The organism is Sulfurivermis sp., from assembly GCF_059410345.1.
Genome location: NZ_JBLJDO010000003.1, coordinates 109,623 through 163,481, shown reverse-complemented (window position 1 = coordinate 163,481; position 53,859 = coordinate 109,623). Strand labels below are relative to the sequence as shown.

The following is a 53,859-nucleotide window of genomic DNA, read 5'->3' as shown; positions in this document are numbered from 1 at the left end:
TCCCCGCCCCCAGTATCCTGCGCCACCCCAGCGCCGCGGCACGTTTTGACTTCCATCAATGCGCAGCGCGCGTTGCCGGCGCGATCATGACCGCCCACAGTGTTGAGGTACCCATAATGACCACCATCACCCGATATATGGAGAACGACCACCGCCGCTGCGACGAGCTGTTCGCCGCCGCCGAACGACTGGTGGCTGCCGGCGAGTGGAGCGCGGCGGCGGAAGCCTACGCCAGGTTTCATGGCGCCATCGAGCACCACTTCGGCATGGAAGAGGAAGAGTTGTTCCCGGCCTTCGAGGCCGCCACGGGCAGCACCATGGGGCCGACCCAGGTGATGCGCATGGAGCACGGTCAGATGCGTTCGCTGTTCGAGCGTATGCGCAATGCGCTGACAGCCAAGGATGGGGATACATATCTGGGCGCGTCCGATACCCTGCTGATCCTGATGCAGCAACACAACATGAAGGAAGAGCAGATGCTCTATCCCATGAGCGAGCAAGCACTCAACGGCGGTGCGGCGGTACTGCAGCGCATGCAGGCCAAAGGCTGACATGCCGCACGACGCCGAGCGCAGCATCGATGTCAGCGCGCTGGGGCCGCCGGAGCCGCTGGTGCTCACCCTGGCAGCGGTGGAGCAGTTGCAGCAAGGTGAATACCTGCGCATGCATCACCGCATGAAGCCTTGTCTGCTGTACGACGAATTGAACCAGCGCGGCTATGACCATGACACGCGGCGCGCCGCCGACGGCATGTGCGAGGTGTTCATCTGGCGGCAGGGTGATGGCGCCGCCGCTGCCGCTGCGCGCGGCACCGCGGCGGCATTGCCGCCGTGGCTAGACGCCTGATGCCTGCTGCCGTGAGGCCCAGCACTGCGCTGCTTAGCCTGGAACAGACGCCGCCATTGGCGGTGCCGCTGCGTTTTTTTCTTACCGCCCCCCTGTTCGGTATCGCCGCTGTACTGCTGGCCTTGTGGATCGGCCCGCAGCACATGGGTTCGCGCTGGCAGCCCGGCGTGCTGGCCTTTACCCATCTGCTCACCCTGGGCTACATCGCCATGATGATGTTTGGCGCGATGTTTCAGTTGTTGCCGGTTCTGGTCGGCGTGCGTTTGCGGTGGCCTCTGTTCACGGCGCGCCTTATCCATCTGCTGTTGACGGCCGGAGCCCTGCTGCTTGCCACGGCGTTCATGAGCGATGCTGGCATGTGGTTTGCGGCGGCGGCCGCCGTGTTGGCAGGGGCACTCGGCGTGTTTATTGTCGTCATCGGTCATGCGCTGTGGCATGCCCGCTCTGTGCATGAAACCGTATGCGCCATGAAGCTCGCAGTGACCTCGCTGGCGCTGGCCTTGCTCTTGGGTTTGTTGCTGGTGCTGGCGCATGTGGGCAGCGATTTTGCACCGCGTTATCTGCTCATCGATCTGCATCTGGCCTGGGGTCTGCTGGGCTGGGTTGGCCTGCTGTTGATCGGGGTGGCGTATCAGGTAGTGCCCATGTTCCAGATCACCGCGGAGTATGCGCCGCGCCTGCGTCGCTGGCTGCCCTGGGCCATACTGCTGCTGCTGCTGGTCTGGTCCCTCTCGACCCTGCACCTGCCCCGGCTGGCCTGGTTGCCGGGCCTGGGCCTCGCTGCGGTGTTTGCCCTGTTTGCGGCGGTGACCATGCAGTTGCAACGGCGTCGTCTGCGTCGTCTGCCCGACGTGACGGTGGACTTCTGGTATGTGGGGCTGTTGTGCCTGCTGGCGGCAGTGGCCCTGTGGCTGCTGCATCAGGTGGCGCCGCACTGGGTGCGTCTGCAGCTGTTCCACCTGTGGTGGGGGGGGCTGGTGCTGGTGGGTGCTGCCGGTGCGGTGATCAGCGGCATGTTGTACAAGATCGTGCCGTTTCTCATCTGGCTGCATCTCAACAACCGCATGCAGGAGGCAGGCAAATGGCAGGGTGACATCCCGACCATGCGCCAGGTGATCACCGAGCGCAGTGCGCGTCGTCACCTGCATCTCCATGTGGCGGCTATCCTGTTGCTGCTGCCGGCCATGGCCTGGCCGCTGTTGTTCTATCCCGCGCTGCTGTTGCTGGCGGCGGCCTATGCCCAGCAATGGTGGAATCTGCTGGGTGCAGTGCGCCTCTATCGTGAAGTGCTGCTAAACGCCTGAGATTCCATGCTCCGGCGCGATCGGCGCCAAGCCCTCAAACAGTGGCCGTGCAAAGTGGTAGCCCTGAAACAGGGTGATGCCGAAATCGCGCAGCGGTTTCAATTCCTCCGCCGTTTCTATCCCCTCGGCGATGACACGGATGCCCAGTTCGTCGCACACCTGCACGATGCCGCGCACGATGGCCCGGCGCGGACGATTGCTGTCGATGCCGCGGATCAGTGCCATGTCCAGCTTGATGATGTCCGGTTGAAATTCCGCCAGCAGGTTGAGGCCGGAGTAGCCCGCGCCGAAATCGTCGATGGCGGTGAGAAAGCCGAGCCGCTTGTACTCCTGAAAGATACCGAGCAGATGCGCGTGATCGGTGATCTGTTCGCCCTCGGTTACCTCGAAGATGATGCGCGCGTGAGGAAAGCCATAGGTCGCTGCCGCCTCCAGCGTGGTGCGGATGCACAGCTCGGGGCGGTACACCGCATTGGGCAGAAAGTTGATGCTGAGATGACTGTCGATGCCAAGACGGGCGGCCAGCTGCACCGCCTTCACCCGGCAGGCCTGATCGAAGCGGTAGCGGTTCGCGTCGGTGACACGCGCCAGTACAGTGCCCGCGCCCTCGCCGTTGCTTCCGCGCACCAGTGCCTCCTGCGCAAACACCCTGCCCGCCGCCACATCGACGATGGGCTGGAAGGCCATGGTGAAATCGAAGCCCAGGCCGGCGCCTTCGCGGCACTCGGCGCAGGAGAGCTTGGTGTAGCCGTGCTGTTCCGGATTCATGGCATGCCGCTATGGTCTGTGGCGAGGCTCTACATCGTAGCAGCGCACCGCGTGGTTAAACATGGCCGTTGCCTGTTATTTGTAATAGATTGATAGGCAATCTCTATGAAATGGAAGGGCGGCGATGAACCTGCGTGACCTGGAATATCTGGTGGCCTTGGACGAGGAGCAGCACTTTCACCGTGCCGCCGAGCGCTGCTTTGTCAGCCAGCCGACCCTGAGCGGCCAGATCAAGAAGCTGGAGGAATACCTCGGCGTGATGCTGGTGGAGCGTGGCCGCCAGGTGCGCATGACCGAGGCCGGGCGGCTGGTGGCGGCCCAGGCGCGGCGCGTGCTCACCGAGGCGCGCGGCGTGAAGGAGATCGCCACTACTTTCCGTGATCCCATGGCCGGGCGGCTGCAACTGGGCGTGATCCCCACCATCGCCCCCTATCTGTTGCCGCTGTTCGTACCGCGCCTGCACAAGCGCCATCCGCGCCTGCAACTGTTCCTGCATGAACACCAGACTTCGGTGTTGCTCGACAAGCTGCGCAACGGCGACCTCGACCTGTTGCTGCTGGCCCTGCCGGTGGAAACCGACGAATTCGCCGAAATCGATCTGTATCAAGAACCCTTTCTGCTCAGCGTACCCACTACCCATCCCGGTCTCGCCAAGGTGAAGGCAGCGGGACTGGAGCACCTCCAGGGCCAGGAGGTGCTGCTACTGGAGGAGGGGCACTGTCTGCGCGGTCAGGCGCTGGACGTGTGCCTGCTGGGCGGGGCGAGCGAGTACAGCGGCTTTCGCGGTACCAGCCTGGAGACGGTGCGCCAGATGGTGGCCGAGGGCATCGGCATCACCCTGATGCCGCAGCTGGCCCAGGGCAAGGAAAAGGCCATCCGCTACATCCCCTTCGCCGATCCGGTACCGACGCGCCGTGTCGGCCTGCTCTATCGCAGCGGCAGCTACCGCACCGAGGCCTTCGCCGCCGTGGCGCAGGCGGTGCGCGAGGCCGTCATGCCGGTGCTGGGTGAACGCTGGATCATGGGTCAATCTTAATAGTCATTGCCTATCAATTTCATATAAACAAACGATTAGAGCTATTTATCGTATTTCCGTAACCTTCTCTCCGTGCCGCAGCCCAGCGGATTCAACCCAACCACGGAGAAGCGGAAATGCAGCCCAAAGACATCAAGACCATCGCCAACCTGGAAGCCGCACTGGCCGGCGAATCCATGGCCCACATCAAATACATGTACTTCGCCCGCATCTGCCGCGCGATGGGTGACGAAGAGAGCGCCCAGGCCTTCGAGGCCACCGCCGCGCAGGAGGTGCAGCATGCCTTCGGCCACATGGACCTGCTGTTCCCCAAGGCAACCCTGAACCCGGCGCGCTGCCTGGAACTGGCCATCGAGGGCGAGACCTACGAGTACACCGAGATGTACCCGAGCTTCCGTCACACCGCGCTGGAAGAACAGCGGTTAGATGCGGTGCGCGAGTTCGACGAGCAGATCGCCGAGTCGCAGGAGCACGCGGAGCAGTTCAAGGCGGTACTGGAAAAGGCGGCCAAGCGCTTCGCTGCGCTGGCCAAGGTGGAAGAGCGCCACGCCAATCACTACCGCGAGGCCCTGGCGCGCGTGAACGCCTGAGCCTGACCACGAACCCACATTCAATCTTTCAGGAGAAATGACATGAAGAAGTTCCAGTGCATCGTGTGCGGTTACATCTACGACGAAGCGGCCGGCGACCCGGAGGAAGGCTTTGCCCCCGGCACCCGCTGGGCCGACATTCCCGAAGACTGGGAATGCCCCGAGTGCGGTGTGGCCAAGGCCGACTTCGAGATGGTGGAGATCTGATGTGCCCTGATGTGGGAGTCCGGCCTGGCCGGGCTCCCACCAGATGAGCCGTGTTAACAGGAGAACGACATGCAACCCATCGTCATCATCGGTACCGGCCTGGCCGGTTACACCCTGGCGCGCGAGCTGCGCAAGCTGGATACCACCACGCCGCTGGTCATGATCACGGCGGACGATGGCGGCTTTTATTCCAAGCCCATGCTGTCCAACGCGCTGCTGCGCAACAAGGCTCCGGCACAACTGGTGAGTGCCGACGCGGCAAAGATGGCGGCGGAGATCAATGCCGTGATCAAGACCCGCACCCAGGTCGAGGCCATCGACACCGCGGCGCGCACCGTCACCGCCAGCGGCGAAGCCATCACCTACTCACGCCTGGTACTGGCGGTAGGTGCGCGTCCGATCCGTCTGCCGCTGGAGGGAGACGGCGCGGACGACGTGCTGACGGTGAACAATCTCGATGACTACGCGCAGTTCCATGCGCGGTTGCAGGGTACGCAGCGCGTGGCGGTGATCGGCCCGGGCCTCATCGGTTGCGAGTTCGCCAACGACCTGGCCGGTGCCGGGCATCAGGTCAGCGTCATCGGTCCCGACCCCCATCCGCTCGGGAGGTTGTTGCCCGGCGCGGCCGGCAACGCGGTGCGTGAGGCCTTGAGCGCCATCGGCATCCAGTGGCATCTCGGCACTGTGGTGTCGCGCGTCGAGCGCGACGGCGCTGCCTACCGGCTGAGGCTGGCGAATGGCAACGAGGTGGAGGCCGACGTGGTGCTGTCCGCCATCGGCCTGCAGGCGGATACACGGCTGGCGCAGCAGGCCGGTCTTTCCACCAACCGCGGCATCGTGGTCGATGCACAGCTGCACGCCAGCGCGCCGGATGTGTACGCGCTGGGCGACTGCGCCGAGGTCAACGGCATGGTGCTGCCTTTCGTGCTGCCGCTGATGGAACAGGCGCGCACCCTGGCGGCGGTGCTGGCCGGGCGCGAGGCGGCGGTGAACTATCCGCCCATGCCGGTGGCGGTGAAGACGCCCGCTTGTCCGGTGGTGGTATCACCGCCGGCGCCGGGTAGTAACGGCGACTGGCAGGTGGCGGTGCTGGAGAACGGAGTGCAGGCAGAGTTTCGCGACGGTGATCAACTGCGCGGGTTCGCCCTCACCGGCGCGGCGACGGCGGCCAAACAGGGGTTGGTGAGGCAGTTGTCGATCTGAAATACCGTAGGAGCGGCTCTGCAGCGATTGAGCGCATGAGATCGCATCGCGGCAGCGCCGATCCTACGTGAATGTGTGGAGAACTATTCGCAGTCGCTGGACTTGTTGCTGGCCTCGGCGATCTTCGCCGCCACGGCGAACCACTTCTTCGCCTCCGCCTCGTTGATCTTCACCCCCAGCCCGCTGACGTACATCATGCCCAGGGCATTGGCTGCCTGGTGATGGCCCTGTTCGGCGGCGCGCGCCAGCCACTTCACCGCCTCCTTGCCGTCCTGCGCCACGCCGTTGCCGCCGCTGCTGTACAGGCTGCCGAGCAGATATTGGGCGTCGGCGTTGTTGTCACGGGCCAGCGGGCGCAGCAGCAGCAGGGCGCGGCTGTGCTCGCCGGCATCCAGCGCCGCGGCGGCGTCATCGATGGTGTCGGCTGCCGCCGGCAGGGCCAGGGTCAGGAGTAGCAACAGGGCATAGCGTGTCATGGCGGGTGTCATCGCGGTGTGGGGTGTTCAATTCTACTCCCAATCGGGTTAACGTCATCTCCCATGAAAATCGCCGTCCTGTCCGACATCCACGGTAACGTACCGGCGCTGGAGGCGGTGCTGGAGGACGTGGCGCGCTGGCGGCCCGATGAGCTGATCGTCAACGGCGACCTGATTAATCGCGGCCCCTACAGCTTGGCCTGCCTGCGCCTGTTGCAGCGCAGCTTCCCCACCAGCCGTTTCCTGCGCGGCAACCACGAGGAGTTCGTGCTGTCCTGCGACGACAGGCAGCACGACCCCGAACACCCGACCTTCGACCTGCGCCGCTTTGCCCACTGGACCCATGCCCAGCTCGGCGCAGCCATGGACGAAGTGCGCCGTTGGGACAATCACATCGACCTCACCGAGCTGGATGGCGGCGCGCTGCACATCACTCACGGTTCGCGCCTCGGCAGCCGCGACGGCATCTCGGCGCGCACGGAGGAGACGGACCTGCCCGCCAAGCTGGGCGAGCGGCGCGATCTGTTCATCACCTCGCACACCCACAAACCGCTGTGGCGCCTGTTCGAAGGCACGCTGGTGGTCAACACCGGTTCGGTGGGTGCGCCCTTCGACGACGACCACCGCGCCTGCTACGGCCGCTTCACCTTCGCTGGCCGCCGCTGGCAGGCCGAGGTGGTGCGGGTGGCCTATGATTACCGGCAGACCGAGCGCGATTTCGCCGCCAGTGGATTTCTCGACGAGGGTGGCCCGATGACGCGCCTGATGCTGGAGGAGCTGCGTCACGCACGCATGTTCGTCGGGCCATGGATGCGCCGCTATCACGAGGCGGTGAAGGCTGGTGAGATCAGCGTGGAGCGTGCCGTGCATGAGTTCTTGCAGCACGGTTGAGTTTCACCGGTATCCCGTTGTTTGCAACTTGTCACTGTGTTCAAGGAGATGAGCAATGACCGCAGGCGCCAACTCTCCGGCCAAGCAAAGACTGCTGGTATTTCTGGCCCGTGCCGTGGACCTGTCGGAAAAGATCCAGAATCGCATGGACGAACACGCCCTGCAGGAGCAGATCGAAGACCTGTATGTGCAGCGGCAAAAGCTGTTTGCCGACGTTGATCCGGACGTGGCCGCATGGGTCGCCGCCGCGCGGCTCACACCGGCCGACTCCTGGGGCATCTACAAAGCGTTTCTGCTGGGCCTGGAAAAGGAACACATCGCGCGGCAATACAAGGCGCAGGACAAGGCGCTGGGCTTCGAGGACATCGGCACGATGCACGCCAATCCGTTTCTGTTGCAGGAAGACGGTGTCGACGACAAGGCGGCGATGGATGCGCTGATCGAAAAGCGCAGCCTGGCGCCGGGCGATGTGTTGCAGATGATGGCCAACTTCAGCGCCGCCGACCTGCTGGCCTTGATGAAGCTGGCGAAAGGGTTGGCGGAAGGCAGTATCTGGGAACGCAAATACGATCTGTGACCCGCTAGGCGGCCAGGCCGCAGGCGTTTTCGTCACCCAGGTTCTGGAATTCACTCAATACCACACGCTCCAGCAGGGCGGCATAGGTGGGGGTTTCCGCGAGGTCCACATGGATGCCGTCGAAGGTGTCGGCGATGAGGTCCTGCAAAACCTGGGCTTCGCCACTGCCCATGTGCAGGTCTTCCACCAGGCGAGCCTCCTCCACCACGTCCTCCAGTTCGGCGTGCAGGGCCTCGGCCACCACGGCCTTGAGGGCCATGCCCATCAGGTTCTTTACCGAATCCAGTTCATCCTTGCCCGCCTTGATACACATGCCGACCTCCATGACCGCCGATTAGATAATCAGAATATTAGCGATTATAGATGTTCCGACATTGACCTCGATCAATCAAATCGAAGGTGGGTGACGATCGAAACTGACAAGGATCAATTTCTGTTGCCGACAGGGGGCTTAGCGAGTCAAACCGCCGTTGGAGCGGCTCCAGCCGGCGACGCGGGGCCGAAAAGGACCGGCACCGGTTGTCTGCATGGAAGGGAAAAAGGCCGGGGCTTCAGCCCCGGCAACAGGGGGAGGGTTGAAGCTCGATTACCAGCCGTGACGGGGATGGCCCATGCCGTCGCCGAAGCGCTGCGGCACCTTGTCCTTGAGCTGGGCGCGCTGTTCCGGGGTCAGGATCGCCGCCAGCTTCTGCTGCATTTCGGCGCGGGTGACGATCATGGCGGCCATCTGCGCGCCCTGCTTCTCGGCCAGCTTGCGGATGGTGGCCGCATCGGCGCCCTTGTCCATCGCTGCGCGCAGTTCATCACGGCCGTCGCTCATGGCATCCATCTGCTTGCGCATGGCATCGCGCTGTTCCTTGCGCAGCTGGTCCAACTGGCGGCGCTGTGCATCGGTCAGGTTGTCCAGTTGCAGCACGGCGCCGATCGGCGCCATGCTGCCGCGGTCGCAGCCGCCCTTGCCGGGGTTGCCGAAGGCCAGTGCGGCGCCGGTGCCGCCGAGCAGCAGGGAGCCGGCCAGTACAGCGATAAGTGCTTTGTTGGTACGCTTCATGATGTGTCTCCTTGATGTGGTTGCCTCCTGCCGTTGCAGGTTGAGCACACGATAACCACACGCCGGTTGCAGTTGGTTGCAGAGACGCAAGGGAGTGCAAAGAAGTGCAAAGGCGGCCGTCATGCGGCTATCGCCGGCATGTGGGGAGGAGGACAATCCTTGGCCATGGCCGGCTGAAGCCGCCCCTACCGAAACATGACGAACAGATTTGACTGCCAACGACGATGCCAAAGATTCTCCTGATCGACGACGACGAGGCGCTGTGCGAGCTGCTGGCCGAATATCTGTCCGGCGAGGGCTTCACCGTGCAGGCGGTGCACGACGGCGCGCAGGGTGAGGTGCAGGCGCTGTCCGGCGATTGGGACGCGATCATCCTCGACGTGATGCTGCCGGGCATGAACGGCTTCGATGTGTTGAAGCGCATCAAACCGAAGATAACTGCGCCGGTATTGATGCTCACCGCCCGCGGCGAGGACACCGACACCGTGCTCGGCCTGGAATTGGGCGCCGACGATTACGTGGCCAAGCCGGTGAGTCCGCGCGTTCTGGTGGCGCGCCTGCGCGCCCTGCTGCGGCGTCAGGGCGACGATGCCTCCTCCGGCGTGATGCGCGTCGGCGACGTCACCCTCGATGAGGCCAGCCGCCGCGTCACCGTGGGCAGCGCCGAGGTGATCCTCACCGGCGCCGAATTCAACCTGCTCGCCCTGCTGCTGCGTCATGCCGGTCACGTGGTCTCGCGCGATGTGCTGGCCGAGGATGGCCTGGGCCGCGCCTTGCAGGCCTTCGACCGCCGCATCGAAACCCACATGGCGCAGATCCGCCGCAAGCTCGGCCCGCTGCCCGACGGCAGTGCGCGCATCCAAACCGTGCGCGGCGCCGGCTATCAATACGTGGCGCGCTGATGAATTCCCTGTTCACCAAGATATTCCTCACCTTCTGGCTCGCCGCCGTGCTGCTCGGCGGCGCGATGTTCGGTGTCACCCGCCTGCTCGGCGGCGAAGTGATCGCCGAGGCGCAGCGCGAACTGGTCGCCAAGGCGGCGACGGCCGCCGCGCTGTGGCAGGAAGGCGGTGCCACGGCCACGGTGCGCTGGCTGCGCAGCCAGCCGGAAGGGCGCCTGCTGCTGGTAAACGCGGAGGGCGAGCCGGTGTTGCGGCCGCGCATGCCGCGCCATGCGCACCTGCCGCGCGAACTGTCGCCTGGTTTGCATCCGATAGGGCCGGGGCGGGTCTTGCTGGCAGCGGCCCTGCCCGACGTGCAGCCGACCCTGTACCTGGTGCAGGAAATCAATCCCGGACAGTTGCCGCTGATGCCGTGGTGGCTGCGCATAGTGATCGCCGTGGCGATCACCGGCTTGGTGAGTTACGGCCTCGCCGCCCTGCTCACGCGCCGCCTGCGTCGCCTGCGCCGCGCTGCGCAGGCGCTGGCCGCCGGTGATCTCTCCATGCGTGTCGGCCGTCCCGGCGGCGATGAGGTGGAGGCGCTGGCGCGTGACTTCGATCAGATGACCGACCATTTGCGCGAACTGCTCGACACGCAAAAACGCCTGCTGCGCGACGTGTCGCACGAACTGCGTTCGCCGCTGGCGCGCTTACGCATCGCCCTGGAGCTGGCGGAGCGCGACCGCGAAAAATCGCTGCAACGCATCGCCAAGGAGGCCGACGAACTGGAGGCACTGATCACCGACGTGCTGTCGCTGGCGCGGCTGGAGTCGGGCCAGTCGGCGCTGGAGCGGCGCGAGGTGGCACTGAACGAACTGGTGCAACAGGTTGTCGTTGACGCGGAATTCGAGGCGCAGGCGAAAGAGCGCAGCGTGGAGCTGGCGATGGGCGCGCCCATGACGCTGGCGGGCGATCCGGTGCTGTTGCGTTCCGCCATCGAAAACGTGGTGCGCAATGGTGTGCGCCACACCGCGCCGCACTCGGCGGTGCATGTGGACCTGCGCCGCGAAGACGACAGCGCAGTGATCACCGTGCGCGATCACGGCAATGGCGTGCCACCGGAGGCCATCGGCCGCATGTTCGAGCCCTTCGCCCGCGTCGGCGAGGCGCGCGAACGCGCCAGCGGCGGCTACGGCCTCGGCCTCGCCATCGCCGGCCGCGCCGTACAGGCCCACGGCGGCAGCGTCAGCGCCGAAAACCATCCCGCCGGCGGCCTGCTGGTGACCATCCGCCTGCCCCTATAAGCCCTGCCCTGGCACATATCTCCATCCCCACAACGTAGGGAGGGCCGGGGAAGGGGAATAGCGGTGTTGGGTGCGGCAATAGCGTATGCCCGACCACACCGCTATGTTTCACTGCGCGGCATTTCCTCTCCCCATCCCGATTGGTTATGCTCCGAAGGCACGATAACTACAACCACACCAAAGGAGAGAACCATGACCCAAGGCAGCGTCAGCATTGCCGACATCGCCATCGTCGGCCTGGGCGAGATCGGCGGCCGCTTTCTCGATGAAATCCTGCGCCTCGGTGACCGCGGCATCCGCGTCGTCTGCGTCGCGCAGCACTCCGACACCCCGGGCAAGCAGCGCGCCCAGCAGGCCGGCATCCCCATCAAGACCACCGATGAAATGATCGCCATGGGCGGCGCCATCGACGTGATCTTCGACCTTACCGGCAACCCCGAAGTGCGCAAAGACCTGCGCGCCAAGATGCAGGCCACCGGCAACCGCCACACCATCATCGCCCCGGAAACCATGGCGCGCATGCTGTGGGCCGTGATCAGCGACGAAGACCTGGGTGCTGGGCACGCCAACCGCGGCTATTGAGACGGGTCGGGCAGGGATGCCCGTTCACTGACTGCGTGTAGAAAGTTGACGTCATGTTTCTATATGAGGATATCTAATTGGCATATCTGGAAACGAGATATCTATATATGCAAATTGTTTATACATATAGAAGCGCGAGCTAATCGTCGTTAGCCATTTGTCCTGACCCATCCTATGAACACCGGTGAAGAACTCGTCTCGTCATACCTCCAGTACATCCTAGGGTGCGAATTCATCCAGAAGAATCTGTACACCGTGGACACCCAAGGCGAAATCGACGTTGTCGGGATCAATTTGAAGGAAGAACGCGTTTACCTCTGCGAAGTAGCCATTCACCTCATCACTGGGCTTCAATACACGAAGGGTACTGCGCCAAACAACGTTCAAAAGCTGACGGAAAAGCTGAGCCGAGACATTGAGTACGCGAAGAAATATTTTCCGGAGTACAGCAAACACGTCATGCTCTGGAGTCCAATCGTCAAGCGTGGCAAGGATGGCTCGAAACACAATCAGGTCAAGGATATCGAGCAGATCAGAACCAATATCGCCAGCCAATACGGAATCGAGGTTGAGTTCATCATCAACGAAAAGTTTCTCTCGTGCCTGCACGAGATGCGGGCATATGCGGCCAAGGCAACTGCTGAGCTAAAGTGCCCCGTTATGCGCTTCATGCAAATCGAAGAGAGGATCAGTAAACATGTCTGTCGCAATCATGGCTAACAAACGCTTTCAGCCGACCGGCCACTCGCTGCGCTCGCGGCCGTCGGCTGAAGCTTTACGTTAAGCGTCATGAAGACTGTCTACCTCGCCGCCTGCGACGCAGCTGACAATGTTACGGGCCGCGTGACCGGTTCGTTCGATGACGATCAGCTTCAGAGACTACGCGGCTATCTCGGGCACGTCGCCAGGCTGAACGAGACTGCTCTGCTGGCTCGCGGCAGGGAATTACGGGGTCAGCAGGAATTACGGGGTCAGTTCTTTACTTTATAGTCTCTACCGCCTTGCGATATCAAAACTTCCCCGCATCCAAATCCTTCAGCAGTGCCATCTTCACGTCGTCGAAGCGCAGGATGCGCTTGCCGGTGTGGTCCTTCATGAACTCTTCAGCGTCTGCCTGGGTGGCGAGGGGCACCAGTTCGTGGCCCATGGGGCCGAGGATGTCGGAGCCGATGACGTACCAGGCGCTGCGGGCGTCGATACGGGTGAGGCCGTAGTATTCGGTGACGCCGATGGACTGGATGTCCTCGGCGCGATGGCCCGGTGCCCAGTGCGGCATGTCGAGCAGGTATTTGAACATGTCCTTGGCGCCGTCGAAGTGGTGGGCGTGGCCGTCCTGGTAGAGCACGGTGGCGATCCATTCGGGATACAGCGCGACGAACATGCCGCATACCGGGCAGGTGTCCTTGGGGCCGGGATTGGGGAGATTCAGCTCGCCGCCGTGGGCGAGGCCGGTGGCCAGGGTGAGCAGCAGCAGGGCGGCGAGTTTGTGTTTAGTGGTGTGCATGTTATGGGTGTCCGGTGTGGCTGGGTAGTGGTCAGCAATGGTCTAAAACAGTTTGGGGTGGTTGCCGGGGTTGGGCGCCCCCTCCCGGCCTCCACCACGTTCGTGGGGGAGGAGTTTCACCCTCCCAACCTCCCCCACTGTCGTGGGGGAGGAGTTGGAGAGTGTTACATCTTGTGTTGCTGGTCCATCATCATTTTCTTGCGGCGCTCGGCGCGGCGAGCGCGGATCATGGCGGTGTCTTCGGCCATGTTGAGGTAGGCCTGGCGCAGGGCGGCGTTGAAGTCGCCGAGTTCGCCGCCGTTTTCCTTTTGCGCGGCTTTGGCAGCGGCTTCGGAGGCGAAGGCCATCTTGCTGGTCTTGCTCATGGTGCCGGGCAGCTTGGAGCCGATGAGGTAGGTGGCCTTGTCGACGAGGACCAGCGGTTTGATCTTGTCATTGGAACCGAAGTCGGCGGCGTAGATCGCCTTGGGGCCGCGATCGAGGTTGATGGACAGGCTGAGGGCGGCGCAGTGGATGGAGCAGGTGCCGTCGACCAGGTCGTCTTCGTAGTGCACCAGATGGCGGCTGTGGTGCCACTGGGTACGATCCATGCCGCAGTAGGGGCACTTGGGATATTTGCTGAGTTCATTTTCCAGCGGGTTGGCGTCGGGCGCGGTCTTGGGGATGAACTGCATCGGCGTGCCGTCGGTGTTGGGCATGGCGCTGGCAGTGCGGGTGAAGGTGAGGCTGGCGAGGGTGCCGGCGCCCAGGGCCTTGAGCAGGTTTCTGCGGGTCAGTTTGTCAGTCATGTTGCTCTCCTTATGTGTTGCTCACGTTGGTCCTACGAAAATCAGTTCGCCAGGCCGCTCATCACCTGATAGAAGATCGCGCCCTCATAGACGGTCCAGGCGCCAAGAGTGATGACGGCGATGCCGGCGAGACGTTGGGCGATGCCGTGGGCGCGGCAGCCGATGTATCCGCTCAGTGCGGTCACCGCGCCCATTGCCGGCAAGGTGCCGAGGCCGAAGAACAGCATCAGCAATCCGGCCTGCAACGGGTCGGCGGTAGCGGTGGCGCGGAGCGCCACCGAGAACACCAGGCTGCAAGGCACCAGACCGTTGGCGAGGCCGGCGAGCAGCGGCGCCAGTCTTTGTCGCCACAGCGACATGGGGCGCAGCGCTTGTGTGCCGGCGTTGTCGTTGCAGCGGCGCGGGGCGAGCTTGGGCAGCAGGCCGGCGACGCCGAGACCGAGGGCGATGATGACGAGACCGGCGAGGATGATGAGCTGGCCCTGAAACTTGCCCAGGGCGCCGGTCTGCGCCAGTGTCCTCCCCAGCGCGGCGCCGAGGGCGCCGAGCAGCACGTATACGGCGATGCGGCTGCCGTGATAACCGAGCAGCGGCAGCGGCCGGCGCCAGTGGCTTTGATGCACGGCGAAGCCGCCGGCGAGACCACCGCACATGCCGAGGCAATGGCCGGCACCGAGCAGGCCGGTGATGAAGGCCAGGGCGTAGGTGAATTCGCCGCTCATGGCTTCGCCAGCATCTCGCGCACGATGCGTTCGGTGACCTCGGGCGTGGACTCGCCGAGGATGCGCACATGCAGCTTGCCGCTGCGATCGACAAAGAAGGTCGTCGGCAGGCCCTGCACGCCGTAGCTGCGTGCCACCTCGCCCGATACATCGAGCAGGGTCTCGTAGCTGATGCCGAGCCGGGCGACGAACTTGCCCGCGGTATCGGCATCCTGGCGCACGTTCACCGCCAGGATATGGAAGCCTTCGCTGTGAAACTGTTGATACACCGGCTCCAGCGCGATCATTTCGTCCTTGCAGAACGGGCACCAGTCGGCCCAGAAGCGGATAGCCACCACCTTGCCCTGGTAGTCGCGGGGAAAGGTGGCGGTGCCGCCTTCGAGGCGCGGTACGGTGAAGCCCGGGACCGGCTGATCCTTGGTCAGTTGCGGGGCGTCGCTGCTGCAGGCGGCGAGGAGGAAAAAGAAAACCGGGAGCAGTGCGGTTCTAGTCATGAGGTAACTCGCTTTGTGCCGTGTGTCTCCCTCCCTGCTGCGCGGGGAGGGGCGATCTGAGGTGACGGTGCGCCCCCTCCTGACCTCCCCCACGGTCGTGGGGGAGGAGAAAAAGAAGAGCGCTTTGTGCAGTGTGTCTCTCCCTCCCTGCTGCGCGGGGAGGGTTGGGGAGGGGCGATCTGCGGTGCCGGTGCGCCCCCTCCCGGCCTCCCCCACGGTCGTGGGGGAGGGGAAAAATGAAGTGTGCGTACCTGCATCACCACCACGTCCCCGCCATGGTCAGGTTGGAGCGGGCGATGGCCCAGGTGGCGACGGCGTAGAACAGCACGAAGCCGACGAGCGCGAGTGCGGCGTAGCGTCGTGTGTCGGCGGCTACAGCCGCGCGCAGGCTTTCGATGTGGCGCCACGGCGCCAGCGCGCCGACGCCCAGGGCCAGTGCGGTGGCGCCGAACAGCGGGAGGTAGAGCCAGTAGCCGATGTAGTCATGACCGCTCTTGAGGATGCAGAACGGGCAGTGATGGTGCGGGTGTTCGTACACGTACAGCGCGACGCAGGAGACGATGGCGACGATGGCGACGGGAAAGGCGATGGCGGCACTGGCGGCGAACAATGCGGCAAAGCGGCGGCGCCACAGATAGATTGTTCCGTTAATCATCACCAGCGCACCGCTGCCATAGAGGGCGAGCAGGGCGTCGCGCGGCGCGACGGACGACACCTCGGCTGCCACGCCCTGGGCGTCGGGCGAGAACAGGCTGCCGCAGCAGGAGGTGATCACATGGGGGTTGAGATTGAGAAAGTATTGCAACTGCACCACGGCGGCCGTCGCCACCAGCGGCAGCAGCGCCAGCAGCAGGGCGTACTTGAGGCGGATGAGCGGATAGTCGTAGCCCTGGTTGTCGAGACGGTTGAGCAGCAGCCACACGCTGCCGGCGAAGAACACGGTGATCTTGAGCAGCAGGGCGGGCCAACCCCAGGCATTGACGTTGAGCACACCGGTGGCGCACATGGCGCCGACGAACTGGGTGTGCATGCTCTCGGCGTTGTAGACGAACAACAGCAGCGCAATCACTTCTGCGGCGATGACGAAGCTGACCAGGGTGGAGATGAGGTAGGTGCTGCGCTCCAGGCGCAGTTGCCGTTCGCTGCCGCTGTGGATGTCCCAGTGGCGCAGCACGCGCACGGCGAACACGGCAGCGAGCAGCAGCAGGGCCGTCACCACTGCGGAAACGCCGATGAGGGCGAGGATGGCAGGGCCGAGCAGCATCTCAGTCGGCCTGCACCTGGCCGTCGCGCAGGGTGATGACGCGATCGACACAGGGCGCATCGGACACCACCGGGTCGTGGCTGGTGAGGATGACGGTGCGGCCCGCCGACTTCAGCTCGCCGATGATGCCCATGAACTCCTGCGACAGGCGCGAGTCGAGATTGGCGGTAGGTTCGTCGGCGATGAGGATCTGCGGGTCGTTGAGCAGGGCGCGGCAGATGGCGGTGCGCTGCGCCTCGCCGCCGGATAGCCACTCCACTTTCGCGTCACGCTTGGCCGCCATGCCGAACTGTTCCAGCAGCGTGGTGGCGCGCTGCACCAGTGCACGATGATCCGGCGCCAGCGGATAGGCCGGCAACATGACGTTGTCCAGCACGGTGAGTCCCGCGATCAGGTTGAAGCGCTGGAAGATGAAGCCGAAGGTCTCGCGGCGGATTTGCGTGAGAAAGCGCTCGGGCAGGCCCGAGAGGTTGCGCTCGCCGAGCAGGATGCGCCCGCTGGTGGGGCGCGCCAGGCAACCGATCATCGATAGCAGTGTAGTCTTGCCCGAACCGCTCGGCCCGCGCAGCACGGTGATGCGATTGTCCTCGATGTCGAGGGTGACGTCGCGCACCGCCCAGAACTCGTTGGGCCGGCCCTGATTGAAGGCCTTGCTGATGTCGTTGAGCCGGATCATCGCATCACCGCGTCGGGGTCGGTGGTGGCGGCGCGCCAGATGGGCACCACGGTGGCCACGGTGTAGGGGAACACGGTGAAGAAGAACAGCGTCGCCACTTGCAGGCCGTCGACATAAGGCTGCGGACGGAATTGCGGATAGAGCACGGCCCAGCCCTTCAACACCGGCGCGAACAGCGCGGCGTCGAAGAAGAACACGTGCACATAGGCAGCGAGATAGCCGAGCAGGAAGGCGCCCAGCGACACCAGCGCGCCCTCCCAGAACTTCATGCGGATCACATCGCCGGTCTCCCAGCCGATGGCCTTGAGGATGCCGATCTCGCGCTTCTCCTCCGCCGACAGGCCGGAGGCCTTGTCCCAGGCGAAGATGACGAAGGCGAGCAGGCTGCCGGCGAGCAGCACGAACACGATGCCCTGGCGCCACTGGAACAGCGCGTCGTAGGTGCGCAGGATCTCCTCGCGCAGGATCGGCCGCGTGTCGGGCAGCAGCACGGAGAGTTTCTCCGCCACCTTGCGCACCTCCTGCGGATTGCGCACCTCCAGCGCCAGGTCGGTGTACAGGCCCGCAGCAATACCGAAGAAGGCGCGGAAGTCGGCCTCGTTCACCAGGATCAGATCGGCGCTCACCAGCTCGGCGTCGGCGGTCAGCACGTCGGCAACACGGAAGGAATAGGTGGCGCCGCTGCTGGAGCGGAAGGCGATGAAGTCGCCCGCGCCCAGACCGCGGGTGCGCGCAATGCCGTGGCCGACGATGATCTCGCCGTCGGCGATCGCCCGCTCGCGCGGCACCAGCAGGGTGTAGTTGGCCTGTACCGCCGGATCGTAGAAATAGCCCCACAGCCGGCCGTACTGGGCGGCGACACCGCGGATGCGGCCCATGCGTTCCAGGTAATCGGCGGGGATCAGGTCATGGCGCCCCGCCACCATGCGCTGCACCACGATCTCCGGTGCGTTCACCAGCAACAGCCCCGCCTCCTGGCGCAGCGCCTGGGTGAACAGCATCACCGAGGCGAGCAGGAGCACGATCAGGGTGTAGACGCCGAGCAGGCCGAGGTTCTTGCCCTTGCGCCGGGTCAGGGAGGCGACGGTGAAGTCGATGAGATAGCGCTGACGGCGGATGAAATGGCTCATGGCTGCCGCAACCTCGCCGGCGGCGGCACCAGGGAACCGCTGGGGAAGTGATCCAGGGCCAGGGGGTGATCCTGAAAGGCGGTGTGGCGATCGGCCTGGCTCAGGTGGCGGGTGTAGCGCGCCTCGGTGAACAGAGCCAGGTCGGTCAGCCCCAGCTCACTCACCAGGCTCTGAGAATTGGCCAGGACTGTGACGCTGCCGCGCCAGGCGGCATGCAGCAGGGTGGCGGTGAGCAGCAGCAGGCCCGCCGCCAGCAGGAGTAACGGAATGGTGCCGGGGCGGTGCGGCTGAGAGTGGAGTTTGGCCATGGAACCGTGCATGGTGTTTCTGCGATCAGGATGTAAGGCGGGAGTCTAGGCGTGTACAGCGTGCGGCGGCATTGATGGTTATCAATGTGCCAGATAAAAATATTTAGTCAATACAACGAGTTGCGCCATTTGGCGCAGGTGTGTTGCATGTGTGCAACAGAGGGTGGAGCCGGCGCCCGGGGCGGGCGCCGGACGTCTCAGGCGAGGTCGGCCACCAGTGAGGTGCGTACGTGGTCGGGCAACGGCGCGGTGGCGTGGTTGTAGTTGGGGTGGTCGATGCCGAGGGCGATGGCGGCGCCCGTCTTGGCATCGGCGGCCATGGCGGGGGTGAGTTCGAAGCGCAGGAAGTGCACCGAGGAGGTCTTGTCGGCGTTCTCGCGCTCCAGGTCTTCGTCGGCGATGGCGTAGACCCTGGCGTGGTTGCCCACCTGCATCCACACCTGGTCCTCCACGCCGATGAGTTTGGCCAGTTCGCGCGCGCGTACCTCCGGATCTTCATATTCCATCATGAAGGTGGCCTTCCAGTTGCTGCCGTCGGGGATCAGCGGGTTGTAGGCCTCCAACTCCTCCTGAATGCCGGCCGCCTCGTAGATGCGCTCGGCGCGCAGCATCTCCTGCACCTGGTAGTGCATGGTGAGGCGGTCTTCGAAATAAAACGTGGCATGGGGGCCGACCTGCACGCGGCGGTTCTTCTTGTGCGCCATCACGCGCTGACGGAACTCGGGGCGTACCTCGGCGTACTTCTCCAGGGAATACAGGTCGTCGCGCTTCAGCTTCTGAGTGCTCATGGTTTTCAAATCCCGCTGTCTACAGTCCGTAGGCGATGCGCAGCAGCGTCATCGGATGTTCCGGCTTGCGCTGGTCCTGCAGGCCGCTCTCGATCTGATGCCCCGCCATGGGGCAGTCGCTGGAGTAGTGATCGCACTCGCCTTCCTTCACCCGTTTCACCACCGGGCGGCAGATCTTCATGGAGATGTCGTGGTACTCGCTCTTTACCGCGTAGGTGCCGTCGTGACCGGAGCAGCGCTCGATGACATCCAGCGTGGTGTCCGGCACCAGGCTGAGGATGTCGCGCGTCTTCAGGCCGATGTTCTGCACGCGCAGGTGGCAGGGCACGTGATAGCTCACCTTGCCGAGCGGTTGCTTGAAGCCGATGTTGAGTTTGCCTTCCTTGTGGCGCAGGGCGAGGTATTCGAACGGGTCGAACATGTGTTGTTTCACCCGCTGCACGCCGGCGTCCTCGGGGAACATCAAGGGCAGTTCCTGCTTGAACATCAGCGCGCAGGACGGCACCGGCGCGACGATGTCGTAGCCGGCGTCGATGGCGGCGAGCAGCACCGGGATGTTGGCGTTCTTGGCGCGTTCCACCGCTTCCAGGTCGCCCAGCTCCAGCTTGGGCATGCCGCAGCACTGTTCCTTTTCCACCAGCGTCATCTGTATGCCGTTGTGCTCGAACACCTTGAACAGATCTTCGGCGATGTGCGGTTCGTTGCGGTTGCCGTAGCAGGTGGCGAACAGGGCGACGCGGCCGGTGGTGCGGCCGGCGGCCTCCGGCTGGGTGATGGCACTGCGGTGCTCGGCCAGGCGCTTGCGCGCGGTGTGACTGTGATACTCGGGCAGCAGAGCCTTGGGGTGCACGCCGAGCACGAATTGCAGGCCCTGGCGGAACAGGCCGATCTTGTTCACCGCATTCACGATGGGGGCGAGGCCCGGTGCGCCGGCGAGGGCGCCGACGGCGTCGGTGGAGGTGAGGATCCTGTCGCGGGTCTTGAACGCGCCCTTTTTGAACTTCACCGCCTTGGCTCGCAGCATGGTGTGCGGGAAGTCGAGGTTCCATTCGTGCGGCGGGACGTAGGGGCACTTGGTCATATAGCACAGATCGCACAGGTAGCAGTGGTCCACCACCTGCCAGTAGTCCGCCTTCTTCACGCCGTCCACTTCCATGGATTCGGAGTCGTCCACCAGATCGAACAGGGTGGGAAAGGAGTTGCACAGACTGATGCAGCGACGGCAGCCGTGGCAGATGTCGAAGATGCGCTCCAGTTCGGTGAACAGGGCGCCTTCGTCATAGAATTCGGGATTGCGCCAGTCCAGCGGGTGGCGGGTGGGGGCTTCCAGATTGCCTTCGCGGCGGGACTCGGTCGGTGCTGACATTGTGGCCTCCCTGTTGTGTCGTTATCGTCTGGCTACAGAGCAGACGGAGCACGGTGTACTCCGTGTGCTCTGCGTCCAGCAGTAAAAAGGCCGGCCGTTGTCGGCCGGCCGCTACTTGCATGCGCTTACTGACCGAGGGAGTCCAGGGCCTTCTGGAAGCGGTTGGCGTGGGAGCGCTCCGCCTTGGCCAGGGTCTCGAACCAGTCGGCGATTTCATCGAAGCCTTCGGCACGGGCAGTCTTGGCCATGCCCGGGTACATGTCGGTGTACTCGTGGGTTTCACCGGCGATGGAGGTCTTCAGATTGGCCTCGGTGCCGCCGAAGGGCAGGCCGGTGGCCGGGTCGCCGCACTGTTCCAGGTATTCCAGATGACCATGGGCATGGCCGGTCTCGCCTTCCGCGGTGGAGCGGAACACCGCCGCCACGTCGTTGTAGCCCTCCACGTCGGCCTTGGCCGCGAAGTAGAGGTAACGGCGGTTGGCTTGGGATTCGCCAGCGAAAGCTTCCTTCAGACTCTGTTCGGTCTTGCTGCCTTTGAGGTTTGCCATATAACAGGCCTCCTTGTCGTGGGGGGAACCATAGTAGAGCGCGCTTAGATTAAGTCTAAGTTGCACGTAAGGACCTTAGATTAAGTCTAAGACGGAGTCAACCTGCCCGTGTGAGGGTGGCCTCTCCCCGATGAGGGGAAGAGGCCGCGGAGTTTGTAAGGGTAGTACAGAAAAAACGGATTCGAGCTCCGGATTGTGATCTGCGCCAAAATCAGGGAAGGATTTTGACGAAACTCGGAACGCGCTACATCTGGACGCCTTCCACCGACAGATCCAGATACACCTCGCGCGAGGCGGGACCGAGGTCGTAGTCGATGCCGAAGTCCTTCAGCACCAGTTTGGTGGTGCCGAAGAAGCCGCGGCGCTGGCCGCCCCAGGGGTCGGCGCCGGCGCCGATGTGTTCGACGGCAATGCTCACCGGCTTGGTGACGCCGTGCAGGGTGAGGTTGCCCTTGAGCGTGCCCTTGCCGTTGCCCTGGTCCTCATAGGAGGTGCTGACGAACCTGGCGCTGGGGAATTTGCCCACGTCGAGGAAGTCCTTGCTGCGCAGGTGCTTGTCGCGCTCGGCATGGTTGGAGTCGATGCTGGCCGTGCGGATGTTCACTTCCACCCTGGCGGCGGCGGGGTTCTTTTCGTCGTAGCTGAACTTGCCGTCGAAGTCGTTGAAGCGGCCATACAGCCAGGAGTAGCCCAGATGGCTGATGCGGAACTGGATGAAGGCATGGGCGCCCTTGGTGTCGATGACATAGTCGGCGGCGTGCAGCGGTGCGGCGGCGCCGAGGATCAGCAGCAACAGGGGAAGGACGAACTTTTTCATGGTGTGGTTCCTCGTGGTTGGTAAGAGATGATTCAGCGGCCGAGCATGCGTTTGAGCGTGCGGTCGCGGTCGATGAAGTGGTGTTTCAGTGCGCCGGCCATATGCAGCAGCACCAGAGCCATCAGGAACAGGGCGAGATACCAGTGGATGGCGCCGGCCAGGTCTTCCTGCTGCGGGATGGAAGTGATCGTTGCCGGGATGCTGAACAGTCCGAACACCTCGATGGCGCGGCCGTCGGCGGTGGAGATGAGATAGCCGCTCAACATCAGTGCAAACAGCATCAGATAAAGCCACAGGTGCACGGTGTGGGCGGCGGCCCGCTCCAGCAGGCTGTGACTGGGCAGAGCGGACGGCGGCGGTGAGTAAATCCGCCAGGCCAGCCGTGCCACCATTACCAGGAACAGCAGCACGCCGATGCTCTTGTGCAGCGCCGGCCCCTGGCGGTACCAGGGGTCGTAGTAGGTGAGGCTGGTCATCCACAGGCCGAGGGCGAACATGCCGAACACGGTCAGCGCCACCAGCCAGTGCATGGCGATGGCCACCAGGCCGTAGCGCTCCTTGTCATTGCGCAGTCGCATCAGAATCTCCCCGCACGGTAGTCGCTGTAGGCCTGGCGCACCTCCGCCTCGGTGTTCATCACGAACGGCCCGCCGCGGGCGATGGGTTCTTGCAGCGGCTCGCCGCTGACCAGCAGCAGCCGGCTGTCTGTGGCGGCATCGATCTGCACGCCATCGCCCGCGCCGAGCAAGGCGAGGGAAAAGGTATCGATGCTGCGGCCAGCGATGGTCACACGGCCTTCGAACACGTACACGAAGGCATTGCGTTCTGCGGCCACCGGCTCCTCGAAGCGGCTGCCCGCGGGCAGCGTCACATCGAAGTAGCTCACCGGCGTGATCAGCTCGTGTACCGGGCCGCGGGTGCCGCCGCGGGTGGTCCCCGCCACTACCTTCACGGCGACGCCACCTGCGCGTGTTTCCACGGGGATCTTGGCGGCGCCGAACTCCTGGTAGCGCGGCGCCATCATCTTGTGCGCCGCCGGCAGGTTGACCCACAACTGGAAGCCGGCCAGCAGGCCGTCCTCCTGCTCCGGCATCTCGGAGTGGACGATGCCGCGCCCGGCGGTCATCCACTGCACGCCGCCGTGTTCGATGACGCCGCTGTGGCCGGCGTTATCGCCGTGGCGCATGCGGCCGTGCATCAGGTAGGTGACGGTTTCGAAGCCGCGGTGAGGATGGGGCGGGAAGCCGCCGATGTAGTCATCCGGGTCGTCGGAACGAAAGTCGTCCAGCAACAGGAAGGGGTCGAGCAGCGGCAGGGCCGGCCCGCCGATGAGACGGGTCAGGCGCACGCCGTCGCCGTCGGCGGTTTCCAGACCGCGTACCACCTGCTGCACCGGGCGTAGCTGATTGTTCATGATGGCACCTCGCTGATGAAAAACTTGATGCAGGAATATCCTGCTGTTGCACTCTAGTTTAGGGTTGCTGAATTGGTAATAAAGGCGATAATCAGCAAAAGACTGTTGCGTCAGAAGGAACAATGGACCGCTTCGAGACCCTGCAAACCTTTGTCGCCGTGGTGGAGGCGGGCAGCTTCAGCGCCGCCGCCGCCCGGCTCGATTGCGCCAAGTCGGCGGCGAGCCGGCAGGTGGCGGCGCTGGAGGGGCACCTGGGCGTGCAGTTGCTCAACCGCACCACCCGCCGCCTGTCGCTGACCGATGCAGGGCGCGAGTTCTACGAGCGGGCACAGCGCATCCTGGCCGACCTGGAGGAGGCGGAACTGTCCGTGGCGGCGGAGCAGACCGCCTTGCGCGGCCGCCTGCGTCTGGCGGCGCCGCTGTCCTTCGGCCTGCGGCACCTGGCGCCGGCGCTGGACGAATTTCTCGCCGACCATCCGGAGCTGGTGCTGGACCTGGATCTGGATGACCGCCGCATCAATCTGGTGGAAGAAGGCTTCGATCTCGCGCTGCGCATCGGTGAGCTGGCCGATTCCTCGCTGGTGGCCCGCCCCCTGGCGCCGATACGCATGCAGCTATGCGCCAGCCCCGCGTACCTGCGCCGCCACGGCACGCCGCAGACACCGGCGGACTTGGCGTTTCACGCCGGCCTGGTCTACGGCAATATCCCAGAGGCGCAGCAGTGGCGTTTTCTGGATGCGAACGACAAGGTGCACAGCGTAAAGGTGCCGGCGCGGCTGCGCGCCAATAACGGTGACGTATTGGTGCAGGCCGCGCTCGCCGGGCTGGGCCTGGTGGTCACGCCCACCTTCATCGCCCACCGCGCCCTGGCCGCCGGTGAACTGGTGCCGGTGCTGCCGGAATACCGGGCGCCCGGCACCCGTGCCTATGCCGTCTATCCCTCGCGCCGCCACCTGCCGCAGCGGGTGCGCGTGCTGATCGACTTCCTGGCGCAGCGTTTCGGTGACATGCCGTACTGGGATCAGTCATGACCGCGCCGCGCCGGTTGTGGGTGCTGGCCGGGACGCGCGCGTGGGCGCGCGCGGCGGCCCAGCGTTATGTCTGCGACTCCATGCTGTGGCTGGGCGAGCCGCCAAGCGGTGTGCCCGGTGGTACGGCGCGCGAGGCGCACAAATGGCTCGGGCGCGAACTGGATTTGCTGATCATAGATGCCTGGGCCGGTTTCGATGTGGAGGCCTTCGGCGCGGCGAGCGGCGCGCTGCGCGGCGGCGGTCTCATGTTGTTGCTGACGCCGCCGCTGGACGAGTGGCCGCGCTATGCGGATCCGGAATACGCGCGCATCGCCGTGCATCCGTTTACGCCGCCACAGGTCAGCGGCCGCTTCCTCACCCGCTTCGTGCGTCTGCTGCGCGGGCACAAGGTGACCGTGGTGGCGGAGGGCGCTGCCCTGCCGCCATGGCAGGCGCAGCCTGCCAGGCATCCGGATGAATGGCGCACGGCCGATCAGCAGGCGGCATTGCAGGCGATCATGCAGATGGCGCAGGACGCAGCGTCGATGCCGCTAGTGCTCACCTCCGATCGCGGCCGCGGCAAGTCGGCGGTGCTGGGGATGGCGGCGGCGCAGTTACTGGACGCGGGCGTGCGGCACATCGTGGTGACGGCGCCGCGGCTGGCGGCGGTGGATACCCTGTTTGCACACGCCGCGCGTGCGCTGCCGCAGGCGAAGGTCAGCCGCGGCTGTCTTGTTGCATCCGCTGCCGCGCGCCTGGATTTTTTAGCCCCCGATGAACTGGCGCACACCCTGCCAGCCGCCGAACTGCTGTTGGTGGACGAGGCGGCGGCGATCCCGACGCCGTTGCTGGAGCGTCTGCTGGCACACTACCCGCGCAGTGTATTCGCCACCACCCTGCACGGCTATGAGGGTACCGGGCGTGGTTTTGCCGTGCGCTTCCATCGCGTGCTGAACGAACGCGCGCCGGGCTGGCGCCATGTGCGTCTGGAAGAGCCGATCCGCTGGCCGCCCGCCGATCCGCTCGAGCGCTTCGTGTTCGACGCCCTGCTGCTCGATGCGCAGGCGGCCGATGATGCGGAGGTACGTGACGCTGCCGTGGGCGAATGCACTGTCGAGCGGATAGAGCGCGCTACCCTGCTGGCCGACGACACCCTGTTGCGCCAGCTGTTTGGGCTGCTGGTACAGGCGCACTACCGCACCAGCCCGTTGGATCTGCGCCATTTGCTCGATGGTCCCAATGTCAGCGTGTGGCTGCTGCGCCGACAGGGCCAGGTGGTGGCGACGGCGCTAACAGTGCGCGAAGGCGGCTTCGATGCGGAGCTGGCGCAGGCGATCTATCGCGGCGCACGGCGACCGCGCGGCCATCTCATTCCGCAGTCGCTGGCGCTGCATAGCGGCTTTGCCGAGGCGGCCAGGCTGCGCGGCGAGCGCATCATGCGCATAGCAGTGCATCCGGCGGCGCAACAGCGTGGTCTGGGTACGCACCTGCTGCAAGCACTCATCACGCAGGCGCGTGATGACGGCCTTGATTTCATCGGCGCGAGCTTTGGCGCCACCGCCGAGCTGCTGGCCTTCTGGCAGCGTGCGCAATTGTTGCCGCTGCGCCTGGGGCTGACGCGCGATGCGAGCAGCGGCAGCCATGCGGTGATCGTGTTGCGCCCGTTATCGATCTGGGGTCAGGCCGTGGCCAAGGCGGTGCGTGAACGCTTTCTCGCGCACCTGCCGGCCCTGCTGGCTGACGGCATGGAAGAGGTGGATGCGGATGTGGCGGCAATGCTGTTGCAAGAGGCGCGGCCCGATGACGGCACGGAGCTGAGCGCGCAGGACAGGCGCGATGTGGAGAGCTTCGTGCAGGGCTGGCGCGGCTACGAAGTGTGCCAGGTGGCCGTGCGCAAGCTGGTGCATGCTGCCATCGACGCCGCCGGGCTGGAGACCGCGCAGCGCGAACTGCTGCGGCGCAAGGTGTTGCAGCATGAGCCGTGGGAAAAGGTGATTGCCGCTCTTGGCTACAGCGGTCGCGCCCAGGCATTGGAGGAGCTGCGTGCCGCGGCGGCAGGCTGTCTCGCCGCCAGGCCGTGGCAGGATGATGCGTAGCGCCAACCGTCCACGATTAGCCCCGCCTATTCATCCAGCGCCTGTTCGATGCGTTCGCACACCGATTTCAGGATCGACACCCGCGCCAGACGTTTGTCGTTGGAGGCGATCAGGTTCCACGGTGCATAAGAGGTGGATGTGCGTGTGACCATATCGCTCACCGCCTGCTTGTACGGCTCCCATTTCTCCCGGTTGCGCCAGTCCTCGTCGGTGATTTTGTACTGCTTGTAGGCAATCTTCTCGCGCTCCTCAAAGCGGCGCAGCTGTTCCTCCGGTGAGATGTGCAGCCAGAACTTGCACAGGATGATGCCGTGCTCGCTCAGTTGCTGCTCGAAGGAATTGATCTCCATGTAGGCGCGTTGCCATTCGTGTTCCTTGGCGAACTGCTCAACGCGCTCAACCAGCACGCGGCCATACCAGGAACGGTCGTAGAGGGTGATGTAACCGGCTTGCGGAATGTGGCGCCAGAAGCGCCACAGATAGTGCTGCGCCAGTTCTTCGTCACTGGGCGCCGCCACCGAGATGACGCGGTACAGGCGCGCGTCCATGGCGCCGGTCAATCTTCTGATCGCGCCGCCCTTGCCGGCGGCATCCCAGCCTTCGAACATGAAGATGCTGGAGCGACGCTTTTCGCGCGCAGCCCAGGCGAGGCGGCTGAGGCGTTCCTGATACTTGGCCAGTTGTTTCTTGTAGTCCTTGTCGCTGATGGTCTGCGCCAGGTCGACGCTGTCCAGCACCTGGCGCGGTGATGTGGCGTCGGCCGCTGCTACGGACCGCATCGGCGCGGCCACCGGCTCCTTGCTCTGCTTCGCTGCCCGCAGCGCCGCCAGGCGCTGGCTGATGGCGTCGAGCACGGTGGACGCGGCAGTGTAGTCGCGGTAGTTCTCGTCGGTGGCCTCGATCAGATGCCACGGCGCGATGCCGCTGCTGGTGGCGCGGATGGCCTGTTCGGAGACAGTGACGAAGTCATCGTATTTCTTGAGAAACTTCTTTTGCATCGGCGAGGCCACCATGCCGGTGGCCGGGTGCAGCTTGCCGCTCTTGTCCAACGTGAGGCGCAGCTTCTGCTCCTTCTTGGTGATGTGGAACCACAGCTTGATGATCAGTGCGCCGTCGTCGCTCAGCATCTTCTCGAACTCGTTGATGCGCAACAGCTCGAACTCGAACTGGCCGGATTCGATGCGGCCATAGACGCGGTCGATGATCGGCTGGGTGTACCAGGAGCCGAACATGATGCCGATGGTGCCGCGCGCCGGCAGCTTTCGCCAAAAGCACCAGTAGCGCGGCCGCTCCCGCTCCTCGTCGCTCTCATCCCAAAAGGCATGGGTCTGGATGCCGCGGGTGTCTAGCCACTCATTGAGGCGGTTGACTACCTTGGGTTTGCCCGCCCCTTCCACGCCGGAAACGATGACGATCACCGACATGCGCGTCTCGCGCAGCGCCGCCTGAATCTCCAGCAAGCGGGTGCGCAGTTCTGGCAGCTGTGCGTTGAAGCGCTTTTTGTCCAGCGTATTGCCCAGTTCCACTGCCTCGAACATATCCATTTCCTCCGTGCGGGTATTGCGTGATAGTTAAGTAGACGTGCTTGCCCGTGGCGCGTCAACTATCTGCAGTGATAATGGCGCTATGCAGCCAGAGTATTGGGCAGAGGTTACATTGCCGCTGAAAAGGTCGTATAAAGGGTCATATCCCCTGTGCGGCACCCACCATGGTTTCTTCTCCCCTCCGCAGGTACAGCCAGCGTTTTGTCTTCATCGGCCTTATCGGCGTGGTGTTGCTGGCCCTGTCCCTGTCCCATCTCTTCGTGCTGCAGAATGCGCGCCAGCGCCAGATTGCGCAGGCACTGGATACGGTCCAGGTCAAGGCTCAGCTGGTGGCGCTGGCGCACGACCAGTGGCTGGATGAATCACGCAACTTGTTGGCAACGCTTGTCGTGGCGCTGGAGCAGTTGCCAGACATGGAGCGCGACTGCATGATTTTGCTGGCGAATCTGGCGCAGGCGACACGGGGTGTGGACACGATGCTGGTGGCGCGCCCCGACGGTGATCTGGTGTGTGCGCCGCAGCCGGTGGCAACGCGCGTCAATTTCAGTGATCGGCTGTATTTCAAGCGGGTGTTGGCGGGCAGCGACTATGCGGTGGGTGAGTACATCATCGGCCGGGTCAGCGGTCAGCCGGTGCTGCCTGTGGCCGTGCCGCTCCACGCGGCCGACGGCTCGCTTCAGTATGTGATCATCATGGGCCGCAAGCTGGCCTGGGTAGAGGAGCTCCTGTCGCGGCAAAACTATTCTGCCGAAACCACCCTCCTGCTGGTTGACGGCAAAGGCAACGTACTGGCGCGGGCGCCGGCGATGATCGATGCGCCAGACCGGAATTTGTTGCAACGCATGATGGAGCGCAGACAGGGGGTGCTGCAGGCGAAGGATAGCGCCGGTGACATGCGTTATTTTGGATACACCGCCCTGGGAGAGAATGTGGGGGACGCGTATGTCGTGGTGAGCGTGCCGGCGGAAGAGGTGTTGGCGCCGGTACGTGCGTTTGTCGTCGGCAACCTGATTCAATTTGCAGTGGCCGGGCTGCTGATCTTCGTGGTGCTCTGGTTCGGTCTTGGATATTGGGTATTACAGCCGCTGCGCCGCCTGATCGGTGTGATGGACGGTGTGCGTCAAGGTGATTTGACACTGCGTTTCGGCACGCAGGGTGGGACGGCGGAAATACAGCATATTGGGCAGAGTTTTGACGAGATGTTGGCGGAGTTGCAGCGGGCTGATGCCGCGCTGCGGCGACAATCGGAGGTGGACGGCTTGCTTGGCATAGCCAATCGTCGCGCCTTCGATGAAACGTTGACACAGGAATGGGCGCGAGCGGTGCGTGAGTGTACCGTCACCTCGCTGTTGATGATCGACGTTGATTATTTCAAGAATTACAACGACACCTATGGCCATCAGGCGGGCGACAATTGCCTGAAGCAGATCGCCCGCGCGATTGCTGCAACCCTGAAGCGGCCCGGAGATATGGTGGCGCGCTATGGTGGCGAGGAGTTCAGCGTGTTGCTGCCACAGACCGATGCCGCCGGTGCCGATGAGGTGGCGCGCGAGATACAGAGCACGGTAGCCCGTCTGGCAATCCCCCATTCAGCTTCCCATGTAAGTACGCAAATCACCGTCAGCATCGGCATCAGCACGGTGACTCCCACGCCCGGACTTAAGCAGGAGGCGATCGTGCGTGCGGCGGATCATGCCCTGTATCGAGCGAAACAGGCGGGTCGGAACAGATGCGTGCACGATGATGGTGCGGGAGTGCGGGCAGAGTAAATTACTGGGTTGTATTCGCAGTGATTGCGAGAATACTTGATTGGTATCGGTCGTTCTTGGGCGAGTCTTGCCGACACCAAAGGAAGGAACCATGACTGTCACAACCTGGCGTACTTATCCCTTCATACTGTTCATATGGTTGCTGGCCGGCTTTTCTGCACTGGCGGCGCCGCCGCCCGGCATGGCGCCGCCGGCCGCCGCGGTTGCGGTGGCCATCCCCCCGGTGCTGAAGAACGCGCCCGAGCTGGCCCGCCTGTTGCGCGACTGGGACAACGAATCGGTGCTGGCCCGCGAGGTGGCGCGCCAGGCGCCGCGCCAGGTGCTGGACCGCGCGGCGATGCGCCGCCTGCAGATCGAAACCGACAGCGGCGCCAAGGTGGAACTGGGCAAGCTGTTCGACGATACCTTCAGCGCGCAACGCGCCATGGATCGGCAATTGAACCGCATTCCCGCCACCGCCCTGGTGGGACGGCCGCAGATCCACGAGGCCGTGGTGGAGTTCCCCGACCGCCTGCTGCTGGTGCGTCAGGCGCGGGTGGTGGTGCGCGACCCGCAACAGGCTGCCGCGGCGGCGCCGGAGCTGGCGCGCTTCCTGGCGCCGGTGAATCAGGCGGAGGTGGCGCAGGCGCGGGTGGCGGACATGGCGCCCGACGAGCAGCAGAGTTTTCGCCGCTATCTGAGCGAAGAGCTGCCGCTGCTGGATGCCGACGACCCGTTGCGCCAGGCATTGGCCGAGGGTGGCGAGGATGCCGTGTTGCGCGCGGTGTTGCGTGGCGTGGGCGAGTTCGATGTCACCGATCAGGTGGTGGTGGAGCGGCGCCTGTTCAACGACGGCGTGCAGCGCCTCAGCACTGACTACCGAGCCTTGGTGCAGCCGCGCAGCCGCGGGGCCACGGCGGCGCCAGCCGAGCGCACCATCCCGCGCGAGCGGCCGCGGGCGCAACCCGATCCCACCCTGCTCGGTGGTCCCGGCGCGCAGGGGCGGCAGTATCGCTACCCGGCGGGAGAGCAGGGGGAGGGGCGGCTGGAGTTCAGCGAACCCTTCCTGGCCGGCTTCACCCTCGGCCAGGAGTTGGCGTGGGAGCGCAAGTGGAAGTTCGGCGGCGGTTTCCTGCGCGTCAACTACGGCATGGGCTACGGCTTCGGTCTGCGCATACCGGTGGCGCTCAACGGCCGCCTGGAACCCGCACGCACGGTGCGCAGCGCCGTGGACGACCCGGGGCGCGACCTGACGCTGCGCGTACAGGCGGTGACCAGTGACGCACGGGAGGACTACTACACGCGGGTGGGATTGGCGCAGGGACAGCATTTCGGCGGTGACGAATTCGTGTTCACCGCTGGCTCCTGGTTCGGCTTCAAACTCTACGCCCTGGGCAAGACCTGGGCCGAGCTGACGCCGATCAATTCACCCTGGCACAAGAGCCACAGTTTCACCCCGCCCCTGGGCGGTGCGCCGCGGCCGTTTTTCACCTTCGAGGTGCCGCCCGAGCTGACCAACACCGGTGTCGATCTGGGTGCGCTGAACGGCTATCTGCAGGTGGGCATCGGCCTGAACGGTGCCGGTACGGTGTTTACGCCCTTCACCCTGCTGGTGGACGGCCGTCCGGTGGCGGAGCGGCAGTTGACGCTGGCCAATACCAATGCGCACACCGAGACCGTGCGCCTGCCGCCGCTGAGCGCCCAGCCCGGTGCCACCTTGCAGCAGAGTTACGGCCTGCGCCTCGGCGCCCCCACCTACCTGATGGACCTCAGTGCGGTGACACGGCTGCGCGTGGTCATGCAGGTGAAGGCCGGGCCATTGAAGCGCAGCGTCAGTACCGACTGGGTGGACGTGTTCACCCTGCCGCTGGGACGCATCCCCCTGCCGCCGCACGCCGGCACGCGCAGCAGTTACGAATGGAATGAAGGCGTGCGCATCTTCGAGGCGCGCGATCCGGCGGGCCCCGCCACCATGCAGGAGCCGCGCAGCGTACCGCGCCTGCGCTGAATCAAACCAAGGAGAGAACGCTCATGCACACGCCCCTTACCCTGTTGGCCGCCACCTTGATGTTCGCCGTCGGCGTGGCACAGGCGGAACCGCCGCGGGTGGAAAAGCCGGCAACGACACGCCCGCTGCAGGCCAAACCGGTGCAGAAGCCACAGGCCACCTCGGATCGCGACAAGGCCGGCGCCACCGGTTATTTCGACAAGGAACAGGATGAACCTACGCAGGAACGCCCCAATCCCCTCGACTACAAGCCGGCGCAGAAACCGCTGACCGCCTCCGATCGCGCCAAGGCCGGTGCCACCGGCTACGGCGAAGATCCCGGCGAGGAAACTCAGGAGCGCCCCAATCCGTTGCAACAGGCGCCGGTGCGCTGAACATAGGCGCCGCTGCCGTCAGGGCGGACGGCAGCGGCGCGGCGCGCTACAATGGCCCCCTTTCCATCCTTACCCTGGGGAGCCGGGTTTCGTGAAACTGAGCGCCGAGCAGTTCCGTCATTGGGAGCACAAGAGCATCACCCTGCTGGGCATGTCCGGCGTGGGCAAGACACGCATCTCCACCCTGCTGCGCGCGAACAACTGGTTCCACTTCTCGGCGGACTACCGCATCGGCACGCGCTACCTGGACGAGGCGATCCTCGACAACATCAAGCAGCAGGCCATGCAGGTGCCGTTCCTGCGCGACCTGCTGCGTTCGGACTCCATCTATATCCGCAACAACATCACGGTAGATCACCTCAAGCCGGTGTCCACCTTCATGGGCAAGCTGGGCAACCCGGAGCTGGGCGGGCTGTCGCTCACCGAGTTCAAGCGCCGTCAGGCGCTGCACCGCGTCGCCGAGATCGCCACCTTCCGTGATGTACCGGAGTTCATCCGCAAGGCGCAAACGCTGTACGGCTACCAGCACTTCATCAACGACGCCGGCGGTTCGCTGTGCGAGCTGGACGAGCCAGGTCTGCTGGACGAGCTGGCCGAGCACACGTTGTTCCTCTACATCCAGGCCTCGGCGTCGGATGAGCGCGAGTTGATCCGGCGCGCCGAGGCCGACCCCAAGCCGCTGTACTATCGCGAGGCCTTCCTCGACGAGCAGCTCGCCATCTACATGGGCGAGCGGCGGCTGGACTATGTGGCGCTGATCGACCCGGACGATTTCGTGCGCTGGGTGTTCTCGCGCCTGTTCCGCGCCCGCGTGCCGCGCTACGAGGCCATCGCCCGGCAGTACGGTTATACCGTCACCACCGCCGAACTGGCCCAGGTGCAGAGCGAGGCCGACTTCCTGGCACTGATCGAGCGCGCCATTGCGCGCCAGAACTGAAAACCGATTTGTCGCAGAGACGCAGAGACGCAGAGAATACAGTTACACACTACAAAAACTCTGCGCCTCCGCGTCTCTGCGGCAGGTTTTGGAATTTACAAGGAAACACGCCATGCCGTTGGTTGCCCATACCGCACTCCCCACCTTCGAGCGCATGAAGCAGGAAGGGCAGAACGTGCTGCCGCGCGACTATGCCCTGCAGCAGGACATCCGCGAGCTGCACGTCGGCCTGCTCAACATGATGCCGGATGCCGCGCTGGAGGCCACCGAGCGCCAGTTCTTCCGCCTCATCGGCGAGAGCAACCAGATCGCCCAGTTCTATCTGCATCCGTTCACCCTCAAGGAACTGCAGCGCGGCGAGAAGGGCCAGGAGCACGTCGACAAGTATTACGAGACCTTCGAACAGGTGAAGGCGCAGGGGCTGGACGCCCTGATCATCACCGGCGCCAACGTGCAGGGCACGGAGCTGTCACGGCAGCCGTTCTGGCAGCCGCTCATCGAGGTCATCGACTGGGCCTACGACAACGTCACCTCCACGCTGTGCTCCTGTCTCACCACCCATGCGGTGATGGAGTTCCGCTACGGCCAGAAGCGCCGCCACCTCGGCTTCAAACGCTGGGGCGTGTATTCGCACCGGGTGATGGATCGCCGGCATCCCTTGGTTACCGGAGTCAACACCCGTTTCGACGTGCCGCACTCACGCTTCAACCAGATCGATCGCGAGCAGTTCGAGACGGTGGGTTGCCGCGTGCTGGTGGAGAGCGTCCAGGCCGGTGTACACCTGGCGGTGAGCCCCGATCTGTTCCGCCTGGTGTTCTTCCAGGGCCACCCCGAATACGACGTGATCTCGCTGCTGAAGGAATACAAGCGTGAGGTGCTGCATTACGCCAACGGCCAGCGCCCCGACTATCCGCCCTTCGTGGAAAACTATTTCACCGCGCAGACCGAGGCGATTCTGGATGAATACCGCGAGCAACTGCTCGCCGCCTTGGCAAAGGGCAAACCGATTCCGGAGATGCCGGAAGATGTGGTGGCCGCGCAGCTGGACAACACCTGGCACGATACCGCCGAGGCGGTGATCAACAACTGGATCGGCATGGTCTACCAGCTCACCCACCACGACCGCCGCCTGCCGTTCAAGGCCGGCGTCAATCCCGACGACCCCCTCAGCCTGCGCGGCCGCTGACCGTCCTTCACTGCCGCACCCGCGGTGCAGTGGCGCCGCGGGTGCGGCCTGTCTGATCCGTTCCCGTCCGTCCCGGTTATGCTTGAGTTCCAGGCGAGCCGGACCGTGCGCGCTCATGCCCGCAGCGGCCCATTGCAAAATTCCGTTGTACGCGGAACGCCGCGTGGCAGATTGCAATATGTGTCTGCCATGACTTTTGTGAGAGGAGGTAACTTGCTGATATGAAAAACAAAAAAACAATGGCATACAAACTGCTATTACCTGGTTGTCATGGTCATCAAGGCGGTGACGCGGTTCCGGCAGGAGGCCCAGTCCTATGTCGTGGCTGACGAAGTTGTGGCGGGGACGCCGGGTGTCGATCACCGAGGAGAAACGGGTGGTCGACCTGCCGGGGATCGGGCCGGTGCAGGTGGCGCGCAGTGTGGACTGTCTCGGCGCCGTGTGCCCACGGCCCCAGTTGCTCACCATGCAAATGGTAGAAGAGTTGGCGGATGGCGAAGTGTTCGAACTGTTGTCCGACAACCCGACCTCGGTGGAGACGATACCGTCACTGGCCATGGTGCTGTGCAGTAGCCATCTGGCCACGGTGCGTGATACCGAGGGGTGGCGGATCTACATCCGTAAGGGACTGTGACAGGAAAGCAATACGGACAATTTCAACTAATTGACGACTGGCGGAAGAATATGAGCAATGAAAACGAAGCAGTCGCGGTAGCCGCGCATCGGGAGGGTTGGCTGGCTCAGAAAGGCAACCAGTATGCCATGGGCATCATGGCACTGGTTCTGCTGGGTTCGCTGTGGGTTCTGTCCGTCGACAGCCGTTACATCTACCTGCTGGTATATGTGTGGTTCGGCATGATCTACGGCATGCTGCTGCAATACGGCCGTTTCTGCATGGCGGCAGCAGTGCGCGACCTCTTCGCGGTGGGCGTGCCACGCATGGCGGTGGGCATGATGATCGCGGTGGCGCTGTATTCCATCATCGCCGCGACGGTGACGGTGGGTGGCTTTAGCACCTTCCACCCGCATCCCATAGGCTGGCATGTGGCACTCGGCGGCCTGATCTTCGGTTTCGGTATCGTATTTACCGGCGGTTGCGCCTCCGGCTCTCTGTACAAGGCCGGTGAAGGCAATGTCGGCTCGATGATCGTCATTGTCGCCATCTCCTTTTCCCAGGCCATCTTCGTGGCCGCCAGCGGCTGGTTCGACCGTCTGGTACCAGCTTCCTGGATCGACTCCGCCGTGGCGAAGGACATGCCGGAGGAATTGTCGGTAACCGAAGGCTGGTTCGATATCTTTACCGCCGGCTACGTCTGGGACATGAAGGGTTCCACGCTGGCTGAAACCCTCGGCACTACCAATCCGGTGGTGTCCAGCTATTTCGTCAATACCTTCCTCGTCACCATTTTGCCGACGATCATCATCCTGATCGCCCTGTATGCCGTCTATTACCGCAAGGGCTATATGCGCCGCGCCAAGATCAGCGCGCCGGCCATGGGGGATCACGCGCGCGGCATGTGGTCGATGTTCACCTCGTCGAAGAATACCGCTATTGCCGGCGTCGGCCTGGGTATCTTCGCCGGCCTGCAGATGTGGGTGACCGGTGCGCTGCGCGAGCACTACCACATCTTCAACTTCGGCGAGATGCTGTCCGACATGGGACACACCGCCGGCCTGTCGATTCAGGATACGGTGTTCGACCCGGGTTACTGGTACATCACTACCCAGGAAGCGCAGTGGGGCGCGTGGGTTCTGGAGAAGATGGGCGTCAACATGATGGATAACATCTTCTTCGGCCTGGAAAACGGCATCCCCAATCCGTTGCTCAATGCGCCAGGCTTCATGTCCATCGGCATCATTCTCGGTGCCGCCGTGCTGGCCCTGAGCCGCCGCGAATTCAAATGGAAGCTGCCGAGCATGGAAACCGCCATGTTCGCCCTCATCGGCGGCACCCTGATGGGTATCGGTGCGCGCATCGGCATGGGTTGCAACATCGGCGCCTTCTTTGCCACGGTGACCAACGGCGATCCCAGCGGCTGGGTGTTCCTGGCCGGCATGGTCGGCGGCGGTTATCTGGGCGTCAAGGCATTCAACCTGTGGATCGAGCGCCGTTCCGCCAAGCAGGAAGAATGCGAGCTTTAACAATAAATCCAATATCCACGAAAGGAGCACATCATGGCAGTCAAGTTTGAACAGACCGGCGACGGCGAATACCGGCTCGACGTGTGCGGTTACAGCTGCCCTCACCCGCAGGTATACACCAAGAAGGCCTTGCAGAAGATGGCCTCCGGCGACGTGCTGACGCTGGTGTTCGACAACCCGTCTTCCGGCGAATCCATCATCGCCATGTGCGACAACGAGGGCAACGACCTCTATGAGCGCAGCAATGACGGTGGCATGTCCATTTGGAAAATCAGGAAGGCCTGACCGATGCGTCTGGGCGTGGTAGTCACCGACGATAGTTTTGCGAGTCAGGCAATAGGCGTGTTGCAGGCCGCGGTGAAGCGTGGCTGGGAGACGCGCTGTTTCCTGACTGACACCGGCGTGCGTCTGCTCAACAACTCGCAGTTTGCCAGCCTGGCCCTGTCAGGCAGTGTTGCCACATCGCTGTGCGAACTGAGCGTGGAGCGTTACGAAGGCATCGACGTTGCCCCCATCGCCGACAGGGTGGTGGTGGGTGGCCAGTACCAGGACGCGGAGTTGGTGAAGAACTCCGATCAGGTGCTGGTGTTCTGAGGAGAACGAGTGATGGCAGAGGGAGATAAGAACATTTTGGTGGTGGCCAGATACCGCAAAACCGAGGCCTTGCGCATGGCCAGCGGCCTGACCCTGCTGGATGACCCAGTGCGCGTGCTGGTATGCGGCGAGTTGGAGCCCAGCGACGACCTGAACATCCAGCTCGAATCGCTGGAATTCGCCGACGTGCCGCTGGACCGGGTCGATGACCCCGCTGCCGTGCCGGCGGCACTGGCCAACGCCGTTACCCAGGCTGACGTGGTGTACATCATATGAATGACGCAAGAACCGTATTGGTGTTGGCACCGTCGGCGGCGCAACAGGCACAGGCCGCCGAGTTGATGAACGCCCTGCAGTCCGTGGACCAGGCAACACAGTTGCTGGTGATCGAGGGCAATTACGATCAGGTGTTGGATGCTTTGACCGAAGCCGTGGTGCCGGTGGTAGTGAAGTAGCGTGGCCGCCCAGCGGCAGGGTTGCAAAATGGCGGCGTGCAATGGCGCCACTTCGTTCTGCAATGCCGCGGGACATGGCCGAACTACAAAGTCTGCATGTAACAGCATGAAAAAAAAGGAATCTTGACGCAGACGGAACTCTGGTACGCAAGTTGCTTTGAATGCTGCGTGATGGTTGCCCGGGTCGACGTACCACAAGCGTGCCGGGGTTGAGTCCAGATAATAAACGCTCGATGTGGAGGAGAAGAGTTATGGATATACGTAGCAGCAAGTCGCCATTGAAGGGGGGCGGCATGGTACTGGCTGCCGCCTGGGCAGTCATGTTCCTAGCGGGATGTGTCGGTAGCGAGGACACTTCATCCCCCGCATCGCAGATCACCGTCAATTCACCAGCAGCTATTGCCCAAGAATCGGCCGACGACTACAACGACAACGTGAATGGTTTGATCACTGGTGCTACGTTGAAGCGCTGGAAAGATGACTGGCTCAATGAACGCCCGGCCGGAATCTCCGGAAAGTTGGTGATTCTGCAGCTAACGGCAGGTGCGGCTGGTGCCGAATACGTCAAGCCCAACAAGACCAATGTGGTCACCTATTTATCGCCATCGTCGGAATGGATTCAAACCCGCTCTAACGGTGTGATTACCACCCAAAGCATGGTGCCAGACGGCGCTACCATGGATGGGTTGCTTAAAAAGTACGCCATCGACCCACACAATGACATGATTGTCGTAGCAATGGGCACCGGCAGTACGAATAATGCCATGGGCCAGGGCCGTGTGTGGTACGCCTTGCGGTACTGGGGGGTAGAGGCAAAAAATCTTGCCCTGCTCAACGGCAGCAACGCATGGCAAGTTGACAATAGTTCGATGACTGCCGGGGATTTCGCGACAGCCGCGAGTACAGCGCCGAATAATGGAACCATATCGGTTCGCAGTCTACGAAGCGACAACACGGCACTTCAAGCGACGCTAGAGGACATGCTGGCCATCCTGCCGACAACCGACACCAATGTGCTTAATGACGGGGTGTTCATTTGGGATGCGCGCAGTGTAGCGCAATACAGCGCCGGCGAAGACAATGGCTCAGGCTCGCCATTGGCGGACTATATGACTAGTTTCCAGAACGAAGGCTCGCGTCAGGGGCATCCGCGCGGGGCAATGCAGCTTGACTATACCAACATGCTAAATGAGTGTGGCAACCGTTGTTACTACAAGACCAAGACCGAACTGCAGGCATATATGGATGGCAATATCAGTGGTGCTGGGTTTATCGACGGCACCTATCAGCCCGTCGGTGTGGGTAATGCCTACCAGCCCGGGGATGTCATCTATGGTTATTGTGAAACGACGTTCCGCGCCATGATCACTGGTGTAGCCAGCGCGGTGGTGTTGGGACTGCCGACGCGTTTCTATGACGGCGCCATGATTGAGTGGAATTCGCTGTCGTACCTGCAGGATGCCACCGGAAACTATATCCTGCCGAGTAATTCTCCCTGGCGTACTGACACCAAATCGTTCTATCGGCCAGCTGATGACATCGCAAAGGTAGCGACCCGCGTCATCAATAATGCCTATGCAACCAGTGCCAACTCCGTAGTGAAAGAGGATCGCGCCTATAAGGTCAGTGGCGGGGGTTCTTCCGGTGGTGGCGGTGGGCTGTTGCCGGCCAATCCCTGTGGTGGATGATGTAAAGTAGTGCCTCCTTGTTGGCCCACGGCTTGCCGTGGGCCTTTTCTTTCAGCCTTGGAGGACAGACTGATGCGTGGCCGTGGAGGACTATGGCACTGGGCGCTGCCCGCTCTATTGCTGATGCTGACCGCCTGCGGCGAGAAACCACCTGCAGCCGCTACAGACATTGGGGCATTTCTGGCGCGCCACTGGGCCGATCCTATCGCGCCGCAGGGCACTCCTCCGGCGGGCTTCACCGCCCTCGAGGCGTCTCTGGCGCCGCAGGACTGCGCCCACTGCCATCAAGCACAGTGGGAGCAATGGCGCAGCAGTCTGCACAGCCACACCATGGGGGCCGGTATCCAGTGGCAGCTGCGTTTGATGAGCCAGGAGCAGGGCAACAAGTGTCTGCGCTGTCACGCACCCCTGGCTGAACAAAAGGCTCTGGTGGCCATGCAGCAGGGATGGCCCGGCGCCCCGAAGAAAGCGCCGCCGGCCTATGTTTCGGCGGATCTGGCCGATCAAGGACTGGTCTGCGCCGCGTGCCATGTGCGCGGTCATCAGCGCTTTGGCCCGCCCGCCAACAAGCCGCAGGCGGAGCCGGTGCCGCACGGTGGCTTCGTGGCCAGCGCTGCCTTCGAAGACAGCCGTTTCTGCGCCACCTGTCACCAGTTCCCACCCGATGGGCCGCGGGTGAACGGTAAATTGCAGGAAGATACCTATGCGCAGTGGCAGGCCAGCCCCTACGCGGAGACGAAGAGCTGCCAGTCGTGCCACATGCCCGAGCGGCAGCACCTGTTCCGCGGTGTACATGATCGCGAGATGGTGTTGCAGGCCCTGGATGTGACGCTGGACGTACTGCCCGCTGGCCAGGCCGGCGAGGCGATCGCCAGGGCCGTGATAAGCAATACTGGCGCGGGACACCACTTCCCCACCTACATGGTGCCCAAGGTGGATGTGATATTGCAGCTGGTGGATGGCAAGGGTGGGCGCCGCCCCCTGGCACGCCGCGTCATCGGCTGGGGCGTGAACGTGGCGCTGACCGCGGAGAGTTATGACACGCGCATCCCGGCGGGCGGGCAGTTGGTTGTGGAGCAAGGCTTCAATCTTGCCGATGTCCCGGGATGGCAGGTGGAGCTGAGGCTGAACGTGGCGCCGCGGGAGCATTATGAACGCATGTTCAAGGACAGCCTGCGCCATGTCGATGTTATGGCGCCGGATGTTGTGGACCTGCTGCGGCAGGCCCTGAAGGAGGCCGAAGCCACCCGTTTCGAAGCCCTGCATCTCACGGCGGAACTGCCAGGGCGAATTGCAAATTGAGATGCTGCAATGCCACTGCTTGGTGATGCAATCGCGCCAATCCGCGCATGTGGAGCTAATGCATTGAATTTACGCTGTATTGTGACATGGCATGTGCTGTGCTTAGTACCCGATGGATTTTGGGTGGAGGCTGTGCCGCGATGAACTGGAAATGGCATGTCGGCGCTGTGCTCGGGCTTCTGCTCCTGTTGCCGCTGTCCAGCGGTGCGGCAACCGGCGAGGCGGCGGCGGAGGCATTGCCGCCTATCGAGGCAGGCAGCGCGCCGACCCCGGAAAAAAAATCGAGGCTTCGGTTCAAACGGGGCCCGACCTGCATGTGTGTACGCGGTACCAGTGAAGAAGAGATACGTGAGGCAGAGGAAAAGCGGTCCCGCTCCAGGCAGTAAGCCGCCGCTGCGATAGAACTACAGAGAGGAGGAGTTAGACGATGGTAATAAAAATGATAGGCAGGACAGTACGGCAGTTCACCCGCGCGGCCATTGTCATGGGGGCGCTGACCTTTGCAACGGTGTTGACGGTGGTGTTTACCGCGGAAACGGATGAGTTGGCCGATTCCGCTGCCGTTGTTGTCGATACCGGCTGGGGCAGCGAGGCCTTGTCACTGGTGCACGAGGGCTCCAGCCGGATGTCTCCGATCCCCCTCGCCAATGCCTGTGGCATGGGCGCTTCCAGTTGCTTCAAGTGCCACAACGGCCAGCGCGCCGCGGCGCCCACCATGGACAGCGCCACTGCTCCTTGGCACACCCACCACAAGACCGTTAACAACTCCTGTGTCGGCTGTCACCAGGGCAACCCCCGCGTCATGAAGCAGGACATTTCGCACAAGGGCCTGATCGGTGACCCGCGTACCGACACGGCCAAGGCCTGCGCCAGCTGCCATACCGGCGCCGATTTGAACGAACTGAACAAGCACTACACGTCACTGGTTGGGGGAGGTAAATAACAATGAACGGCAAAAATCGCATCGATGGGAAAGGAGGGGCCCTATACCGCTCGGTCCGCACCGCGTTGTTCGCAGCGGGAGTGTCATGTGTGGCGCTGCCCGGCCTGGTCCAGGCCGGCCCAACGATTCAGTACGGCGAAGAGGGCTATGTGACCTTCAGCTACGCCCTGCAGATGTGGATGCAGCAGAAGGATTACAGCTCCGCAAACCACAGTGGCAGTTCCTTCGACACCTTCCTGCGCCGCAACCGCCTGACCTTCATGGGGCAGTACAACGATCAAATTGGCTTCTATGCGCAGCTGGAGGCGGGCAACGACAGCAAGTACGGCAATGACGAGCGCGGGGTATATTATCGCGATGCCTATGTGACGCTGGATTTCAGTGATGAGATGCGCTTCATCGCCGGCCGTTTCAAGAACACCTTCTCGCGCGAGAATCTGGAGGCGTGTTTGGAGCCGCTGACCCTTGACCGCTCGATCATCTCCTATACGCCGTTTGCCGGCAGTCGTGATACCGGCGTGGCGATGTGGGGCAATCTGGCAGATGCCAAGTTCCAGTACCGTGTCATGATCGCGGATGGCCGGGAAGGCGATAATTTGCCGAAGGATACGCCGCGTTACACGGTTCGCGCCCACTATTCGGCGTTTGATCCCGAATTCGACTATGGCTACCTCGGTACTTATCTGGGAACCCGGAAGGTGCTGACCATTGGCGCTGCCTATGATTACCAGGCAGACGTGGCCTACGCCAATTCAACCTTGCGTCGTGACGCCAAGGACTATAAAGGCATAACGGTGGATGTGTTCTACGAGCAGCCCACCGCCAGTGGCACATATACGTTGTCTGCCGCTTATTTTGATTATGACACCGGCAATGCAATCAATGTTGATCCGGATGCCAACCTGCCAACCACGACCCAGCTGGAAGCCAACTATGTCAAGGCCGGCTACCTGTTCCCAGGCAAGATCGGCATGGGGCGGTTGCAATTGTTCGCGCGCCATGACACTGCCAAGTACAATGTCACGGGCAGTTTTCTGGACAACAAGACCACCGCCGTCGGCGCCAATTACTATATCGACGGCCAGAAGGTGAAGGTCACGCTGGAACATGCCATGGTCAAGTTTGATACCGAGCATGCTACCGACCATACGCGCCAGAACAATTCGCAAACTACACTGGGGCTACAGGTCATTTTCTGATTGGTGTGAGCGGCATGCCGTGCCACTCACTGCAATAAGGCACTCCTGCTGTTGTTGAGCAACGCGTGACGGTACGCTCCCGTCACGCGTTTTTTTTCGGATGCCGGCGCTCATGTGCTTGTCGGTGTCTTTGGGTACAATGTTCCTTCCAACACGGAGCATCATTCATGGTGGCGTAACTGATGAACGAAGCGGTGGTGTGGCTTGTATGGAGCGGCACGGTGGCTTTGCTGCTGCTCCTGCTCGGAATAAATCATGTGTATCTTGCGAAGCTGCGTGCCCGCATTCTGGATGCACGGGGAGGGACGTTGGAACCGGTCGGACGCCTGCCCAGGGTGCCCCTGTATGCGTTGCGATTGATCCAGGAATATGACCTTACAATCAATCGATTGCGCTCGATGTTTCACACGGTCGAGGAATGCCAGTCCAGGGTATTGACCGAACGAAACAAGATAAACGCCATTCTACAGAGTTTGCCGGGTGTTCTTCTGAACGTGGCGGACGATCTCGCAATATCTACCGTAAATCGCCAGGCGGAAGAACTGTTCGGTATGAGTGCCGAGCGGATGAGAGGGATTAACCTATTCGACCTCATCACGCTCAACGAGCATGACCGTGCCATCATGCGGGATGCCTTTCTCTACAAACAGCCGATACGGAATCAGGAAATTACCCTGCATATCTCCGGAAAAAAACGCTGGTTTTCCCTGAATCTCGGCTTTTTCAGCGAGCACGAATCGGACATGGGGGCAGTAATTACCCTGCTTGACATAAGTGAATACCGCGAATTGCAGGACACCGTCGCCAACCGCGAAAAACTGGTGGCGATGGGTCAGTTGGCCGCCGGAGTGGCGCATGAGTTGAACACTCCGTTAGGGAATATTCTTGGCTATTCGCAACTCATCGAGGTTAACCCAGTCAATGCAGAAAGAGTCGCTGAGTATGCCAAGGTGGTATCCAGTGAGACGAAGCGTTGTTCGCGCATTGTCCAGGACCTGCTCAATTATGCGCGTAAGGAGCAGTGCAGCGGTGAGGTCTGTGATATCGGTCAATTGCTCAACGAGGTGATCGATACCTTCATCAATTGCCGCATGCGCCGCTACGGAATCGACGTAGTGATGTCGCTGCCACGGGAGCCGCTGATCGTTGAGGGTGATTGTGGGCAATTGGACATCGTGTTCACCAATCTGTTGCAAAATGCGATTCACGCACTGGAGGGCGTCGAGAGGCCGGTGATCACCATTCGGGCATTGGCAGGGGATACACGCTATGTACATATCGCGGTAGAAGACAATGGGCCAGGTGTGCCGGAAGAGCTGCGCAGTCGCATCTTTGACCCCTTCTTTACCACCAAGGATGTCGGCGCGGGAACCGGATTGGGGTTGTCCATCTCCCAGGCGATGCTGGCGAAGCGTGGCGCCAATATCCGTTATGACGGCGACTATACCGGTGGCGCTAGGTTTGTGATTACCCTCCCCGCCGTCGACATGAAGAGAGTAGGAAATGAATAGTGAATCCACGCCCCCCCTGATGCCGCAGGTCGTAATCCTGGTGGTGGAAGACGATCGCAATATGCGCGACCTGATCGTCAATATCCTGACCGATGTTCACCCCGGGGGCAGGGTTGAGTCAGTGGAGAATGTGCATCAGGCGATGGAGTTCATTGAAAACAACCCGGTAAGTGTGGTGGTTACCGATCTACGTATGCCTGGCGGCGATGGGATTGATGTATTGGGCTTCGTGCGTGAGCGCAGCCCGAACACACAGGTCGTCCTGGTCACCGGCTACGCGACGGTGGAGTCGGCCGTCGACGCCCTGAAACATGGTGCATTTGACTATCTGCGCAAGCCATTCGAGACAGTGGAGCTGCGCTGCACGGTAGAGCGCGCGTTACAGCATCATTTGTTGAGCACGGAGAATCAACGCCTGCGGCAGCAGCAGCGGGCGCTGGCGGAGAAGGGTGATCTCATCGGAGAGTCCCAGGCCGTTCTCAAGGTGCGCAAGCTGATTGACGCGGCATCGGCATATGATTGCAGTGTTCTGATTACCGGAGAGAGCGGCTGCGGCAAGGAGCTGGTAGCGCGGCAGATTCATATGCAGAGCGCGCGCAAGGACAAACCGTTCGTGGCCATCAACTGCGCGGCGATACCGGAAAATCTGATTGAAAGCGAACTGTTCGGTTACAAGAAGGGGGCGTTTACCGGCGCCGAGCGCAGCAAAATCGGCTTGTTCGAAGCCGCCAACGGCGGCACCCTGTTTCTCGACGAAATAAATAATTCAAGTCTCGCCTTGCAGGCAAAGCTGTTGCGTGTCCTGCAGGACGGCACCTTCTACGCCATGGGCGACACCGCGCCGTGCAGCGTCGATGTGCGCGTTATTGCGGCGACAAACAAATCCATTCCTGTGTTGATTGAGAAAGGGACTTTCCGCGAGGACTTGTACTACCGTTTGACGGTGATGGAGATACCGATGCCGGCGCTGCGTGAGCGCAGGGATGACATTCCGCTGTTGACCTATTATTTCATCAACAAATACTCCACCCGCCTCAACAAGCCGGTAAAAGGCATGGATACCGAGGTATTGGGCGTCCTGCTGCGTCACGACTGGCCGGGAAATGTGCGTGAGTTGGAGAACGTGGTACAGCGCATGATCATCCTGACCGAGGGCGACAAGATCCGCGAAGAGGTGCTGCCGCATCACCTGACGGAAAAACGAACAACGCCTAACAGCTCCCTCGATTTCCTGCCGCCGCAGAGCCTGGAGGAAATCGAGGCCTATTTCATCCGCAAGACTTTGCGCGAGACCCAGGGTGATCGTTCGCTCGCCGCCGAGATCCTGGGTATCGACAAATCCACATTGTGGCGCAAGATCAAGCGTTACAATCTGGACGTTTGATTTCTACCTATTCCTGCCCTAATAAGGCCACACCCAATCCCTGATCTCCGGCATGTCCTCGCCGTGGCGGCGGATGTACTCCTTGTGCTCGATGAGCTTCTCGCGCAGCCGCTGCTTGGCATAGGCGGCGGCCGCGCCGAGCTGGGGCAGGCGCTCGATGACATCCATCACTAGGTGGTAGCGATCCAGGTCGTTCATCACCACCATGTCGAACGGGGTGGTGGTGGTACCCTCCTCCTTGTAGCCGCGCACGTGCAGGTTTTTGTGGTTGGTGCGGCGGTAGGCGAGGCGGTGGATCAGCCAGGGGTAGCCGTGATAGGCGAAGATGACCGGCTTGTCGGTGGTGAACAGGGTGTCGAACTCCTTGTCCGGCAGGCCGTGCGGGTGCTCGGATGGCGGCAGCAGGCGCATCAGGTTGACGATGTTGACCACGCGCACGCGCAGCGCGGGGAATTCGCGGCGCAGGATGTCCACAGCGGCGAGGGTTTCCAGCGTTGGGATGTCACCGGCGCAGGCCATCACCACGTCCGGCTCGCCGCCCTGGTCGCTGCTGGCCCATTCCCAGATGCCCAGCCCTTCGGTGCAGTGTTTCACCGCCGCGTCCATGTCCAGGTACTGCAGCTGCGGCTGTTTGCCGGCGACGATGACGTTGACGTAGTCGCGTGAGCGCAGGCAGTGGTCCGCCACCGACAGCAGGGTGTTGGCGTCGGGCGGCAGATAGACGCGGATGATCTCCGCCTTCTTGTTCACCACGTGGTCGATGAAGCCGGGGTCCTGGTGTGAGAAGCCATTGTGGTCCTGACGCCAGACGTGGGAGGTGAGCAGGTAGTTGAGTGAGGCAATGGAGCGGCGCCAAGGGATGTGGCGCGTCACCTTGAGCCATTTGGCGTGCTGATTGAACATGGAGTCGACCAGGTGGATGAAGGCCTCGTAGCAGGAGAAGAAGCCGTGGCGGCCGGTGAGCAGATAGCCTTCCAGCCAGCCCTGACAGGTGTGCTCCGACAGGATTTCCATCACGCGGCCATCGGGCGCGAGGTGGTCGTCGTCGTTGTAGTGATCTGCCAGCCAGGTGCGGTCGGTCACTTCGAACAGATCACCGAGGCGATTGGAAGCGGTTTCGTCGGGGCCAAAGACCCGGAAGTTGCGGTGATCGTCGTTCTTCTGCATCACGTCGCGCAGGAAGCGGCCGAGGGCACGGATGGATTCGGCGCTGCTGGTGCCGGGTTTGTTCACCGGCAAGGCGTAGTCGCGGAACGCGGGCAGGCGCAGGGCCTTGAGCAGCAGGCCGCCGTTGGCATGGGGGTTGGCCGACATGCGCCGCGTGCCGTGCGGCGCCAGCGCCGTGATCTCCGGGCTGGGACGGCCGTGGGCGTCGAACAGCTCCTGGGGCCGGTAGCTTTGCAGCCACTCCTGCAACAGGGTGATGTGTTCCGGTTTCTCGCGCAACTCGCCGAAGGGAACCTGATGCGAGCGCCAGTAGTCCTCGGTCTTCTTGCCGTCCACGCTCTTCGGACCGGTCCAGCCCTTGGGTGAGCGCAGGATGATCATCGGCCAATGCGGCCGCGTCGGGTCGTTGGTGCTGCGCGCATGGTGCTGGATCAGGCGGATGCGTTCGCACACCGTGTCCAGGGTTGCGGCCATCTGCTGGTGCATCTGCATCGGATCAGAACCCTCGACGAAGAAAGGCTCGTAGCCGTAGCCGCGCATCAGGGCCTCCAGCTCGTCGCGCGGGATGCGCGCCAGCACGGTGGGATTGGCGATCTTGTAACCGTTCAGATGCAGGATCGGCAGCACTGCGCCGTCGCTGATCGGGTTGAGGAATTTGTTGGAATGCCAGGCGGTCGCCAGCGGGCCGGTCTCTGCCTCGCCGTCGCCGACCACGCAGGCCACCAGCAGATCCGGATTGTCGAAGGCCGCACCGAAGGCATGGCTCAGGGCATAACCCAGTTCGCCGCCTTCGTGGATCGAGCCGGGTGTTTCCGGCGCCACGTGGCTGGGGATGCCGCCGGGAAAGGAAAATTGCTTGAACAGGCGCTTCATGCCCTCGGCGTCCAGAGAGATATCGGGGTAGGTTTCGCTGTAACTGCCTTCCAGCCAGGCGTTGGCCACCATCGCCGGGCCACCGTGGCCGGGACCGCAGACGTAGATCATGTCGAGGTCGCGCTGGCGGATGATGCGGTTGAGATGGACGTAGATGAAATTGAGTCCCGGTGTGGTGCCCCAGTGGCCAAGCAGTCGCGGCTTGACGTGCTCCACGGTGAGCTGCTGGGTCAGCAGCGGATTGTCGAGCAGGTAGATTTGTCCCACCGACAGATAGTTGGCGGCTCGCCACCAGGCGTCGATCTGCGCCAGTTCGGTGGCATCGAGCGGGGCAGTGGGATTGTGTGTGGTCATGATCTGTTCCTCATTCCGTGGCAGTGAATTCGAGTGTGGCGCGGGCGATCTCCAGTTCCTCATCGGTGGGGATCACCCACACCTGCACGGCGCTGTCATCGGCGCAGATGCGCCGTGCCGTGCCGTCGGCCGCGTTATTGCGCGTGTCATCGAGCTGGATGCCGAACCGCCCCAGTCCGTCGCAGGCGCGGCGCCGCATGTCGGCGTCATTCTCGCCGATACCGGCAGTGAAGATCACGGCATCGACCCGTCCCAGGGCGGCGCTGTAGGCACCGATATATTTTTTCAGGCGGTAGCCGGTGATATCGAGTGCCAGTTGCGCATCCACATCGCCGGCATCGGCGCGGACATGGACCGTGCGCATGTCGCTGCTGCCGCACAGACCGTGCAGGCCGCTGTCGAAAAACAGCAGGCGTTCGGCGGCGGCGGCATCCAGTCCGGCATGGCGCATGAGATAGAACGGCACTGCCGCATCGATGTCGCCGCTGCGCGTGCCCATCACCAGCCCTTCCAGCGGTGTCATGCCCATGGAAGTGTCGATGCTGCGTCCGTCCTTGACGGCCGTGACGCTGGCGCCGTTGCCCAGATGCAGCACGATCAGGTTGAGCTGCTGCAGCGGTCGTCCCATCAGTTCGGCGGCGCGGCGGCTGACGTATTGCACCGAGGTGCCGTGAAAGCCGTAGCGGCGCACCTGATGGTCACGCCAAGTCCATTCCGGCAGCGCGTAGCGCCAGGCACGGGGCGGCAGGGTATGGTGAAAGGCGGTGTCGAACACGGCCACCTGCGGCACGCCGGGACACAGTTCGGCAGCCAGATCGATGCCGTGCAGGTTGGCCGGATGGTGCAGGGGCGCCAGCGGTGTGAGTTGGCGCAATTCCTCCAGGTTGGTGTCATCGAGCAGCAGCGGCGCGCGGAAGCGATCGCCGCCATGCACCACGCGATGACCGATGGCGCCCAGTTGCGCCGCGCCGCTGACGATCCCATGCTGAGCCAGCAGGCGAAATACCTGTTGCAAGGCGGCCTGGTGGTCGGGGGCGGCGCCGGGACAGGTGGCCTCGCCGCTCGCCCAGACCATGCGCAACATACTGTCAGGTTGGCCGATGCGCTCGGCGCTGCCACCGGCCAGCCAATGCAGATCACTGGTGGCAAAGACCTTGAACTTGAGCGACGAGCTGCCGCAGTTGAGTACCAGGATTTTCATGAGCAGGTAGTCAGTGAGCAGGTGGTCAGAGCAGCAAACGGGTCCATGTTCATGTTGTGGTGCGGTGAGAGTGAGGCGTGGGTACTCGCTATGGTCACACCCAGCATAGACCATAGCTGCCGCATGTTACGTTTTGATGCTCGCGTAGGCCGCCAGGGCGCGCTGTCGACTCGCCTTGAGATCGACCAGCGGCGGCGCATAGGGTGCCGGTGGTTGCGGTGCGTTCCAGGGTTGATGGATATACCGCTCCGGCAAATCTGACAATTCAGGCAGCCAGCGCCGCACATAGTTCCCCTGCGGATCGAACTTCTCGCCCTGGCTCACCGGATTGAAGATGCGGAAATAGGGCGCCGCGTCGGCGCCGCAGCCGGCCACCCATTGCCAGCCCAGGGTGTTGTTGGCGAGGTCCGCATCCACCAGCGTGTCGTTGAACCATGCTGCGCCCTCCTGCCAGGGGATGAGCAGATTCTTGGTGAGGAAGGAGGCTACCACCATGCGCACCCGGTTGTGCATCCAGCCGGTGTGCCACAGTTCGCGCATGCCGGCGTCGACGATGGGAATACCGGTATTGCCGCGCTGCCAGGCGATGAGGTCTTCACGGTAATCATGCCGCCAGGGGAAGCGCTCGAAACGTGCATCCAGCGGCTGGCCTGCGGTGTGCGGGTAGTGATGCAGCAACTGATGGGCAAACTCGCGCCATAGTAGTTGGCGCAGCCAGCTCTCGGCGTTTTGTGTCAGTCCGGCATGACGTTGCGCGGACAGCTGTTGCTGCGCCAGTGCCAGCAGGCGGCGCGGGCTGATCTCGCCAAAGTGCAGATGGGGTGACAGGCGTGCCGTGCCGGCGTGATCGGGGCGATCGCGCTCAACGGCATAGTGGCCGAAGGCCTGCTCAAGAAAGGCGGCCAGACGTTCAGCGGCACCGGCCTCGCCCGGCTGCCAATGGGTGGCAAGCCCACTATCCCAGCGGATGCGCGGCAACAGCTGCAGCGCCGCCAGTGGTTCGCCCCGCCATTGCGGTGCCACCGGTGGCAGGGCGTGGGGCGCGACGTGCAGGGCGAGATCGAAACCGCATTTCTGCGCGGCATTCCAGTAAGGTGTGAACACCCGGTACGGCGTGCCGTCGGCCTTGAGCAGTTGCCAGGGTTCGTTGAGCAGCAGCGCATTGCTGCTGGCGACATGAATGCTGTCGGCACGCAGGGCCTGCTTGATGGTGCTGTCGCGGGCGATCAGTGCAGGTTCATAGACGCGATTCCAGTAGACGTGTGTGGCGCCGGTCGCGTCGATCAATGCGCGCAACACCTCCAGCGCCGGGCCGCGGCGCAGCAGCAGGCGCGAGCCGCGCCGTTGCAGTTCCCCATCCAGCGCCGCGAGGCTGTGATGCAGCCACCAGCGCGAGGCAGCGCCGTTTGGTGCATCCTCCGGCGTGTCGATGTAAACGGGGATCACCCGTTCACAACCGGCTAGCGCCGCGAGCAGGGCCGGATTGTCGGCCAGGCGCAGGTCGCGGCGAAACCACAGCAGGGCGGTCGTCATCATGGTTACAGCCTACACGATGCGGCGGTGCAACGAATCCTGGGGTGGTGCGGAAAAACAAAACCCCGCGAAAGCGGGGTTTTGCTTGCCACAGGTACCGAATCAGTAACCCTTGTAATACTCCAGCGGCTTCACACCGCTGGCGGCGGTGAGTTCGGCCATGCGCTTTTTGTACTTCTCCATGAAGCTGCCTGCCGGCGGGTTGCTGTATTCCTGGTAACGGAAACCGTTCTTGTTGATGTAGGCCAGGTACTCGGTTTCCAGCTGAATCATTTCCTGTTTGATGGCGTCGATATTTCCGCTCATGGTAGACACGCTCCGTCAGTGTGTACGAATCACGAAAGTTGAAAATTTGCCGGCGGCAGAGCAGCCGGACCGTTGCAGGCGCATAGTTTGTGCAAAGGAAAAATCGCGGTCAATATCGGCCCGGACGGCGCGCGATTTCCTCCAGGCGCCAGGCGCCCGGGTCAATCGCTGCCTCCAGCCGGGCCTGCAACTCAGCCTCCATGTGGGGGAAGAAATCGAAGCCGGTAAGCTCCTCCACGTGATCGACGCTGGTGACGAAGCGGTCCAGCGGTTCGTTGCCCCTGACCGTCTGCGGCACCACGAAGGCCAGCAGTTTGGGTTCGCCGTCGGGGCCGCCCTGGGGCGCGGCGAGGATCTTGAAAAAGGCATCGGGCACCTCCACCCGTTTGGAACTGGGCAGGCGCTGGATGTCCGCATCGAATACCGGTCCGGTGATCACCCACAACTCGGCATAGCGTGGCGCGAACACGTCGATCTCCGCCTCTTCCAGGCGTTGCCATACCTTTTGGTTGAGATTGGGCCGCTGCGGGGTGATGTTGGTCATGAGAAAGGTCTGCAACTGCGCCTGCGCGCCGTACAGGCGCGAGATGGCGTAGTTGGGCGCGAGGTGGCCGCGATCGTAGCCGCTGCCGCTGTAGTCGTCGTGGCCGATGGAGTTGAGGGCGCGCCAGTCGCGCTCGAAACGTGGCGGCCGGCGCAGGCGCGGGGCGCCGGCGGGTACCGGACTCAGCTTGTATTTCACCCACAACGGGTTGCCGCGCAGGTCGGACCACCCCACCAGAAAGGCATCGTTGCGCAGCACGCGGGTCCAGGTGCTCGGTTGCCAGGCCTGCGCCTGTGGCACGCCGTGCCAGGCCAGGGCCGGGCGCGCGTGCAGCACCTCATAGCCGTACCAGCCGGCGGCGAGGAGGGCGGCGAGCAGCAGCACCAGCGGGTGACGCCGCAGCAGAAACAGCAAGGGTCCGATACGGATGGTGGTGCGCCGGCGTGCCATGCGATCTCCGAGTGATGTGGGAGGGCGGATTATACCTGCCTACCCTCGGTGTGGATGAAGGCCTATGATTGCAACTTGTTATGCAAAAGATAAAGGATGTGTCGCATGTCCGAGCATGAGTTCGAACAGCAGGGCCTGTTACCGGCCGATCTGCGCGAGAGCTACGCGGTGATCTATGCGCCGCGGCGGCAGCGTCAGCGTTATCCGGAAAATACAGTGACGGTGGTGGCGACCGAGCAGGAGGCCCTGGCCCAGGCCGATGCCGCCAAGCAGCTGTATGCGGCGCGGGTGTGCGGGCCGTTCCGCTCGTCCGAAGGTTTCAAACTGTTTTATCTGGTGCGCTGGTTGGGAGAGTGAGGCAATGAAGGCGGAGTTCTGGCTGGAGCGCTGGCAGCGCAAGGAGATTGGTTTTCATCAGGGCGAGATCAACGCCCATTTGCAGGAATACTGGGGTGGCCTGCGCTTGCCGGCGGGGGCAGAGGTCTTCGTGCCCTTGTGCGGCAAGAGTCGCGACATGCTGTGGCTGCGCGCCCAGGGCCATCGCGTGCTGGGCGTGGAGCTGAGCCCGCTGGCAGTGGAAGACTTCTTCCTGGAAAACGAACTCAAACCGCAGGTGCGCAGCCATGGCGCCTTCGACAGCTGGAGCTGCGACGGTATCACCTTGCTGTGCGGTGACTTCTTCGATCTGGAGCCAGCCGATCTCAAGGGGGTGGCCGCTGTATATGACCGTGCCTCCCTGGTGGCCCTGCCGCCGGAGATGCGCGCGCGTTATGCCGGTCATCTGCACCATATCCTGCCGGCCGTGGCACCGATGCTGTTGGTGACCATGGACTATCCGCAGGCGGAGATGGAGGGGCCGCCGTTCGCAGTGACCGAACAGGAGGTGCGCGGTTTCTACGCCGGGCGCTACGCGGTGGAGCGGCTGTTCGCCCTCGACATCCTGCCAGAGACGCCGCGCTTCCGCGCCGCCGGTGTAACGCGGCTGGATGAGGTGGTGTACGCCCTGCGCCCGTCCCGTTAGAGCAGCAGTTCCACCCGCGGCTGCGCTGCGGCGGCGGCATCGATGGCCGGATGGCAGATGAACAACTGTTCCGGCTCTACGCCGTGTTGGTTGATCAGCTGATCTTTGACCGCCTCGGCGCGTTGGCGCGCCAAAGTCTCCAGCAGCGTGGTTATCACACTCTCCTCCAGCGGCGGTTTGTTCTTCTGCGGTAGTGGCCGATCGGCGGCGGTGGCGTAGCCGCATAGTTGCAGGCGCAGCTTGGGCCGTTCCTTGAACAGCGCGCCGATCTTGTCAATGTAGGGTTGTTGCTGCGTCTCGATGACCGCCAGGCCAGGGGTGAAGATCAGCGGCTCGAACTGAATGCTGCCGGCACCGCCGGCCATGGAGGCCAGGGTAAGCAGGCCGCCGTAGGGTTGCAGGAACAGCTTCAGATAACCGACGGTGGCGAGCCGCATGGTCTTGCCCATCGCGGTGTTGATGGCGTCGGAGATATCGAAGGAGGGATCACGCAGATTGCCGCTGATGGGCAGGTCGAGCGCAATGTTGTCGTTGCGGTCCTTGAGCATGTAGAGGGCGGTGGCGAGCGGGATCTTCAGCTGGTCGCTGAACTGCGCCATCTTGGCCGGATCGGTGGGCTCCACCGCCAGCTTGTGGATGCGCAGCTGGTTGTTGCCGTCGAGCATGTCGTCGCGGATGGTCAGTTCCATCGTAGCGCCGAGCTGTCCGCTGCGCAGGTTGTAGCCCAGATGGCGCATGGTATAGGGCGTCAGCG

General features: G+C 63.1%; 59 protein-coding genes (1 of these 59 cut by a window edge). 34 read left to right on the top strand and 25 right to left on the bottom strand.

The window, feature by feature from the left end; all coding sequences use genetic code 11:
• Positions 1 to 116 precede the first annotated feature (116 nt).
• From ACMV8A_RS04170 to ACMV8A_RS04160, 3 genes are read left to right on the top strand one after another with little or no spacing between them, the layout of a single operon-like run.
• A complete protein-coding gene (locus ACMV8A_RS04170; protein WP_495324486.1) occupies positions 117 to 551 on the top strand; it encodes a hemerythrin domain-containing protein in 435 nt (144 codons plus the stop codon).
• A gap of 1 nt (position 552) precedes the next feature.
• On the top strand, positions 553 to 846 hold the full coding sequence (locus ACMV8A_RS04165) for a DUF2249 domain-containing protein (protein ID WP_495324485.1): 294 nt from the start codon (positions 553 to 555) through the stop codon (positions 844 to 846).
• Positions 846 to 2,150 (top strand): hypothetical protein, encoded by a 1,305-nt coding sequence (locus ACMV8A_RS04160; RefSeq protein ID WP_495324484.1) that lies wholly within the window; start codon positions 846 to 848, stop codon positions 2,148 to 2,150. The genes ACMV8A_RS04165 and ACMV8A_RS04160 overlap by 1 nt, the downstream gene beginning before the upstream one ends.
• On the opposite strand, the gene ACMV8A_RS04155 is transcribed toward ACMV8A_RS04160, so the two are convergent.
• Positions 2,139 to 2,918, bottom strand: coding sequence for an EAL domain-containing protein (locus ACMV8A_RS04155; RefSeq protein ID WP_495324483.1), 780 nt, complete (start codon positions 2,916 to 2,918; stop codon positions 2,139 to 2,141). The two genes, ACMV8A_RS04160 and ACMV8A_RS04155, sit on opposite strands and share 12 nt — an antisense overlap.
• A gap of 124 nt (positions 2,919 to 3,042) precedes the next feature.
• Between ACMV8A_RS04155 and oxyR the strand changes: the two genes are divergently transcribed.
• From oxyR to ACMV8A_RS04135, 4 genes are all read left to right on the top strand, one after another.
• Positions 3,043 to 3,954 carry a DNA-binding transcriptional regulator OxyR gene (gene oxyR, locus ACMV8A_RS04150; protein WP_495324482.1) on the top strand — a complete coding sequence of 304 codons (912 nt, stop codon included), beginning with the start codon at positions 3,043 to 3,045 and terminating at the stop codon, positions 3,952 to 3,954.
• Positions 3,955 to 4,070: 116 nt separating this feature from the next.
• The gene (locus tag ACMV8A_RS04145; protein WP_495324481.1) at positions 4,071 to 4,544 is read left to right on the top strand and encodes a rubrerythrin family protein; all 474 of its coding nucleotides are present in this window, start codon (positions 4,071 to 4,073) and stop codon (positions 4,542 to 4,544) included.
• 42 nt (positions 4,545 to 4,586) lie between these two features.
• Positions 4,587 to 4,751, top strand: coding sequence for a rubredoxin (locus tag ACMV8A_RS04140; protein ID WP_495324480.1), 165 nt, complete (start codon positions 4,587 to 4,589; stop codon positions 4,749 to 4,751).
• 69 nt (positions 4,752 to 4,820) lie between these two features.
• Positions 4,821 to 5,954 carry an NAD(P)/FAD-dependent oxidoreductase gene (locus tag ACMV8A_RS04135; protein WP_495324479.1) on the top strand — a complete coding sequence of 378 codons (1,134 nt, stop codon included), beginning with the start codon at positions 4,821 to 4,823 and terminating at the stop codon, positions 5,952 to 5,954.
• An 83-nt stretch (positions 5,955 to 6,037) separates the two neighbouring features.
• On the opposite strand, the gene ACMV8A_RS04130 is transcribed toward ACMV8A_RS04135, so the two are convergent.
• A complete protein-coding gene (locus tag ACMV8A_RS04130) occupies positions 6,038 to 6,430 on the bottom strand; it encodes a tetratricopeptide repeat protein (RefSeq protein WP_495324478.1) in 393 nt (130 codons plus the stop codon).
• Between the two features lie 63 nt (positions 6,431 to 6,493).
• Here ACMV8A_RS04130 and ACMV8A_RS04125 point away from each other — a divergent pair, with 63 nt between their 5' ends.
• Both ACMV8A_RS04125 and ACMV8A_RS04120 read left to right on the top strand, forming a co-directional pair.
• Positions 6,494 to 7,321, top strand: a complete 828-nt coding sequence (locus ACMV8A_RS04125; protein WP_495324477.1) for a metallophosphoesterase family protein — start codon at positions 6,494 to 6,496, stop codon at positions 7,319 to 7,321.
• 55 nt (positions 7,322 to 7,376) lie between these two features.
• Positions 7,377 to 7,898 carry a hypothetical protein gene (locus ACMV8A_RS04120; protein WP_495324476.1) on the top strand — a complete coding sequence of 174 codons (522 nt, stop codon included), beginning with the start codon at positions 7,377 to 7,379 and terminating at the stop codon, positions 7,896 to 7,898.
• 4 nt (positions 7,899 to 7,902) lie between these two features.
• Here ACMV8A_RS04120 and ACMV8A_RS04115 read toward each other — a convergent pair whose 3' ends face one another.
• Positions 7,903 to 8,211 carry a hypothetical protein gene (locus ACMV8A_RS04115; protein WP_495324475.1) on the bottom strand — a complete coding sequence of 103 codons (309 nt, stop codon included), beginning with the start codon at positions 8,209 to 8,211 and terminating at the stop codon, positions 7,903 to 7,905.
• 273 nt (positions 8,212 to 8,484) lie between these two features.
• Positions 8,485 to 8,949: a Spy/CpxP family protein refolding chaperone gene (locus ACMV8A_RS04110; RefSeq protein ID WP_495324474.1), complete on the bottom strand. Its 465-nt coding sequence runs from the start codon at positions 8,947 to 8,949 to the stop codon at positions 8,485 to 8,487.
• Between the two features lie 224 nt (positions 8,950 to 9,173).
• On the opposite strand from ACMV8A_RS04110, the gene ACMV8A_RS04105 reads away from it, so the two are divergent.
• The 4 genes from ACMV8A_RS04105 (at position 9,174) to ACMV8A_RS04090 (ending at position 12,436) form a co-directional block, all read left to right on the top strand.
• Entirely contained in the window at positions 9,174 to 9,851 is a 678-nt protein-coding gene (locus ACMV8A_RS04105; protein WP_495324473.1) for a response regulator transcription factor, read from the top strand.
• Positions 9,851 to 11,134, top strand: a complete 1,284-nt coding sequence (locus ACMV8A_RS04100; protein ID WP_495324472.1) for a sensor histidine kinase — start codon at positions 9,851 to 9,853, stop codon at positions 11,132 to 11,134. The genes ACMV8A_RS04105 and ACMV8A_RS04100 overlap by 1 nt, the downstream gene beginning before the upstream one ends.
• 192 nt (positions 11,135 to 11,326) lie before the next feature.
• On the top strand, positions 11,327 to 11,716 hold the full coding sequence (locus ACMV8A_RS04095; protein ID WP_495324471.1) for a homoserine dehydrogenase: 390 nt from the start codon (positions 11,327 to 11,329) through the stop codon (positions 11,714 to 11,716).
• A gap of 174 nt (positions 11,717 to 11,890) precedes the next feature.
• Positions 11,891 to 12,436 (top strand): hypothetical protein, encoded by a 546-nt coding sequence (locus ACMV8A_RS04090; RefSeq protein WP_495324470.1) that lies wholly within the window; start codon positions 11,891 to 11,893, stop codon positions 12,434 to 12,436.
• A gap of 289 nt (positions 12,437 to 12,725) precedes the next feature.
• Here the strand turns inward: ACMV8A_RS04090 and ACMV8A_RS04085 are convergent, their stop codons facing one another.
• The 14 genes from ACMV8A_RS04085 to ACMV8A_RS04020 form a co-directional block, all read right to left on the bottom strand.
• The gene (locus tag ACMV8A_RS04085) at positions 12,726 to 13,220 is read right to left on the bottom strand and encodes a nitrous oxide reductase accessory protein NosL (RefSeq protein ID WP_495324469.1); all 495 of its coding nucleotides are present in this window, start codon (positions 13,218 to 13,220) and stop codon (positions 12,726 to 12,728) included.
• 164 nt (positions 13,221 to 13,384) lie between these two features.
• Positions 13,385 to 14,008, bottom strand: a complete 624-nt coding sequence (locus tag ACMV8A_RS04080) for a nitrous oxide reductase accessory protein NosL (protein ID WP_495324468.1) — start codon at positions 14,006 to 14,008, stop codon at positions 13,385 to 13,387.
• Between the two features lie 41 nt (positions 14,009 to 14,049).
• The gene (locus ACMV8A_RS04075) at positions 14,050 to 14,730 is read right to left on the bottom strand and encodes a sulfite exporter TauE/SafE family protein (protein WP_495324467.1); all 681 of its coding nucleotides are present in this window, start codon (positions 14,728 to 14,730) and stop codon (positions 14,050 to 14,052) included.
• Complete coding sequence (locus ACMV8A_RS04070) at positions 14,727 to 15,224, bottom strand: TlpA family protein disulfide reductase (RefSeq protein WP_495324466.1); 498 nt, start codon at positions 15,222 to 15,224, stop codon at positions 14,727 to 14,729. Before ACMV8A_RS04070 ends, ACMV8A_RS04075 begins: the two co-directional genes overlap by 4 nt.
• 256 nt (positions 15,225 to 15,480) lie before the next feature.
• Positions 15,481 to 16,488, bottom strand: coding sequence for a hypothetical protein (locus tag ACMV8A_RS04065; RefSeq protein ID WP_495324465.1), 1,008 nt, complete (start codon positions 16,486 to 16,488; stop codon positions 15,481 to 15,483).
• Position 16,489: 1 nt separating this feature from the next.
• Complete coding sequence (locus ACMV8A_RS04060; RefSeq protein WP_495324464.1) at positions 16,490 to 17,164, bottom strand: ABC transporter ATP-binding protein; 675 nt, start codon at positions 17,162 to 17,164, stop codon at positions 16,490 to 16,492.
• The gene (locus ACMV8A_RS04055) at positions 17,161 to 18,294 is read right to left on the bottom strand and encodes an ABC transporter permease (protein WP_495324463.1); all 1,134 of its coding nucleotides are present in this window, start codon (positions 18,292 to 18,294) and stop codon (positions 17,161 to 17,163) included. The genes ACMV8A_RS04060 and ACMV8A_RS04055 overlap by 4 nt, the downstream gene beginning before the upstream one ends.
• Positions 18,291 to 18,602 carry a hypothetical protein gene (locus ACMV8A_RS04050; RefSeq protein WP_495324462.1) on the bottom strand — a complete coding sequence of 104 codons (312 nt, stop codon included), beginning with the start codon at positions 18,600 to 18,602 and terminating at the stop codon, positions 18,291 to 18,293. Before ACMV8A_RS04050 ends, ACMV8A_RS04055 begins: the two co-directional genes overlap by 4 nt.
• A 197-nt stretch (positions 18,603 to 18,799) precedes the next feature.
• On the bottom strand, positions 18,800 to 19,390 hold the full coding sequence (locus ACMV8A_RS04045) for a DUF3501 family protein (protein ID WP_495324461.1): 591 nt from the start codon (positions 19,388 to 19,390) through the stop codon (positions 18,800 to 18,802).
• 19 nt (positions 19,391 to 19,409) lie between these two features.
• Positions 19,410 to 20,756 carry a heterodisulfide reductase-related iron-sulfur binding cluster gene (locus tag ACMV8A_RS04040; protein WP_495324460.1) on the bottom strand — a complete coding sequence of 449 codons (1,347 nt, stop codon included), beginning with the start codon at positions 20,754 to 20,756 and terminating at the stop codon, positions 19,410 to 19,412.
• A gap of 125 nt (positions 20,757 to 20,881) precedes the next feature.
• The gene (locus ACMV8A_RS04035; protein WP_495324459.1) at positions 20,882 to 21,304 is read right to left on the bottom strand and encodes a rubrerythrin family protein; all 423 of its coding nucleotides are present in this window, start codon (positions 21,302 to 21,304) and stop codon (positions 20,882 to 20,884) included.
• A 244-nt stretch (positions 21,305 to 21,548) separates the two neighbouring features.
• Positions 21,549 to 22,121 (bottom strand): YceI family protein, encoded by a 573-nt coding sequence (locus ACMV8A_RS04030; protein WP_495324458.1) that lies wholly within the window; start codon positions 22,119 to 22,121, stop codon positions 21,549 to 21,551.
• Positions 22,122 to 22,153: 32 nt separating this feature from the next.
• A complete protein-coding gene (locus ACMV8A_RS04025; protein ID WP_495324457.1) occupies positions 22,154 to 22,699 on the bottom strand; it encodes a cytochrome b in 546 nt (181 codons plus the stop codon).
• Positions 22,699 to 23,535, bottom strand: coding sequence for a pirin family protein (locus ACMV8A_RS04020; RefSeq protein ID WP_495324456.1), 837 nt, complete (start codon positions 23,533 to 23,535; stop codon positions 22,699 to 22,701). Before ACMV8A_RS04020 ends, ACMV8A_RS04025 begins: the two co-directional genes overlap by 1 nt.
• A 122-nt stretch (positions 23,536 to 23,657) precedes the next feature.
• On the opposite strand from ACMV8A_RS04020, the gene ACMV8A_RS04015 reads away from it, so the two are divergent.
• Positions 23,658 to 24,566: a LysR family transcriptional regulator gene (locus ACMV8A_RS04015; protein WP_495324455.1), complete on the top strand. Its 909-nt coding sequence runs from the start codon at positions 23,658 to 23,660 to the stop codon at positions 24,564 to 24,566.
• Complete coding sequence (locus ACMV8A_RS04010; protein ID WP_495324454.1) at positions 24,563 to 26,641, top strand: tRNA(Met) cytidine acetyltransferase TmcA; 2,079 nt, start codon at positions 24,563 to 24,565, stop codon at positions 26,639 to 26,641. The genes ACMV8A_RS04015 and ACMV8A_RS04010 overlap by 4 nt, the downstream gene beginning before the upstream one ends.
• A gap of 26 nt (positions 26,642 to 26,667) precedes the next feature.
• Here ACMV8A_RS04010 and pap read toward each other — a convergent pair whose 3' ends face one another.
• Positions 26,668 to 28,179: a polyphosphate:AMP phosphotransferase gene (gene pap, locus ACMV8A_RS04005; protein WP_495324453.1), complete on the bottom strand. Its 1,512-nt coding sequence runs from the start codon at positions 28,177 to 28,179 to the stop codon at positions 26,668 to 26,670.
• Between the two features lie 170 nt (positions 28,180 to 28,349).
• Between pap and ACMV8A_RS04000 the strand changes: the two genes are divergently transcribed.
• From ACMV8A_RS04000 to ACMV8A_RS03920, 17 genes are all read left to right on the top strand, one after another.
• Entirely contained in the window at positions 28,350 to 29,954 is a 1,605-nt protein-coding gene (locus tag ACMV8A_RS04000) for a diguanylate cyclase domain-containing protein (RefSeq protein WP_495324452.1), read from the top strand.
• Between the two features lie 91 nt (positions 29,955 to 30,045).
• Positions 30,046 to 31,941, top strand: coding sequence for a hypothetical protein (locus ACMV8A_RS03995; protein ID WP_495324451.1), 1,896 nt, complete (start codon positions 30,046 to 30,048; stop codon positions 31,939 to 31,941).
• 23 nt (positions 31,942 to 31,964) lie between these two features.
• Positions 31,965 to 32,315: a hypothetical protein gene (locus ACMV8A_RS03990; RefSeq protein ID WP_495324450.1), complete on the top strand. Its 351-nt coding sequence runs from the start codon at positions 31,965 to 31,967 to the stop codon at positions 32,313 to 32,315.
• A gap of 151 nt (positions 32,316 to 32,466) precedes the next feature.
• Entirely contained in the window at positions 32,467 to 33,252 is a 786-nt protein-coding gene (locus ACMV8A_RS03985; RefSeq protein WP_495324547.1) for an ATPase, read from the top strand.
• Positions 33,253 to 33,364: 112 nt separating this feature from the next.
• Positions 33,365 to 34,438, top strand: a complete 1,074-nt coding sequence (gene metA, locus ACMV8A_RS03980) for a homoserine O-succinyltransferase MetA (protein WP_495324449.1) — start codon at positions 33,365 to 33,367, stop codon at positions 34,436 to 34,438.
• 316 nt (positions 34,439 to 34,754) lie between these two features.
• On the top strand, positions 34,755 to 35,072 hold the full coding sequence (locus ACMV8A_RS03975; RefSeq protein WP_495324448.1) for a sulfurtransferase TusA family protein: 318 nt from the start codon (positions 34,755 to 34,757) through the stop codon (positions 35,070 to 35,072).
• Between the two features lie 50 nt (positions 35,073 to 35,122).
• A complete protein-coding gene (locus ACMV8A_RS03970) occupies positions 35,123 to 36,580 on the top strand; it encodes a YeeE/YedE family protein (RefSeq protein ID WP_495324447.1) in 1,458 nt (485 codons plus the stop codon).
• Positions 36,581 to 36,613: 33 nt separating this feature from the next.
• Positions 36,614 to 36,865 carry a sulfurtransferase TusA family protein gene (locus tag ACMV8A_RS03965; protein WP_495324446.1) on the top strand — a complete coding sequence of 84 codons (252 nt, stop codon included), beginning with the start codon at positions 36,614 to 36,616 and terminating at the stop codon, positions 36,863 to 36,865.
• 3 nt (positions 36,866 to 36,868) lie between these two features.
• Positions 36,869 to 37,174: a hypothetical protein gene (locus tag ACMV8A_RS03960; RefSeq protein WP_495324445.1), complete on the top strand. Its 306-nt coding sequence runs from the start codon at positions 36,869 to 36,871 to the stop codon at positions 37,172 to 37,174.
• 12 nt (positions 37,175 to 37,186) lie between these two features.
• Complete coding sequence (locus ACMV8A_RS03955; protein WP_495324444.1) at positions 37,187 to 37,450, top strand: hypothetical protein; 264 nt, start codon at positions 37,187 to 37,189, stop codon at positions 37,448 to 37,450.
• On the top strand, positions 37,447 to 37,629 hold the full coding sequence (locus tag ACMV8A_RS03950; protein ID WP_495324443.1) for a hypothetical protein: 183 nt from the start codon (positions 37,447 to 37,449) through the stop codon (positions 37,627 to 37,629). The genes ACMV8A_RS03955 and ACMV8A_RS03950 overlap by 4 nt, the downstream gene beginning before the upstream one ends.
• 251 nt (positions 37,630 to 37,880) lie before the next feature.
• Positions 37,881 to 39,317, top strand: a complete 1,437-nt coding sequence (locus tag ACMV8A_RS03945; RefSeq protein ID WP_495324442.1) for a sulfurtransferase — start codon at positions 37,881 to 37,883, stop codon at positions 39,315 to 39,317.
• A 72-nt stretch (positions 39,318 to 39,389) separates the two neighbouring features.
• Complete coding sequence (locus tag ACMV8A_RS03940; RefSeq protein WP_495324441.1) at positions 39,390 to 40,619, top strand: multiheme c-type cytochrome; 1,230 nt, start codon at positions 39,390 to 39,392, stop codon at positions 40,617 to 40,619.
• A gap of 439 nt (positions 40,620 to 41,058) precedes the next feature.
• Entirely contained in the window at positions 41,059 to 41,562 is a 504-nt protein-coding gene (locus tag ACMV8A_RS03935) for a hypothetical protein (protein ID WP_495324440.1), read from the top strand.
• A 2-nt stretch (positions 41,563 to 41,564) separates the two neighbouring features.
• Positions 41,565 to 42,761 (top strand): selenite/tellurite reduction operon porin ExtI, encoded by a 1,197-nt coding sequence (gene extI, locus ACMV8A_RS03930; RefSeq protein WP_495324439.1) that lies wholly within the window; start codon positions 41,565 to 41,567, stop codon positions 42,759 to 42,761.
• Positions 42,762 to 42,943: 182 nt separating this feature from the next.
• Positions 42,944 to 44,272, top strand: coding sequence for a two-component system sensor histidine kinase NtrB (locus tag ACMV8A_RS03925; RefSeq protein ID WP_495324438.1), 1,329 nt, complete (start codon positions 42,944 to 42,946; stop codon positions 44,270 to 44,272).
• Positions 44,265 to 45,656, top strand: a complete 1,392-nt coding sequence (locus tag ACMV8A_RS03920; protein WP_495324437.1) for a sigma-54-dependent transcriptional regulator — start codon at positions 44,265 to 44,267, stop codon at positions 45,654 to 45,656. Before ACMV8A_RS03925 ends, ACMV8A_RS03920 begins: the two co-directional genes overlap by 8 nt.
• An 18-nt stretch (positions 45,657 to 45,674) precedes the next feature.
• Here the strand turns inward: ACMV8A_RS03920 and ACMV8A_RS03915 are convergent, their stop codons facing one another.
• The 5 genes from ACMV8A_RS03915 to ACMV8A_RS03895 all read right to left on the bottom strand — a co-directional run bounded on the left by ACMV8A_RS03915 (position 45,675) and on the right by ACMV8A_RS03895 (position 52,084).
• Positions 45,675 to 48,050 (bottom strand): phosphoketolase family protein, encoded by a 2,376-nt coding sequence (locus ACMV8A_RS03915; protein WP_495324436.1) that lies wholly within the window; start codon positions 48,048 to 48,050, stop codon positions 45,675 to 45,677.
• A gap of 10 nt (positions 48,051 to 48,060) precedes the next feature.
• Complete coding sequence (locus ACMV8A_RS03910; protein ID WP_495324435.1) at positions 48,061 to 49,251, bottom strand: acetate/propionate family kinase; 1,191 nt, start codon at positions 49,249 to 49,251, stop codon at positions 48,061 to 48,063.
• A 126-nt stretch (positions 49,252 to 49,377) separates the two neighbouring features.
• Positions 49,378 to 50,787, bottom strand: coding sequence for a cryptochrome/photolyase family protein (locus tag ACMV8A_RS03905; protein WP_495324434.1), 1,410 nt, complete (start codon positions 50,785 to 50,787; stop codon positions 49,378 to 49,380).
• Positions 50,788 to 50,886: 99 nt separating this feature from the next.
• Complete coding sequence (locus tag ACMV8A_RS03900; RefSeq protein ID WP_495324433.1) at positions 50,887 to 51,090, bottom strand: hypothetical protein; 204 nt, start codon at positions 51,088 to 51,090, stop codon at positions 50,887 to 50,889.
• A 109-nt stretch (positions 51,091 to 51,199) separates the two neighbouring features.
• Positions 51,200 to 52,084, bottom strand: coding sequence for a DNA/RNA non-specific endonuclease (locus tag ACMV8A_RS03895; RefSeq protein WP_495324432.1), 885 nt, complete (start codon positions 52,082 to 52,084; stop codon positions 51,200 to 51,202).
• Positions 52,085 to 52,189: 105 nt separating this feature from the next.
• Between ACMV8A_RS03895 and ACMV8A_RS03890 the strand changes: the two genes are divergently transcribed.
• Together ACMV8A_RS03890 and ACMV8A_RS03885 are read left to right on the top strand one after the other, a co-directional pair.
• Positions 52,190 to 52,441 carry a hypothetical protein gene (locus ACMV8A_RS03890; RefSeq protein ID WP_495324431.1) on the top strand — a complete coding sequence of 84 codons (252 nt, stop codon included), beginning with the start codon at positions 52,190 to 52,192 and terminating at the stop codon, positions 52,439 to 52,441.
• Positions 52,442 to 52,445: 4 nt separating this feature from the next.
• Positions 52,446 to 53,105 (top strand): thiopurine S-methyltransferase, encoded by a 660-nt coding sequence (locus ACMV8A_RS03885; protein ID WP_495324430.1) that lies wholly within the window; start codon positions 52,446 to 52,448, stop codon positions 53,103 to 53,105.
• Here ACMV8A_RS03885 and ACMV8A_RS03880 read toward each other — a convergent pair.
• On the bottom strand, positions 53,102 to 53,859 hold the 3' end of the coding sequence (locus tag ACMV8A_RS03880; protein WP_495324429.1) for a DUF748 domain-containing protein. It continues 1,480 nt past the right edge of the window; only the last 758 of its 2,238 coding nucleotides appear in the window; its start codon lies beyond the right edge, outside the window — the gene reads right to left on this strand; it ends in the stop codon at positions 53,102 to 53,104. The two genes, ACMV8A_RS03885 and ACMV8A_RS03880, sit on opposite strands and share 4 nt — an antisense overlap.

Bases quoted from the DNA above. Each gene is read 5' to 3' on its own strand.
- ACMV8A_RS04170 (WP_495324486.1), top strand. From the start codon at position 117: ATGACCACCATCACCCGATATATGGAGAACGACCACCGCCGCTGCGAC.
- ACMV8A_RS04165 (WP_495324485.1), top strand. From the start codon at position 553: ATGCCGCACGACGCCGAGCGCAGCATCGATGTCAGCGCGCTGGGGCCG.
- ACMV8A_RS04160 (WP_495324484.1), top strand. From the start codon at position 846: ATGCCTGCTGCCGTGAGGCCCAGCACTGCGCTGCTTAGCCTGGAACAG.
- ACMV8A_RS04155 (WP_495324483.1), bottom strand. From the start codon at position 2,918: ATGAATCCGGAACAGCACGGCTACACCAAGCTCTCCTGCGCCGAGTGC.
- oxyR (WP_495324482.1), top strand. From the start codon at position 3,043: ATGAACCTGCGTGACCTGGAATATCTGGTGGCCTTGGACGAGGAGCAG.
- ACMV8A_RS04145 (WP_495324481.1), top strand. From the start codon at position 4,071: ATGCAGCCCAAAGACATCAAGACCATCGCCAACCTGGAAGCCGCACTG.
- ACMV8A_RS04140 (WP_495324480.1), top strand. From the start codon at position 4,587: ATGAAGAAGTTCCAGTGCATCGTGTGCGGTTACATCTACGACGAAGCG.
- ACMV8A_RS04135 (WP_495324479.1), top strand. From the start codon at position 4,821: ATGCAACCCATCGTCATCATCGGTACCGGCCTGGCCGGTTACACCCTG.
- ACMV8A_RS04130 (WP_495324478.1), bottom strand. From the start codon at position 6,430: ATGACACGCTATGCCCTGTTGCTACTCCTGACCCTGGCCCTGCCGGCG.
- ACMV8A_RS04125 (WP_495324477.1), top strand. From the start codon at position 6,494: ATGAAAATCGCCGTCCTGTCCGACATCCACGGTAACGTACCGGCGCTG.
- ACMV8A_RS04120 (WP_495324476.1), top strand. From the start codon at position 7,377: ATGACCGCAGGCGCCAACTCTCCGGCCAAGCAAAGACTGCTGGTATTT.
- ACMV8A_RS04115 (WP_495324475.1), bottom strand. From the start codon at position 8,211: ATGTGTATCAAGGCGGGCAAGGATGAACTGGATTCGGTAAAGAACCTG.
- ACMV8A_RS04110 (WP_495324474.1), bottom strand. From the start codon at position 8,949: ATGAAGCGTACCAACAAAGCACTTATCGCTGTACTGGCCGGCTCCCTG.
- ACMV8A_RS04105 (WP_495324473.1), top strand. From the start codon at position 9,174: ATGCCAAAGATTCTCCTGATCGACGACGACGAGGCGCTGTGCGAGCTG.
- ACMV8A_RS04100 (WP_495324472.1), top strand. From the start codon at position 9,851: ATGAATTCCCTGTTCACCAAGATATTCCTCACCTTCTGGCTCGCCGCC.
- ACMV8A_RS04095 (WP_495324471.1), top strand. From the start codon at position 11,327: ATGACCCAAGGCAGCGTCAGCATTGCCGACATCGCCATCGTCGGCCTG.
- ACMV8A_RS04090 (WP_495324470.1), top strand. From the start codon at position 11,891: ATGAACACCGGTGAAGAACTCGTCTCGTCATACCTCCAGTACATCCTA.
- ACMV8A_RS04085 (WP_495324469.1), bottom strand. From the start codon at position 13,220: ATGCACACCACTAAACACAAACTCGCCGCCCTGCTGCTGCTCACCCTG.
- ACMV8A_RS04080 (WP_495324468.1), bottom strand. From the start codon at position 14,008: ATGACTGACAAACTGACCCGCAGAAACCTGCTCAAGGCCCTGGGCGCC.
- ACMV8A_RS04075 (WP_495324467.1), bottom strand. From the start codon at position 14,730: ATGAGCGGCGAATTCACCTACGCCCTGGCCTTCATCACCGGCCTGCTC.
- ACMV8A_RS04070 (WP_495324466.1), bottom strand. From the start codon at position 15,224: ATGACTAGAACCGCACTGCTCCCGGTTTTCTTTTTCCTCCTCGCCGCC.
- ACMV8A_RS04065 (WP_495324465.1), bottom strand. From the start codon at position 16,488: ATGCTGCTCGGCCCTGCCATCCTCGCCCTCATCGGCGTTTCCGCAGTG.
- ACMV8A_RS04060 (WP_495324464.1), bottom strand. From the start codon at position 17,164: ATGATCCGGCTCAACGACATCAGCAAGGCCTTCAATCAGGGCCGGCCC.
- ACMV8A_RS04055 (WP_495324463.1), bottom strand. From the start codon at position 18,294: ATGAGCCATTTCATCCGCCGTCAGCGCTATCTCATCGACTTCACCGTC.
- ACMV8A_RS04050 (WP_495324462.1), bottom strand. From the start codon at position 18,602: ATGGCCAAACTCCACTCTCAGCCGCACCGCCCCGGCACCATTCCGTTA.
- ACMV8A_RS04045 (WP_495324461.1), bottom strand. From the start codon at position 19,390: ATGAGCACTCAGAAGCTGAAGCGCGACGACCTGTATTCCCTGGAGAAG.
- ACMV8A_RS04040 (WP_495324460.1), bottom strand. From the start codon at position 20,756: ATGTCAGCACCGACCGAGTCCCGCCGCGAAGGCAATCTGGAAGCCCCC.
- ACMV8A_RS04035 (WP_495324459.1), bottom strand. From the start codon at position 21,304: ATGGCAAACCTCAAAGGCAGCAAGACCGAACAGAGTCTGAAGGAAGCT.
- ACMV8A_RS04030 (WP_495324458.1), bottom strand. From the start codon at position 22,121: ATGAAAAAGTTCGTCCTTCCCCTGTTGCTGCTGATCCTCGGCGCCGCC.
- ACMV8A_RS04025 (WP_495324457.1), bottom strand. From the start codon at position 22,699: ATGCGACTGCGCAATGACAAGGAGCGCTACGGCCTGGTGGCCATCGCC.
- ACMV8A_RS04020 (WP_495324456.1), bottom strand. From the start codon at position 23,535: ATGAACAATCAGCTACGCCCGGTGCAGCAGGTGGTACGCGGTCTGGAA.
- ACMV8A_RS04015 (WP_495324455.1), top strand. From the start codon at position 23,658: ATGGACCGCTTCGAGACCCTGCAAACCTTTGTCGCCGTGGTGGAGGCG.
- ACMV8A_RS04010 (WP_495324454.1), top strand. From the start codon at position 24,563: ATGACCGCGCCGCGCCGGTTGTGGGTGCTGGCCGGGACGCGCGCGTGG.
- pap (WP_495324453.1), bottom strand. From the start codon at position 28,179: ATGTTCGAGGCAGTGGAACTGGGCAATACGCTGGACAAAAAGCGCTTC.
- ACMV8A_RS04000 (WP_495324452.1), top strand. From the start codon at position 28,350: ATGGTTTCTTCTCCCCTCCGCAGGTACAGCCAGCGTTTTGTCTTCATC.
- ACMV8A_RS03995 (WP_495324451.1), top strand. From the start codon at position 30,046: ATGACTGTCACAACCTGGCGTACTTATCCCTTCATACTGTTCATATGG.
- ACMV8A_RS03990 (WP_495324450.1), top strand. From the start codon at position 31,965: ATGCACACGCCCCTTACCCTGTTGGCCGCCACCTTGATGTTCGCCGTC.
- ACMV8A_RS03985 (WP_495324547.1), top strand. From the start codon at position 32,467: ATGTCCGGCGTGGGCAAGACACGCATCTCCACCCTGCTGCGCGCGAAC.
- metA (WP_495324449.1), top strand. From the start codon at position 33,365: ATGCCGTTGGTTGCCCATACCGCACTCCCCACCTTCGAGCGCATGAAG.
- ACMV8A_RS03975 (WP_495324448.1), top strand. From the start codon at position 34,755: ATGTCGTGGCTGACGAAGTTGTGGCGGGGACGCCGGGTGTCGATCACC.
- ACMV8A_RS03970 (WP_495324447.1), top strand. From the start codon at position 35,123: ATGAGCAATGAAAACGAAGCAGTCGCGGTAGCCGCGCATCGGGAGGGT.
- ACMV8A_RS03965 (WP_495324446.1), top strand. From the start codon at position 36,614: ATGGCAGTCAAGTTTGAACAGACCGGCGACGGCGAATACCGGCTCGAC.
- ACMV8A_RS03960 (WP_495324445.1), top strand. From the start codon at position 36,869: ATGCGTCTGGGCGTGGTAGTCACCGACGATAGTTTTGCGAGTCAGGCA.
- ACMV8A_RS03955 (WP_495324444.1), top strand. From the start codon at position 37,187: ATGGCAGAGGGAGATAAGAACATTTTGGTGGTGGCCAGATACCGCAAA.
- ACMV8A_RS03950 (WP_495324443.1), top strand. From the start codon at position 37,447: ATGAATGACGCAAGAACCGTATTGGTGTTGGCACCGTCGGCGGCGCAA.
- ACMV8A_RS03945 (WP_495324442.1), top strand. From the start codon at position 37,881: ATGGATATACGTAGCAGCAAGTCGCCATTGAAGGGGGGCGGCATGGTA.
- ACMV8A_RS03940 (WP_495324441.1), top strand. From the start codon at position 39,390: ATGCGTGGCCGTGGAGGACTATGGCACTGGGCGCTGCCCGCTCTATTG.
- ACMV8A_RS03935 (WP_495324440.1), top strand. From the start codon at position 41,059: ATGATAGGCAGGACAGTACGGCAGTTCACCCGCGCGGCCATTGTCATG.
- extI (WP_495324439.1), top strand. From the start codon at position 41,565: ATGAACGGCAAAAATCGCATCGATGGGAAAGGAGGGGCCCTATACCGC.
- ACMV8A_RS03925 (WP_495324438.1), top strand. From the start codon at position 42,944: ATGAACGAAGCGGTGGTGTGGCTTGTATGGAGCGGCACGGTGGCTTTG.
- ACMV8A_RS03920 (WP_495324437.1), top strand. From the start codon at position 44,265: ATGAATAGTGAATCCACGCCCCCCCTGATGCCGCAGGTCGTAATCCTG.
- ACMV8A_RS03915 (WP_495324436.1), bottom strand. From the start codon at position 48,050: ATGACCACACACAATCCCACTGCCCCGCTCGATGCCACCGAACTGGCG.
- ACMV8A_RS03910 (WP_495324435.1), bottom strand. From the start codon at position 49,251: ATGAAAATCCTGGTACTCAACTGCGGCAGCTCGTCGCTCAAGTTCAAG.
- ACMV8A_RS03905 (WP_495324434.1), bottom strand. From the start codon at position 50,787: ATGATGACGACCGCCCTGCTGTGGTTTCGCCGCGACCTGCGCCTGGCC.
- ACMV8A_RS03900 (WP_495324433.1), bottom strand. From the start codon at position 51,090: ATGAGCGGAAATATCGACGCCATCAAACAGGAAATGATTCAGCTGGAA.
- ACMV8A_RS03895 (WP_495324432.1), bottom strand. From the start codon at position 52,084: ATGGCACGCCGGCGCACCACCATCCGTATCGGACCCTTGCTGTTTCTG.
- ACMV8A_RS03890 (WP_495324431.1), top strand. From the start codon at position 52,190: ATGTCCGAGCATGAGTTCGAACAGCAGGGCCTGTTACCGGCCGATCTG.
- ACMV8A_RS03885 (WP_495324430.1), top strand. From the start codon at position 52,446: ATGAAGGCGGAGTTCTGGCTGGAGCGCTGGCAGCGCAAGGAGATTGGT.